52 protein-coding genes and 6 pseudogenes (2 of these 58 cut by a window edge) are annotated in these 55,304 nt (G+C 68.3%); 21 read left to right on the top strand and 37 right to left on the bottom strand.

All coding sequences use genetic code 11. From position 1 onward, the window contains the following. A protein-coding gene (locus KSF81_RS32260; RefSeq protein ID WP_375293335.1) for a lytic transglycosylase domain-containing protein crosses the window boundary here: on the bottom strand, nt 1-569 show its 5' portion. It extends 103 nt beyond the left edge of the window; 569 of the gene's 672 nt are visible here — the first part of the coding sequence; the start codon lies at nt 567-569; its stop codon lies off the left edge, out of view. Nucleotides 570-691: 122 nt separating this feature from the next. Further along, nucleotides 692-985, bottom strand: a complete 294-nt coding sequence (locus KSF81_RS17530; RefSeq protein ID WP_217380079.1) for a hypothetical protein — start codon at nt 983-985, stop codon at nt 692-694. Between the two features lie 181 nt (nt 986-1,166). On the opposite strand from KSF81_RS17530, the gene KSF81_RS17525 reads away from it, so the two are divergent. Next, nucleotides 1,167-1,379: a hypothetical protein gene (locus KSF81_RS17525; RefSeq protein ID WP_217380077.1), complete on the top strand. Its 213-nt coding sequence runs from the start codon at nt 1,167-1,169 to the stop codon at nt 1,377-1,379. 8 nt (nt 1,380-1,387) lie between these two features. Here KSF81_RS17525 and KSF81_RS17520 read toward each other — a convergent pair whose 3' ends face one another. Next, entirely contained in the window at nt 1,388-2,587 is a 1,200-nt protein-coding gene (locus tag KSF81_RS17520) for an IS256 family transposase (RefSeq protein WP_217379024.1), read from the bottom strand. A 275-nt stretch (nt 2,588-2,862) separates the two neighbouring features. Between KSF81_RS17520 and KSF81_RS17515 the strand changes: the two genes are divergently transcribed. Then, a complete protein-coding gene (locus tag KSF81_RS17515) occupies nt 2,863-3,660 on the top strand; it encodes a metallophosphoesterase (protein WP_217380076.1) in 798 nt (265 codons plus the stop codon). Between the two features lie 428 nt (nt 3,661-4,088). Here the strand turns inward: KSF81_RS17515 and KSF81_RS17510 are convergent, their stop codons facing one another. After that, on the bottom strand, nt 4,089-5,729 hold the full coding sequence (locus tag KSF81_RS17510; protein WP_217380075.1) for a thiamine pyrophosphate-binding protein: 1,641 nt from the start codon (nt 5,727-5,729) through the stop codon (nt 4,089-4,091). Between the two features lie 26 nt (nt 5,730-5,755). Then, nucleotides 5,756-6,382 carry an SRPBCC family protein gene (locus tag KSF81_RS17505; RefSeq protein ID WP_217380074.1) on the bottom strand — a complete coding sequence of 209 codons (627 nt, stop codon included), beginning with the start codon at nt 6,380-6,382 and terminating at the stop codon, nt 5,756-5,758. 412 nt (nt 6,383-6,794) lie between these two features. Between KSF81_RS17505 and KSF81_RS17500 the strand changes: the two genes are divergently transcribed. Both KSF81_RS17500 and KSF81_RS17495 read left to right on the top strand, forming a co-directional pair. Continuing rightward, nucleotides 6,795-7,784, top strand: a complete 990-nt coding sequence (locus KSF81_RS17500) for a tripartite tricarboxylate transporter substrate binding protein (RefSeq protein WP_217380073.1) — start codon at nt 6,795-6,797, stop codon at nt 7,782-7,784. 215 nt (nt 7,785-7,999) lie between these two features. After that, nucleotides 8,000-8,821: an amidohydrolase gene (locus tag KSF81_RS17495; protein WP_217380072.1), complete on the top strand. Its 822-nt coding sequence runs from the start codon at nt 8,000-8,002 to the stop codon at nt 8,819-8,821. A gap of 32 nt (nt 8,822-8,853) precedes the next feature. On the opposite strand, the gene KSF81_RS17490 is transcribed toward KSF81_RS17495, so the two are convergent. Together KSF81_RS17490 and KSF81_RS17485 are read right to left on the bottom strand one after the other, a co-directional pair. Then, nucleotides 8,854-9,828, bottom strand: coding sequence for a tripartite tricarboxylate transporter substrate binding protein (locus tag KSF81_RS17490; RefSeq protein ID WP_217380071.1), 975 nt, complete (start codon nt 9,826-9,828; stop codon nt 8,854-8,856). A gap of 355 nt (nt 9,829-10,183) precedes the next feature. Next, on the bottom strand, nt 10,184-11,176 hold the full coding sequence (locus tag KSF81_RS17485; RefSeq protein ID WP_217380070.1) for a tripartite tricarboxylate transporter substrate binding protein: 993 nt from the start codon (nt 11,174-11,176) through the stop codon (nt 10,184-10,186). Nucleotides 11,177-11,844: 668 nt separating this feature from the next. Here KSF81_RS17485 and KSF81_RS17480 point away from each other — a divergent pair. Then, on the top strand, nt 11,845-12,105 hold the full coding sequence (locus tag KSF81_RS17480; RefSeq protein ID WP_217380069.1) for a hypothetical protein: 261 nt from the start codon (nt 11,845-11,847) through the stop codon (nt 12,103-12,105). A gap of 233 nt (nt 12,106-12,338) precedes the next feature. Here the strand turns inward: KSF81_RS17480 and KSF81_RS17475 are convergent, their stop codons facing one another. From KSF81_RS17475 to KSF81_RS17445, 8 genes and pseudogenes are all read right to left on the bottom strand, one after another. Beyond that, nucleotides 12,339-14,000 (bottom strand): ISL3 family transposase, encoded by a 1,662-nt coding sequence (locus KSF81_RS17475; RefSeq protein WP_217380068.1) that lies wholly within the window; start codon nt 13,998-14,000, stop codon nt 12,339-12,341. Nucleotides 14,001-14,172: 172 nt separating this feature from the next. Next, nucleotides 14,173-15,778: pseudogene (locus KSF81_RS17470) on the bottom strand (ABC transporter substrate-binding protein). A 329-nt stretch (nt 15,779-16,107) separates the two neighbouring features. Further along, nucleotides 16,108-16,270 (bottom strand): annotated as a pseudogene (locus tag KSF81_RS32255) (IS5/IS1182 family transposase); the annotation flags it as partial. A gap of 131 nt (nt 16,271-16,401) precedes the next feature. Further along, complete coding sequence (locus tag KSF81_RS17465; protein WP_217380067.1) at nt 16,402-17,334, bottom strand: tripartite tricarboxylate transporter substrate binding protein; 933 nt, start codon at nt 17,332-17,334, stop codon at nt 16,402-16,404. 107 nt (nt 17,335-17,441) lie between these two features. Then, nucleotides 17,442-18,431 (bottom strand): amidohydrolase, encoded by a 990-nt coding sequence (locus KSF81_RS17460; RefSeq protein ID WP_217380066.1) that lies wholly within the window; start codon nt 18,429-18,431, stop codon nt 17,442-17,444. Nucleotides 18,432-18,786: 355 nt separating this feature from the next. Further along, on the bottom strand, nt 18,787-19,929 hold the full coding sequence (locus KSF81_RS17455; RefSeq protein WP_217380065.1) for a zinc-binding dehydrogenase: 1,143 nt from the start codon (nt 19,927-19,929) through the stop codon (nt 18,787-18,789). Between the two features lie 251 nt (nt 19,930-20,180). After that, nucleotides 20,181-20,810 (bottom strand): aldolase/citrate lyase family protein, encoded by a 630-nt coding sequence (locus tag KSF81_RS17450; RefSeq protein ID WP_217380064.1) that lies wholly within the window; start codon nt 20,808-20,810, stop codon nt 20,181-20,183. Between the two features lie 14 nt (nt 20,811-20,824). After that, the gene (locus KSF81_RS17445) at nt 20,825-21,016 is read right to left on the bottom strand and encodes a hypothetical protein (protein WP_217380063.1); all 192 of its coding nucleotides are present in this window, start codon (nt 21,014-21,016) and stop codon (nt 20,825-20,827) included. Nucleotides 21,017-21,460: 444 nt separating this feature from the next. Here KSF81_RS17445 and KSF81_RS32250 point away from each other — a divergent pair. Beyond that, a pseudogene (locus KSF81_RS32250) lies at nt 21,461-22,228 on the top strand (Bug family tripartite tricarboxylate transporter substrate binding protein); the annotation flags it as partial. Then, nucleotides 22,197-22,634, top strand: a complete 438-nt coding sequence (locus KSF81_RS17435; RefSeq protein WP_309139730.1) for a tripartite tricarboxylate transporter substrate-binding protein — start codon at nt 22,197-22,199, stop codon at nt 22,632-22,634. The pseudogene KSF81_RS32250 and the gene KSF81_RS17435, both read left to right, overlap by 32 nt. Nucleotides 22,635-22,700: 66 nt before the next feature. On the opposite strand, the gene KSF81_RS17430 is transcribed toward KSF81_RS17435, so the two are convergent. The 4 genes from KSF81_RS17430 to KSF81_RS17415 all read right to left on the bottom strand — a co-directional run bounded on the left by KSF81_RS17430 (nt 22,701) and on the right by KSF81_RS17415 (nt 27,165). Further along, nucleotides 22,701-23,252: a transposase gene (locus KSF81_RS17430; protein WP_217377317.1), complete on the bottom strand. Its 552-nt coding sequence runs from the start codon at nt 23,250-23,252 to the stop codon at nt 22,701-22,703. 35 nt (nt 23,253-23,287) lie between these two features. Continuing rightward, nucleotides 23,288-23,797 carry a helix-turn-helix domain-containing protein gene (locus tag KSF81_RS17425; RefSeq protein ID WP_217377316.1) on the bottom strand — a complete coding sequence of 170 codons (510 nt, stop codon included), beginning with the start codon at nt 23,795-23,797 and terminating at the stop codon, nt 23,288-23,290. Between the two features lie 762 nt (nt 23,798-24,559). Then, nucleotides 24,560-25,552: a tripartite tricarboxylate transporter substrate binding protein gene (locus KSF81_RS17420; protein ID WP_217380060.1), complete on the bottom strand. Its 993-nt coding sequence runs from the start codon at nt 25,550-25,552 to the stop codon at nt 24,560-24,562. An 11-nt stretch (nt 25,553-25,563) separates the two neighbouring features. Beyond that, on the bottom strand, nt 25,564-27,165 hold the full coding sequence (locus tag KSF81_RS17415) for a rhodanese-like domain-containing protein (RefSeq protein ID WP_217381748.1): 1,602 nt from the start codon (nt 27,163-27,165) through the stop codon (nt 25,564-25,566). A 719-nt stretch (nt 27,166-27,884) separates the two neighbouring features. On the opposite strand from KSF81_RS17415, the gene KSF81_RS17410 reads away from it, so the two are divergent. Together KSF81_RS17410 and KSF81_RS17405 are read left to right on the top strand one after the other, a co-directional pair. Then, nucleotides 27,885-29,096: a phytanoyl-CoA dioxygenase family protein gene (locus tag KSF81_RS17410; RefSeq protein ID WP_217380059.1), complete on the top strand. Its 1,212-nt coding sequence runs from the start codon at nt 27,885-27,887 to the stop codon at nt 29,094-29,096. Nucleotides 29,097-29,157: 61 nt separating this feature from the next. Further along, the gene (locus KSF81_RS17405) at nt 29,158-30,243 is read left to right on the top strand and encodes an amidase family protein (protein WP_254453593.1); all 1,086 of its coding nucleotides are present in this window, start codon (nt 29,158-29,160) and stop codon (nt 30,241-30,243) included. Between the two features lie 34 nt (nt 30,244-30,277). On the opposite strand, the gene KSF81_RS17400 is transcribed toward KSF81_RS17405, so the two are convergent. Further along, nucleotides 30,278-30,604 carry a helix-turn-helix domain-containing protein gene (locus KSF81_RS17400; protein WP_203077362.1) on the bottom strand — a complete coding sequence of 109 codons (327 nt, stop codon included), beginning with the start codon at nt 30,602-30,604 and terminating at the stop codon, nt 30,278-30,280. Between the two features lie 487 nt (nt 30,605-31,091). Between KSF81_RS17400 and KSF81_RS17395 the strand changes: the two genes are divergently transcribed. The 4 genes and pseudogenes from KSF81_RS17395 (at nt 31,092) to KSF81_RS17380 (ending at nt 33,930) form a co-directional block, all read left to right on the top strand. Continuing rightward, nucleotides 31,092-31,598, top strand: coding sequence for a DUF2924 domain-containing protein (locus KSF81_RS17395; RefSeq protein WP_217380058.1), 507 nt, complete (start codon nt 31,092-31,094; stop codon nt 31,596-31,598). After that, a pseudogene (locus KSF81_RS17390) lies at nt 31,595-32,341 on the top strand (recombinase family protein); the annotation flags it as partial. The gene KSF81_RS17395 and the pseudogene KSF81_RS17390, both read left to right, overlap by 4 nt. Nucleotides 32,342-32,986: 645 nt before the next feature. After that, entirely contained in the window at nt 32,987-33,607 is a 621-nt protein-coding gene (locus KSF81_RS17385; protein ID WP_217380057.1) for an antibiotic biosynthesis monooxygenase, read from the top strand. Between the two features lie 29 nt (nt 33,608-33,636). Continuing rightward, a complete protein-coding gene (locus KSF81_RS17380; RefSeq protein ID WP_217380056.1) occupies nt 33,637-33,930 on the top strand; it encodes a GYD domain-containing protein in 294 nt (97 codons plus the stop codon). A 78-nt stretch (nt 33,931-34,008) separates the two neighbouring features. Here KSF81_RS17380 and KSF81_RS17375 read toward each other — a convergent pair whose 3' ends face one another. The 6 genes from KSF81_RS17375 to KSF81_RS17350 form a co-directional block, all read right to left on the bottom strand. Next, nucleotides 34,009-35,256: an MFS transporter gene (locus KSF81_RS17375; RefSeq protein WP_309139598.1), complete on the bottom strand. Its 1,248-nt coding sequence runs from the start codon at nt 35,254-35,256 to the stop codon at nt 34,009-34,011. A gap of 254 nt (nt 35,257-35,510) precedes the next feature. Further along, nucleotides 35,511-36,776, bottom strand: a complete 1,266-nt coding sequence (locus KSF81_RS17370) for a Glu/Leu/Phe/Val dehydrogenase (protein ID WP_217380054.1) — start codon at nt 36,774-36,776, stop codon at nt 35,511-35,513. A 180-nt stretch (nt 36,777-36,956) separates the two neighbouring features. Continuing rightward, nucleotides 36,957-37,724, bottom strand: coding sequence for a uroporphyrinogen-III synthase (locus KSF81_RS17365; RefSeq protein WP_217380053.1), 768 nt, complete (start codon nt 37,722-37,724; stop codon nt 36,957-36,959). Nucleotides 37,725-37,741: 17 nt separating this feature from the next. Beyond that, complete coding sequence (rnk, locus tag KSF81_RS17360; protein ID WP_217380052.1) at nt 37,742-38,188, bottom strand: nucleoside diphosphate kinase regulator; 447 nt, start codon at nt 38,186-38,188, stop codon at nt 37,742-37,744. A 15-nt stretch (nt 38,189-38,203) separates the two neighbouring features. Then, on the bottom strand, nt 38,204-38,755 hold the full coding sequence (locus KSF81_RS17355; RefSeq protein ID WP_217380051.1) for a hypothetical protein: 552 nt from the start codon (nt 38,753-38,755) through the stop codon (nt 38,204-38,206). Between the two features lie 365 nt (nt 38,756-39,120). Beyond that, complete coding sequence (locus KSF81_RS17350) at nt 39,121-39,942, bottom strand: TfuA-like protein (RefSeq protein ID WP_217380050.1); 822 nt, start codon at nt 39,940-39,942, stop codon at nt 39,121-39,123. Nucleotides 39,943-39,977: 35 nt separating this feature from the next. Between KSF81_RS17350 and KSF81_RS17345 the strand changes: the two genes are divergently transcribed. Then, a complete protein-coding gene (locus KSF81_RS17345; protein ID WP_217380049.1) occupies nt 39,978-40,469 on the top strand; it encodes an Rrf2 family transcriptional regulator in 492 nt (163 codons plus the stop codon). 57 nt (nt 40,470-40,526) lie between these two features. Here the strand turns inward: KSF81_RS17345 and KSF81_RS17340 are convergent, their stop codons facing one another. Beyond that, nucleotides 40,527-40,940, bottom strand: a complete 414-nt coding sequence (locus KSF81_RS17340; protein WP_217380047.1) for a hypothetical protein — start codon at nt 40,938-40,940, stop codon at nt 40,527-40,529. 238 nt (nt 40,941-41,178) lie between these two features. Here KSF81_RS17340 and KSF81_RS17335 point away from each other — a divergent pair, with 238 nt between their 5' ends. The 5 genes from KSF81_RS17335 to KSF81_RS29945 all read left to right on the top strand — a co-directional run bounded on the left by KSF81_RS17335 (nt 41,179) and on the right by KSF81_RS29945 (nt 43,947). Continuing rightward, nucleotides 41,179-42,345, top strand: coding sequence for an XdhC family protein (locus KSF81_RS17335; protein WP_217380046.1), 1,167 nt, complete (start codon nt 41,179-41,181; stop codon nt 42,343-42,345). Further along, entirely contained in the window at nt 42,335-42,520 is a 186-nt protein-coding gene (locus KSF81_RS17330; protein ID WP_217380045.1) for a hypothetical protein, read from the top strand. Before KSF81_RS17335 ends, KSF81_RS17330 begins: the two co-directional genes overlap by 11 nt. Before the next feature lie 3 nt (nt 42,521-42,523). Continuing rightward, on the top strand, nt 42,524-43,144 hold the full coding sequence (locus KSF81_RS17325; protein WP_309139597.1) for a 5-formyltetrahydrofolate cyclo-ligase: 621 nt from the start codon (nt 42,524-42,526) through the stop codon (nt 43,142-43,144). Further along, nucleotides 43,141-43,596, top strand: coding sequence for a PAS domain S-box protein (locus KSF81_RS17320; protein ID WP_254453592.1), 456 nt, complete (start codon nt 43,141-43,143; stop codon nt 43,594-43,596). Before KSF81_RS17325 ends, KSF81_RS17320 begins: the two co-directional genes overlap by 4 nt. 108 nt (nt 43,597-43,704) lie before the next feature. Then, nucleotides 43,705-43,947, top strand: coding sequence for a DUF2934 domain-containing protein (locus KSF81_RS29945; protein WP_254453591.1), 243 nt, complete (start codon nt 43,705-43,707; stop codon nt 43,945-43,947). 133 nt (nt 43,948-44,080) lie between these two features. Here the strand turns inward: KSF81_RS29945 and KSF81_RS17310 are convergent, their stop codons facing one another. Beyond that, nucleotides 44,081-44,347 (bottom strand): hypothetical protein, encoded by a 267-nt coding sequence (locus KSF81_RS17310; RefSeq protein ID WP_217380043.1) that lies wholly within the window; start codon nt 44,345-44,347, stop codon nt 44,081-44,083. Between the two features lie 187 nt (nt 44,348-44,534). Next, complete coding sequence (locus tag KSF81_RS17305) at nt 44,535-45,407, bottom strand: TauD/TfdA family dioxygenase (protein ID WP_254453590.1); 873 nt, start codon at nt 45,405-45,407, stop codon at nt 44,535-44,537. Between the two features lie 214 nt (nt 45,408-45,621). Here KSF81_RS17305 and KSF81_RS17300 point away from each other — a divergent pair, with 214 nt between their 5' ends. After that, a complete protein-coding gene (locus KSF81_RS17300; protein ID WP_217380041.1) occupies nt 45,622-47,217 on the top strand; it encodes a GMC family oxidoreductase in 1,596 nt (531 codons plus the stop codon). Between the two features lie 359 nt (nt 47,218-47,576). On the opposite strand, the pseudogene KSF81_RS32245 reads toward KSF81_RS17300, so the two are convergent. From KSF81_RS32245 to KSF81_RS17280, 4 genes and pseudogenes are all read right to left on the bottom strand, one after another. Continuing rightward, a pseudogene (locus KSF81_RS32245) lies at nt 47,577-47,747 on the bottom strand (hypothetical protein); the annotation flags it as partial. 447 nt (nt 47,748-48,194) lie between these two features. Next, nucleotides 48,195-49,298: a M20/M25/M40 family metallo-hydrolase gene (locus tag KSF81_RS17290; RefSeq protein ID WP_217380040.1), complete on the bottom strand. Its 1,104-nt coding sequence runs from the start codon at nt 49,296-49,298 to the stop codon at nt 48,195-48,197. Then, the gene (locus tag KSF81_RS17285; protein ID WP_217380039.1) at nt 49,226-49,591 is read right to left on the bottom strand and encodes a hypothetical protein; all 366 of its coding nucleotides are present in this window, start codon (nt 49,589-49,591) and stop codon (nt 49,226-49,228) included. The genes KSF81_RS17290 and KSF81_RS17285 overlap by 73 nt, the downstream gene beginning before the upstream one ends. Nucleotides 49,592-49,640: 49 nt before the next feature. After that, nucleotides 49,641-50,855, bottom strand: coding sequence for an MFS transporter (locus tag KSF81_RS17280; protein ID WP_217380038.1), 1,215 nt, complete (start codon nt 50,853-50,855; stop codon nt 49,641-49,643). A 112-nt stretch (nt 50,856-50,967) separates the two neighbouring features. On the opposite strand from KSF81_RS17280, the gene KSF81_RS17275 reads away from it, so the two are divergent. Further along, nucleotides 50,968-51,819, top strand: coding sequence for an alpha/beta fold hydrolase (locus KSF81_RS17275; protein WP_217380037.1), 852 nt, complete (start codon nt 50,968-50,970; stop codon nt 51,817-51,819). On the opposite strand, the gene KSF81_RS17270 is transcribed toward KSF81_RS17275, so the two are convergent. The 4 genes and pseudogenes from KSF81_RS17270 to KSF81_RS17255 all read right to left on the bottom strand — a co-directional run. Further along, nucleotides 51,749-52,621 (bottom strand): ATP-binding cassette domain-containing protein, encoded by an 873-nt coding sequence (locus KSF81_RS17270; RefSeq protein ID WP_217380036.1) that lies wholly within the window; start codon nt 52,619-52,621, stop codon nt 51,749-51,751. The two genes, KSF81_RS17275 and KSF81_RS17270, sit on opposite strands and share 71 nt — an antisense overlap. Nucleotides 52,622-52,675: 54 nt before the next feature. Continuing rightward, nucleotides 52,676-54,488, bottom strand: a pseudogene (locus tag KSF81_RS17265) (ABC-F family ATP-binding cassette domain-containing protein). Nucleotides 54,489-54,541: 53 nt separating this feature from the next. Next, nucleotides 54,542-54,817 carry a type II toxin-antitoxin system Phd/YefM family antitoxin gene (locus KSF81_RS17260; RefSeq protein WP_217380035.1) on the bottom strand — a complete coding sequence of 92 codons (276 nt, stop codon included), beginning with the start codon at nt 54,815-54,817 and terminating at the stop codon, nt 54,542-54,544. A gap of 209 nt (nt 54,818-55,026) precedes the next feature. Further along, nucleotides 55,027-55,304 carry the 3' portion of a carbohydrate porin gene (locus KSF81_RS17255; protein ID WP_217380034.1) on the bottom strand. It continues 1,120 nt past the right edge of the window, so only the last 278 of its 1,398 coding nucleotides appear in the window; its start codon lies off the right edge, out of view; it ends in the stop codon at nt 55,027-55,029.

Genomic DNA, 55,304 nt, shown 5'->3' with positions numbered 1-55,304 from the left:
GCAGGAAGACGGGCCTCGACGCCGCGCTTACGGTACGCCTCCACCCGCTCCGGCCCGGCGTTGTAAGCGGCCAGGAAATGCGGCGCGCCGAAGCGGTCGTACATCTCCCGGATGTAGGCCGCGCCGGCTAAGATGTTGTCGCGGGGCTCGTACGGGTCGTCGCCCAACCCGTGCCTGCGGCGCAAGGTGTCGTAGGTGCGCGGCATCACCTGCATCAGCCCCATAGCACCGGCCCGCGAGGTGATCAGCGACCCGTCGGCGGCGAACAGCCGGCCTCCGGACTCCTGGCGCATCACCTCGCGGATCCAGCGCTCCGGCACCGCATGGCGTGCTGCCGCCTCGCTGATGTACGGTCTCCAAGGGTCCTCTGGTCTGCCCGGCGCAGGGTAGGACCGAGCGGCATGGGCGCGGTAAGTGGCCGCGGCAGCGCGCGAGGCGGCGAGGTCGTAGCCGTAGTCGCCGTTGCCGTCGTAGCCACGCCGGCCGTCCCAGCCGGTGCCGTAGCCTCCTGGCCGGCCCGAACATGCCGACAACAGGACCAGGATGAGAACTGGACAGAGTACGCGCACCGCCTTGCTCCCCCCCAGCTGCCCCTGTCGCGCGCCCCGGAAGCACGGGTGTCCCGACGGGCTCGCGCGATTACCCCACGAGGGCAGGCGTCCGGTCCAGCGGATTCAGCGGCGCTCTCCGATCAGGTCGAGGGATGCCGATAGCGTCCGTTGGCGCATTGCCAGATCTCTACCGCGATCTCAACGACTGGCTGGCCCCGCAGGTCGAGCACGCGGCCGCGCAGGTGCGTCACGATGCCCTGCGCCTGCGCCTCCTCGCCGGTCACCCGGACCAGATCCGCATCGGTATCCCCCGACCAATCCACGGGATAGGAGAGGCCGGTCACCTGTCGCGGCGTGGCAGGCAGCGTCGCTGATTGGGCCTTGGCCCAGCGGGCCCTCACCATGGCTGACGAGGCGGCAGCGGCGACCGACACTCGCCAGCCGGTGGGTGGCGCGCTGATCCAGCCCAAGGGGAGGACCGTGACGGTTACCAGTCTCAGCCGACCGGCGCAGGGCCGCGACTGGTGCACGTTGGAACGAAACTTCGAAGCGCTAGAGGCAGGAACATGGGGCACAGGGCAGCCCGATGATACACGGCACGAGAAGGCTAGGGACTTGGCCGAGGATGCCCTTGGCGCGCTTGCAAAGGGGCGTGAGGCAGAGGCCGACCGGCTGATCGAGGAGGCGAAGAAGCTCGACGAGTCGTCCCTGGTGGAGGTGGTCGAGGACCTCGACGAGGATGCCGGCTCCGACCCAAACGCGGCCAAGAAGTCACCTGGGTCGTGTCCCCCGTCGTGGTGTAGGAGCGGTGCTCCTGGGCGGGCCTGATCGCCGCGTCAGGTTGTCACGGCAGGCAAGCTGACGACGGCAGTATCGCTGAGAGTGCCGATCGTCTCCAGGGTCATGTAGCGGGATCGTTGGGTTGCCCACTCATCGGATTGCTCGAGGAGGATGGCGCCGACCAGGCGAACGACGGCGGCGTCGTTTGGAAAGATGCCAACGACGTCGGTGCGCCGCTTGATCTCGCCGTTCAGCCTCTCGATTGGGTTGTTGCTGTGGATCTTGGCGCGGTGCTGCGGCGGGAAGTCCATGAAGGCCAGCACATCCTCCTCGGCGGCATCCATCAGGGCGGCGAGCTTCGGCACCTTGGGGCGGAGTTGGTCGGCGACGGTCCGCCATTGCGCATGCGCGGCAGGGGCGTCGGCTTCGGCAAAGGCGGTGCCGATCCAGGCCGAGACGATGCGGCGCTGGGTCTTCCCGGCATGGGCGGTGGCGTTGCGCATGAAATGCACCCGGCAGCGTTGCCAAGTGGCCCGCAGGACGCGGCTGACGGCCGCCTTTAGGCCTTCGTGGGCGTCGGAGACCACCAGCTTCACCCCGCGCAGGCCGCGACGCGACAAGCCGCGCAGGAAGTCGGTCCAGAAGGTCTCCGCCTCGGAGGCGCCGACCGCCATGCCGAGCACCTCGCGCCGCCCATCGCTGTTGACGCCCACCGCGACGGTGACGGCCACCGAGACCACGCGCCCGGCCTCGCGCACCTTCACGTAGGTGGCGTCGAGCCACAGGTAGGGCCAATCGCCCTCGATCGGCCGGGAGAGGAAATCCTGCACCCGGCCGTCGATCTCAGTGCACAGCCGGGACACCTGGCTCTTGCTGATCCCCTCCATGCCCATGGCGCGGACCAGGTCGTCGACCGAGCGGGTCGAGATGCCCTGGACGTAGGCTTCCTGGATCACCGCCGTCAGCGCCTTCTCCGCCGTCCTGCGGGGCTCCAGAAAGGCCGGGAAGTAAGTGCCCTTCCGGAGCTTGGGAATGCGCAGCTCGACTGTCCCCGCCCGGGTCTGCCAGTCGCGGTCCCGATAGCCGTTGCGCTGGTTCATCCGCTCGGCGCTGCGTTCGCCATGGGCGGCGCCGCATAGGCCATCGGTCTCCAACTCCATCAGCCTCTGGGCGGCAAAGCCGATCATCTCGCGGAGGAAGCTCGCATCAGAGCCCTTCTCCAGAAGCTCCCGAAGGGCAATCCTGTCGTCGGTCATCGTGGGTGTCCAAGGTTCGGGGTGTAGGTCTCGACAACCCAACCCTACCCAGGACCACCACGATGGCCGCCACCATTACGGTGGCGATCTCCTACACCACGCCCAGGGGCGCGACCTTCACCTGATTAAGCGCTGGGCGCTGCCGCGGTGGGTACCTCAGGACCGGCAGGCCACGGACCCGCGCCGGTCTGGCCCATGGCGGCAGCTTAGAGGTGCATGATTCGTGTCCGAACCGCCTCTGGCAGCCCCAGCCGCCAGGCAGACACCCACCACTGATGCGCACCGTCGCCTATATCTCCGACCTGCACTTTTGCCGCACTGACCCTGCCGTAGTGGAAGCACTCGCGGCCGAACTGAATGCCAACCCGCCCGAGCTCGTCGCGGTCAGCGGCGATCTCACCATGCGGGCCCGGTCACGGGAGTATCGCGCCGCCAGGGCCTTCTTCGACCGCCTCCACGCTCCGATCCTGGCCGTACCGGGCAATCACGACACTACCTCCTATTGGCTGCACGAGCGCTTCCTCGACCCGCTGGGTCGCTGGCGACGCTTCATCGCTGAGGAACCCGAGCCGCTCTGGACTGACAACGAGATCGCGGTGGTCGGCGTCAACACCGCCTCCCGGGCTGGTGCCTTCCTCGACTGGTCACAGGGCCGGGTTGGCCATAGCAGGCTCCGGCGCGCGGTCGAGCGGTTGCAGTCCCTCCCCGACCACCTGTTCCGCATCGTCGTTGCCCATCATCCCTTTCTGCCTCCAGAGTCCGCGCCGGAGACGCGCCTGGTTGGCCGGGCGGAGGCCGCGCTTACCGCCTTTGCGGGGCAAGGCGTGCGGCTGATTCTCTCTGGTCACCTGCACCTCGGCTACATTCGGGCTCGTGGTGCGGCGGCGGAGGCCATCACAGCGGGCGGTGCGGCGGGGGCGGGCGACGGCGAATTGCTGGTCGTGCAGGCCGCGACCGCCACCTCCACCCGGCTGCGTAGCGAGCCGAACGCATATAATCGGATCCGTGTTGAGGATGGGCGCGCCAGCGTTGAGGTCCGCGCTTGGGATGGGAACGGCTGGATCTCGGTCTGAGCCCGCTCTGAGATCTTGCTTGCCGAAGAAACCCGATGCGACCGGGCGACGGAGGACGGTTCGCCTCTGCCCCCCCAGCAGGCACCATTCTGCCTTTCTGATGCGGCACATCGGGTAGCGGCTACGGGCGCCTGGCTCTCTGGGCCGACCTGGCGCTTCTGCTGTAGCCCAGATCGCCTGCGCAACGGCCGCCCCGCGCCGAGCTCGGGCTCGGCGGGGCGGCTATCCCCAACGTATACAGCTTTCAGCGCGGACTTTGCTGTTCGGCCCGGTGCGTATGCCCTCTGGACTGCACGCCTTGGGCAGCCGCTTCGATTTCCGCTGAGCGCTGCGGCTCTATACGAAGCCGAAACATTCCCTTCCGGCTGGGCTCCGCCGTCCGCTGATCGGAGCGGAGTTCTGGCGTGCCAAGAGCCGGGCTATTGGGATCACGCCTCGCCGTAGTGGATGCGGCGATAGGGCCGGGATACCACGGTGTCGTCCGTGTGCACGTCCCAGAGCCCGGCGGAATTGGCCGCTAGGTGCTCGCGGAACATGCCGGCCATGCCACCGAGGCGGTTCACCGTAGCGCCGCGCACGCCGAAGCCATTGGCGACCCCGGCCAGGTCACCGCGGCCGTGAATCACCGTCTCCGGACTCAGCCCCCCAGCACGGAATTTGTGGATCTCGGCGCCATAGCCACCATCATTGATGATCGCCATCAGCAGGCGGACACCCTGACGGCGGATGGTTTCAAGCTCCTGGATATGCATCAGCAGGCTGCCATCGCCCTCGATCAGCAGCACCTTGCCTTCGCGGCGCGCCGCCGCAACGCCGATCGCCGCTGGCAGCCCATTGCCGATGGCGCCGAAATCGCTAACTACATGGTACCTCTCGGCCGGACGGCCGCGCATATGGGTCATGGCAATGCCGAAGTAGTGGCCGCCGCCGATCACCACATCCCAATCCTTCGGCACAGTGGCGTCGAGTTCAAGGATCGCCTTGCGCGGATCGACAGTGCCGGGCGCGATGGCGAATTCCTTGCGGTCCGGCTGGTCGGCGGCGATCTCCCTGGCAATTTCCGGGGTCCGGAAGCCGGTGCGTACCACGCCACGTGCCTTGAGCGCGGCGGTGACCGCCTCGGCCCCTGCGCGGGCGTCGGCGCGGATATGCATATCCGCAGTGCGCAGTCCCTGCCACAAGCCGCGCGGGTTGATGTCGATCTGCACGGTCTGCGCCCCCGGGTACAGGTACCCGCTCTCGGTCGTATAGGAGCCGAGCCCGACGCCGATGCCGATCACCAGGTCCGCCTCGGCGAAGCGTTCCCGTGCAAAGTCGCTGGAATAGGCACCGGCGATATCGAGCGCGTAGGGGTTGCCCTCGAACATGCCCTTGCCGAGCAGCGACGTCGCCAGCAGCGCACCGGAAGCCTCGGCCAGCGCCGCGATCGCCGCGTGCGCGCCGGAGAGCTTGGCGCCGCGGCCGGCGATAATGATGGGCCTCTCGGCTTCCGCAATCATCCCGGCGAGGCGGTCCACCAGCGCGGGATCGGGTGCGGGCCGCTGCGGCGTCGGCAGCACATCGCTGGATGGCGTGTAGTCCGCCATGTGTGGATAGGGCTGCTTCTGCAGGTCCATTGGCACGCTGAGCACCACGGGCCGGCTCTCGAGCACGGCAATCTGGAAGGCTTCGCGTACGTTCTCGAGCGCCCGGTCGATGCTGCGGACCGGAATGTAGTGAGCGCCTGTGCCGAGCGCGAGCGGCGCCATGTCGATCTGCTGGATGTAAAAGGACGCGGCCATGGGGGAATCACCGGCGAAGACGACCAGCGGCACATTGGCTCGTGCAGCGATGGTCAGCGCCGTCATGATCTGGGTGAAGCCTGGGCCGCAGGTGGTGGAAGCGACGCCAACCTTGCCGGTGGCGCGGGCGTAGCCATCCGCCATGGCGACCGCACAGTGCTCGTGTCTGGCGTGGATCACCTGCATGTCGGGCAAGCGCGACATCGCCTCCGACCAGTACATGTTGGCATCCCCCATTAGGGTAAACAGCACCTCACAGCCCTCAGCCGCGAAGGCCTTGGCGAGCATGTCCGAGACTTTCAACGTCGACATCGTCAGCGTTCTCCCTTGATGCTGAAAAGGCTGCGCAGCCAGGATCTGAAGGCCTGCCACAGCAGGCGGATGGCGCTGATCTCAGGCGCGGCAGAAGGCGGCAACGGAGGCGGCGGCGCGGTGGCGTCCGGCGCTGTGGCGCCCGGCTCCGGCGCGGGCGTCTCGGCCGCCGGTGCGTCGGCATGCTGATCTTCGATCAGCTGCGCTATATTGGCGGAAAACTCTGCCAACAGCGCGCGGGCCAGGTGCACGCCGCCGGCATTGGCAAATGTCTCAAGCGGTCCGGTGATGGTGAAGCCGCCCGACACCGTGAGCAGCGTAGCGCCGGCGTCTTCCGCCGCCACGATGGTGCCGGACGACAGCGCGCGGGAAGCCCCACGCTGGTCGATACCGCGGCCTTCAATGGTGCAGCGATGCGCCTCGTGGTCGAACGCCAGCGTTGCCTCGCCGCGGAACACCGCCGCAGTCGGGCCGAATCGCACTCGGATGGAACCCCGCCAGATGCCATCGCCCTGGTCAGGTGCCAACTGCGCTCCCGGGATGCAGCCTGCGACCGTCGCGGGGTCGCTGAGCAGCGGCCAGACCTCTGCCAGTGGTGATGGGATGCGGGTCTGCTCAGTGATTTCCATCTTTCTTCCGTCGCTGGACGTCGGGCACCAGCCTGCGCAGTGCATCGCGCTGACGCAAGGGTGGGTGCCCGCACGCTATTCTGAAGTGACGGCCGGTTCGGCGAGATTATTGATTCGGTCCTCATAGTCGTGAGTGTCATCCCGGCGGCCCAGAAGGAGCGACGGCGGCAGTGGTCGGACTTTGCGAAGCTGTCCATCTATGACACCTCCCGGCTGCCGACATCTTCTGTCTGGTCGCCGGCGGCGGCCGGTACTGTCACGAGGATAGGCTTCCGAACGACCTGCGAGCATACTTCCGAGCGGCCTTTGCCGGACTCTAGCTTCATTGTAGAGGATTGGGCGGCATTTCGAGAATTGCCCATGACCGACCAGACGCCCCACATAGCCGCCAGCGCGCGGGAGAGAGGATAAGATGGGCGAAACCCGACGCGGTTTTCTGTGGGCAGCGGCTGCCGCTCCCCTTGCGAGCATACTACCTGGAGCGCAGGCACTTGCTGCATGGCCAGAGCGCCCGCTCCGCCTTGTCGTGCCCTACCCGCCTGGCGGCGGCACCGATGCCTTCGGCCGCCGCGTCGCCATCCGCCTCGGCCAGGAACTGGGCCAGCCCGTGGTGGTGGAGAACAAGACCGGCGCTGCTGGCGCCGTGGGCATGCTGGAGGTGCTGCGCGCACGCCCGGACGGATACTCGATGGTGTTCGGCGGTGCCTCGACCCACGCACTCTACCCGCTGATCTTCTCCAAGCCGCAATACGATCCGGTGGAGGATTTCGTGCCGGTGGCGCTGGTTGGCGCCAACACCGTTTGCTTCATGGCCCGCAATGGAGTGGCGACCGATCTTCCGGGCTTGCTCGCCGAGGCTCGACGTCTGCCGGGCCAGCTACGCTTCGGCTCCCCCGGCGCCGGCACTTTCGTGCATCTAGCGGGGGAGTACCTGCTTCACGCCGCCGGCGGGGTGGAGATGCTGCATGTGCCGTATCGCGGTAACGGTCCCGCGATGGTGGATCTGCTGGCGGGCAACATCGACGCGGTGGCAGACACCATCGTGAGCGGCCTGCAGCATCACCAGGAGGGTAGGGTACGGATGCTCGCGGTGGCGTCGCTGCGCCGCTCGCCGCTAGCGCCGGATGTGCCGACCGTGGCTGAGGTGCTGGGCCTGCCAGATTTCGAGACCTCCTTGTGGAGCCTGTTGGCTGTGCGACGAGATACGCCGGCGCCCCTGGTCGCCGCGCTGCACGCGGCGGCGCGGAAGGCATTAGAGGCAACGGATTTCCAGGCCGAATTGCGCACCGCGGGGATCGAGCCGGCGGCGGTGATGTCTCCCGAGGAGGTGGGAGCCTACGTCCGGGCCGAGCAGGCGAAGTGGCGACCCATTGTGGAGGCGACGGGCGTGCGCATGGAATAGGGCTTGCGGCGTCGTTGGTGCTGGCAGACACGTTGGTCACGCCCATGGATATCTGTGCCCGCCGGGAGGAAAGTTGGTGGCGTGCCGTCGGCCTACCGTAAGCCGGAACTCGGTGCTCGGCTCGTTGCCACAGGCGGAGCCTGCCGACTTGTAAGCCAAGTCTCGTAAACGAAGCCGCGCCTCCGCTGGCTCCGCTTTGCCGGAAGGAACTCTCCATGAAGATCGTCGACGCGCAGATCCACATCTGGTCGAGCGGCAGCCCCTCAGGGCTGCATCGAAAGGTGTCGTCCTTCACGGCCGAGGAGGCGCTGAAAGAGATGGATGAAGCGGGTGTCGATGCAGCCCTGATCCACCCGCCGGGAAGCTGGGACCCCAACTCGAATGCCCTGGCGGTGGAAGCGGCAAGGAAATACCCAGACCGCTTCGCAGTGATGGGACAGTTCCCGCCCGACCAGCCGGAGAACCGCAAGCTGATCCATGGCTGGAAGAACCAGCCTGGCATGATGGGTCTGCGCTGGGCGCTGCTGTCGCCCGCAGAGCAGGTCTGGCTGCGGGATGGCACGCTCGATTGGCTGTGGCCCGCCGCCGAGCGCGAGGGCCTGCCCATCGCAACCATGGGCGGGCTGTTCCTGCCGGAGTTCCGCAAGATCGCCGAGGCGCATCCCCATTTGAAGCTGATCCTCGACCATTGCGGGCTGGTGCGTACCGGGCAGGATGCGGCGGCATTCGCCAGGCTCGATGAACTGGTGGCACTGGCGAAGCTGCCCAATGTCGCCGTCAAGGCGACCGGCGCGCCCCATTATTCAACGGAGCCCTACCCATACCGGAACCTGCATGGTGGTTTGCAGCGGATCTTCGACGCCTTCGGCCCGCATCGTTTCTTCTGGGGCACTGACGTCACCCGCATGCCCTGCAGCTACCGGCAATGCGTCACCTTCTTCACCGAGGAGCTGTCGTGGCTCACCGGCCGCGACCTTGAGATGGTGATGGGCCGTGGGCTATGTGAGTGGATTGGCTGGAACCTCAGCTTCGACTGAGGCCCAGGAGCGCAGGCCCGGCGCGGTTGTCATCACTCGGCGCGAATGTTGTTCGCCTCGATGACGGCTTTCCACCTGGCGCGGTCACTCATGATTGTGCGCCGGATATCCTCGATGCTGCCGCCCCGCGGCTGATAGCCCAGCGACACGAGGCGGTCCGCAACCCCCTGGTCCTTGACGATCCTGTTGATCTCGAGATTCAAGCGCTCGACGATCTCCTGCGGTGTGGCGCCAGGGGCGGCGATGCCGAACCAGTTGTCGGCGCGGAACTCGGGCAGGCCGGCGTCGGCGATGGTCGGCACGCCTGGCAGCACCGGCGAAGGCGGCGTGCTGGTGAAGGCTATGGCACGGACAGCGCCGGAGCGGATGTGCGGCAGGATTTCGGCGAGGTTGCCGAACATCATATCGATCCGGCCGGCGATGATCTCGGCGATCGCCGGCGGCCCGCCACGGAAGGGCACGTGAAGCATCCTGATACCGGCCATGTGCGTGAATTGCGCTGCCCACAGCTGGTACGAGCTTCCGACACCCGACGAGCCATAGGTCAGCTGGTCCGGGTTCGCCTTTGCGTAATCGATGATGTCCCGCACGGTCCGGAAGGAGGTCCTGTTCGATACGTAGAGCAGGTTGTCGAGGCCCGCGATCACTACAACCGGCGCCAGATCCTTGTCGGGATCAAAGGTGAGCGTAACGCCTGGAAGCACCGGTGCCGTGGCGGCCATGCTCATGGTGTAGAGCAGGATGGTGTGGCCATCGGGCCGCGCCGAGGCGACTGACGCCGCGGCGATCAGGCCATTGGCGCCGGTACGATTATCGACCGCCACCTGCTGGCTGAGTGCGTCGCTCAGCTTCCCCGCAACCAGGCGGGCCAGGATATCGGCGCCGCCGCCGGGCGGAAATCCGTTGACCAGCATGATCGGCTGGGTGGGCCACCGTTGCGCAGCAGCCGGTAGGATGCTTATGCAGAACGCCGCAACGACGGCGGCGATACTCGGCAGGCGTTTCATCCCGTTTCCCTTTTACTGACGGATGCCACAGGCTCCGCGGTTACAGCCAGACCGGGGGTATGGTGCCGGAACGAGGAAGCCGGGCCAAGCTGGCCGGAGGCTGCCAAATGCAAGCCCCAGGTGACTGAGGCTACGAGCCTCCTCGAGGCTTGGATTTGCGACGCTGAGCCGGGGACTTCGTAGAGAGGATAGCGTTGGTACTCGGCGATCCAATCACAGGGTGCTGCCGCCCTGCTCGCCATCGACGTTGTCCACCTTCAGCATCTTTGGCCGTGCCCGGTGGCGTCCCAGCCGGCCGAGCCCGCTCCGGCAACGATGAAGTCGGAGCTGTCCTGACTGGGTATGCGCCGCGGTCCTACTGCATCTCGATGCCTGCAGCCTTGATGGCCGCGGCGTTACGCTCGATGTCGGCGGCGATGCGCTCGCGGAAGCGCACGGGGTCCAGCACGAAGATGTCGCCTTGCGCCAGCAGCGGCGGGCGCGCCGTAGGCGATTCCGCCGCCGCCTTCATCATGGTGAACAGGCGCTGCACCAGTTCGGGTGGTGTGTTGGCTGGTGCGACCAATCCGTTCCAGAAAACAGCGGTGAAGTCCGGGTAGCCGGCTTCCTTGACCATTGGCACCTCCGGCAACTCGCGCCAACGGGTCTCACCCGTAGTGGCCAAGGCCGCAAAGGTGCCGGCCTGGATCAGCGGTCCGCCCGTGGTGGGGGTGTCCAGGAGCACGTCCACCTCACCGGCTACCATCGCGTTGGTCGCCACCGATGAGCCGCGGTAGGGCACATGCAGCATCTGCACACCGGCAAGCGCCAGTAGCTGCTCCATATGCAGGTGCTGCAGGTTTCCCACGCCGGCCGAGGCATAGGTGACCCGCCCCGGCTGCCGCTGTGCCAGTGCGATCAGATCCTGCAGTGTGCGCACGCCCTGGGTGCGCGGATTGCGCGGGTTGATCACCAGGATGAAGGGGCTGATGGTGATCGTGGCGATGGGCAGCAGATCACGCAGCGGGTGGTAGCGCGTGTCGCGGTAGAGCAGGTGGTTCACGGTCATGGTGCTGGTGTTGCTGACCAGCAGGGTGTGCCCGTCCGTCGCCGCAGCGACGTGTGCGGCGCCGAGGGAGCCGTTGGCGCCAGTGCGGTTCTCCACCACCATGGGCTGGGGCAGGCGGGTGCGGAAATCCTCGGCCAGGATGCGGGCACAGATGTCGGTGGAGCCGCCGGCAGGATAACCCACAATCAGGCGCACCGGGCGGTTTGGCCAGGCAGCCGCGTCGGTCTGCGCCAGCCCGGGCCTCGCAAGCGCAACAAGTGCCGCGGCGCCCAGAGCGCGTCGGCCAAGGAGTATCTGCATGGACGACCCTTTCCTCCCGTGGCGCTCACGCAGAGGTGGCGCCGTCGGCAATCAGACCAGCTTCGTCGCCAGCCGTCCAGGCGAGCGCTGTCAGAGTTCTGTGCAATGCTCCGCCTCCGCGGATAACCCTCGTCCGGGCGGTCAATCCGATCTATGGGGCGGGTGCCTTCTGCCGCGCCTGCACTCCCCGTCGGTGAGTCCGGTCCCTGCGCAGCGGGGCTCGCGTGCAGCGCCGCACTTGCCCTACGACGTCGTTGTAGGGGGGCATTGAGGACTGGGCGAGTGCGCTGAAGGGCACTGCACCCTGCACGACCTGCGTAGGGACGCTCGGGGGCAGGCCAGACGATCGGCGAGCCAAGCTGAGCCGATTCTTCGCTGGCGCAGGGATGCCTTCGATGCTCGGCGACGAGTACCGAGGCGCCAGGGAAGCATAGCGCGTTGATCATGGCGGCATCGAGAAACTAGTTACCAGTTCGATATCTACTGCCCCGACGTGACCTCCGGGGGATGCACCGTGGCGACACTCACCGTCGGCATTGGCCAACAGTTCTCGACCATCGCGGCGGCGGTCGCTGTGTCGCGTGACGGCGACGTACTCGCAATCCAGGCCGGCACCTATACTAATGATTTCGCCACGATCAACACGAAGATCACCCTCCAGGGCGTCGGTGGCGGGACGGCTGGTCGCCACCGTCCCGCCACCGAACGGCAAGGGCATCCTCGTCACCAATACGGACGTGACGCTCGACAACCTGGAGTTTTCGGGCGCCAGGGTTGCCGACATGAACGGTGCCGGTGTCCGCTATCAGGGTGGCAATCTGACCATCACCGACACGACCATCGGACGGGAGCGGCTTCAGCCTGGCCACGGGCGCGCCCGTACGGACGGAGGTCAGGGTGTAGCCGCCGCGGATACGCCGCGCTTGTAGGCCGCCGCGTGGCCAGGGATAGGCCGCGATCTGCTGCAGCACCGGATCGTCCGCCGCCATGGCAATCCTCCCCGGCCGTGACCCGTTGAGACCTGCGGCCTCACCGTAGCCCAGCAGGTCCGCCATGGCCCACCCCGCCCTCCACCTGCCTCCCAGCTTTCTCGCCTGGCTCAGCCCGTACCTCGCTGTCTGGCCTTCCCCCGCTTTCACGGCTCTTCCGCAGGAAGCGTGGTTCAAGCGGCGAGGAGCACGCGGCGCCTGAGGAGATCGAAGCTGCTGCGTCCGAAGGTCTGGCGCTTCAACATCTTCAGCTTGCCTACCTGTCCCTCCGTTTGTCCGCTGCTCCATGAAGTAGTGAGAGCGGCTTTCACCGCCGCCCCGTCCTGTTGAAGGCTGGCGGCAAAGGTGGTGATGGCGGCCACACCGCTCCTCCTGGCGTCCCGGAGCCAGCCGTCGAGGGTGGTAATCGGTGCGCCGCACCGCGTCTTGGCGCTGACACAGCAGCTACGCAGGAGGTCTGCGAGCCGGCGGACCAGCCCGGCGACGGTGGCAGCTTCGGCGTCCTGCTCCAAGCGGGCGATGGCCGCAGCTTCCTCCTCGCTGAGCTGGTCCCTCGGCCGCGTCAGATACCAGGCGAGTTGCTTCGGCGAGGGGAGCGCCGGTGCACTGTCATCCCCAGGAGATGGCGCGGCCGGCAGCGCTCCTCCTGCGCGCTGTGGCGTGTGTTTCGAGCGTGTCGTTCGTCGCGGGCCCAGCCAGCGGTGGACCTGTCTCGCCGTTCCGCGGAATCCGCGGTCACGCAGTTCGCGCCACAGCGCCATCGCGTTCTCGCATCCGGTCGCAAGTCGTGCCTCCAGGTGGTCGAGGTAGGGATCCAGAATACTGGGACCGGGAGGCCGGACCGCCCGCTCCGGAAAGCTCTCGGCATCGGCGAACTTCCGCACCGTCCCGCGAGCCAGCCTCATGCGGCGGCTGATGGTGAGCAGCGGTTCGCCGGCCGCGATGCGGCGCCGAACCTCATCGTAGAGCGCCTTCCAGCGCGCCCGGCTATCGGCGCTGGCCGCCCGCTCGGCCTGGCTGCGTGGGAACGCGCTCGTCCGCCGCGCCGGGCCAGGCGGCCGACGCGGGATGGGCGGCAGGCGCCGGAGCCTGCCATGCACCCCGGCCAGCCAGCGCTCGGCCATCTGCCGAAGGTTCAGCAGCAGGTGCCAGCGATCGGCAACCTGCACGGCCCGGGGCGCCCCGAGCCCAATGCCGCGGGCGTACTCGGTCGAGCGGTCACGCGCGACGATCCGGATCCCGCGATGGCGCCGGAGCCAGTCGGTCAGCGTCGGGGCACTCCGGTCCGGCAGCAGGTCGATGACGCGATGCCGCTCCAGGTCAACCAGGATCGTCCCATAGGTCTGGCCCTTGCGCCGGGCCCAGTCGTCAACACCAAGCACATGCGGAGCCTGGCAACGCGGCAGGGGCAAGCGGCGCACCAGGCGCAGCACCGTGTCGCCGCTGGTCGGCATCCCAATTTGCTGCAGCATGCGCGCGCCCGCCTTGCCACCCATGGCAACGCCAACCCGTCCCTGCGCCGTCGCCAGCCGGTCAGTGCGCTGCGCCCGCGGCGCGATCAGGCTGGGCAGTCGCTCAACAAAGGTCCGCCGCGAGCATGCCGGATTGCGGCAGTACAGGCGCCTCACCTGAAGTTGGAGGCGTACCTGGCGGCCAAGGCAGGGCAGGTCGGCAGGGTGCCGAACCGTGCGGCTGTGGACAGCATGGCTCGCCTCACCACAATCCGGACAATGGCCGTTCCGCTGCCGAGCCTCAGCAGCGATTTGGATGTTGCTCGCGTCCGGGTGGGTGACCTCCCGGATGCGGCATCCTGGCAGGAGATAAAGGTCCGTCATTCCGAATATTACCGCCCGGCCGGCGGCGCCGCAGCTAGCCGCAGCGCACCGGCCAGCACCAACCACGCTTCCTGCGGAAGAGCCGTGAGACCGGGGCAGGGCCAGTTCGTTGTAACGCCGAGCGCGCTGCCGTCGGTTGGGGGCGCTAGTTGAGCGCCGCCGCGGCAGAGTTTCAGGACTTTGCGACGCCCCAGAAGTAGGGAAGCGGCCCAGCCGTCACTCCGGACACGTTGCTCCGCCAGGCCTGGGAGGTCCTGTAGAAGCCGGTTGGAAGGAAGGTGACATGCGACAGGGCGGCGGCGTTCATCTCGTCCACCGCAGCCCTCTCCGCCTCGAAGTCCGGCGCCTCGAACCACTTGTCGCGCGCCGCTTCCACCTCGGGGCTCGTCGGCCAGCCGAACCAGGCGCGCTCGCCATTAGCGCGCAACGGAAGGTAGGAGGCCGGGTTGATCCCTTGCACTCCGGGGAACCAGCTGTGAAACACATTCCAACCCCCCCTGGCCCGGCGGGCTCTTGACCGCGCGGCGCGCGCCGACGGTTCCCCAATCGGTAGCGACGAAATCCACATTCATCCCCAGGGAGCGCAGCAGTGCGTCGGTCACCTCTCCCATCGCCTTCATCGGCGCGAGATCCTGCGCGACCAGGACGGTGATGGGCCGGCCGTCATAGCCGGCCTCCTTCAGCAAGCGGCGCGCTCCGGCGACATCGCGCGGTCCCTTCAGGATCTCGCCGCCGGCTTCCGTGTAGAGCGGCGTGCCCGGCGTGAAGAAGCCCGGCAAGATCTGCCAAAGACTGGTGTCACTGCCGACCACCGCTTGCATGTAGTCCTGCTGGTTGAGCGCCATTGCGATCGCCCGCCGTGCCCGCACGTCGTTGAACGGTGGGTGCAAGTGGTTGAAGATAAACCCACCGACGTTGCCGAGTGGGTCGGCGATGTCCACGACAATGTTGCGGTTGCGCCGCAACGTCGGGACAAGGTCCGTTAAAGGGGTCTCCCACCAATCGACCTCGCCATTCTGGAGCGCGGCCGAGGCGGTCGCCGGATCCGGAATGATGACCCATTCAACACGGTCCACCAGCATCCGCTTGCCGCCCGCCAACCAGGATGCCGGCTCGGCGCGCGGCACGTAGCCGTCGAATCTGGTGAACACCGCCCGTGCCCCCGGCACCCACTCGTCGCGTGCGAAGCGCATCGGGCCGGAGCCGACGTACTCGGTAATCTGCTGGAAGGGATCCGTGCGGGCCAGGCGCTCTGGCATGATGAAGGCCATCGGCACGTTGTTATTGCCCAGCGCGATTTTTAGCCGAGGGTAAGGCTTCTTCAGGCGCCAACGGAAGGTTCGGTCGTCGACAGCGACCAACTCCTCCTGGAGGCCGCGGATCATCTGGCCCATGCTGCTGTCGCGCACGGTCCAACGATTCAGGCTAGCCACTACGTCGCGTGAGCGGACCGGCTCCCCGTCGTGGAAGCGCAACCCTTCTCGCAACCGGAAGCTCCAGGTCTTGCCGTCCTCGGTCTGCTCCTCGGCCTCGAGCATCTGGCGCTGCGGCTCGAGCCGTTCGTTGACGCCGTAAAGCGTGTCCCACACCATCGCCGCGGCGTTGCGGACCACGAGCTGGGTGCCCCAGACGGGATCGAAGTTCGCTAGGTTGGCCTGCGGGACGAAACGAAGGGTGCGCGCCGCGGCGCTCTGGGAGAGGGCCGGCCTGGAAAGGCTACCCGCCGCGGCGAGCGTGCCCATGCCGACAGACGCCCTCAGCAAGATCCTGCGTTCCATGACCGTCCCCTCCCAGGGTTGATGAAACACTTTCAGCCGGGCCTGCCAGACCGGCGGTAAATTGGCGGTGTTCATGGTCGCAGCCGGCCACCGGCCATGGCCACCCTGATCCTTCCCTGTTGCGTGCTACCGGTTCGACGAATGTGAACCCTGGGCTCGGGTTTTCCATGCCTGCGGCATCTCCTTCGACTGACCGGTGCCGCGGCGCCTAATCATTGGCTCCGGCTGATTGGGCATTGCACCGCACAGCCATGGCGTGAATGACACGAAGTGTGGAAGGGCAGCTTTCAGGGTCGGCGAGGCAGAAGCAGACCTTCGCTGCTCGTCAGCCCGTCGGGGTCGACACCGACGCGCGGCTGTTCGAAACCGTCGCCGGTAATGCCGGAGCTCCTTGCTGCCCGGACAGCCATAGAGATCGCGCTGGTGGTCGTAGGTGAAATCGGACCGGCTGAAGGTGCCATCGCTTCGCTGCGACTTGTCGAACACCGGGACAGACCGGACAGCGCGAGGAACAGCATAGGCTTGTAGCTGGAGCTGCTGATGAAGCTGCCGAACAGGACCAGCCGCTCCGGCTCTGTGGGCTCCGCCGCATCCAGCGTTGCAGGATCCTCCTCTCGCCGGCGTCAGTTCAGGGTGACTTTGACGAAGCGGATCACCTCCGCGTAGCGCTCGCTCTCCTCCCGCACCATCTCGGCGAAGCGCTCGGCCGTGGTGGCCACCACGAAGATGCCGAGTTCGCGCAGGCGGGCGGCCAGGCCGGGCTCCCGGATCGCGTCACGGAAGGCTTCGGAGAGGCGGGCCCGCGCCTGGGCCGGCACCTCAGCTTGGGTCGCCACCCCGAAGTCGGATGCCGCCGGCACGTCCCCGAGGCCGACCTCGGCCATGGTGGGAACGTCGGGCAGTGTGTTGATGCGCTCCGGGTAGCCCACCGCAAGCGCGCGCAGCCGCCCGTCAGCCAGGTAGGGCGCGGCCTCCGCTATGGTCGGGAACATGGTCTGCAGCCGGCCGGCCAGCAGGTCTGCCATGGCCGGGGCGTTGCCGCGGTACGGCACATGGACGATGTCGATGCCGGTCCGCATCTTCAGCATCTCGGTGCCGAGATGCAGCGTCGTGCCAATCCCACTCGTGCCGTAGGACCACTCACCGGGCCGGCGCCTGGCCTCCGCAACGAACTCGTCAACGGTGCGTACGGGAAGGGCTGCCGGCACCACGAAGAGGTGCGGCGCCAGGGTCATCCGCGTGAGTGGCGCGAAGTCGGCCATGCGGAAGGAAAGGTTCCGGTTCAGGAGCATGACCACCGGCCAGCTCGACCCCGTGATCATCAGCGTGGTGCCGTCCGGCCGGGCCCGCGTCACCTCCGCCATGGCCACCGCGCCGGTGCCGCCGGTGCGGTTCTCGACGACGATGGTCTGGCCGAGTCGCTCCGCCGCACCCGGCGCCACGAGGCGCGCCACCATGTCCATCGGGCCGCCCGCGGCGAAGGGTACGAGGAGCCGGATCTGGGGTGAGGCCTGCGCGCGCAGCAGGCGGGGCACGACGAGCAGGCCCCCGCTCACGAGCAGTCGGCGTCGCGTGCTCCCTATCCTCATCGTGCTTCCTCCCGGTTGGACGCCGCACTCCCGCAGGAGGGCCGGCGCGGCAGGCTTTGATGCGGCGTGGCCTCTCAGGGCGCGACCGGCATGCGGTAGAAGCGGATCGCGTTACGGTGGAAGAATTTCTCAAGTGCCTCGCGCGAAGCTCCCTTCAGCCCTTCCAGCATTACCGAGATGATGCCGCGGAAGTCGGTGCTAAGGCTGGCCACGGGCAAGTTGCTGGCGAAGATGATCCGGTCGGGACCGAAGACGGCGGCGGCCTCCCGCACCACGCGGACGTTGGAGGGGATGTCCCACCGGCCGTGCGGCAGACCGAGCTCCGAGATCTTGATGACCACGTTCGGGCAATCCGCCAGTGCCTCGAGCCCACGGCGCCAAAGGGCGAGGCCCTCCTCGGAGCGGTCGAGCGGCAGGCCCGTGTGGTTCACCACCATCGAGATGCCGGGGAAGGTGCGCGCCACCCCGGCGCCCTCCTCGAGGTGCCAGTAGGGGATGCGCATGTCCCAGGACATCCCGTGCTGCTCCAGCAGGGCGAAGTTCCGCAGCCAGTGTTCGTCCTGCATCGTGCCAGGCTGTCCGGCGATCGACTGCCCCGGTCCGGGCGAGGTGACCGGCCGGGACCGGATGCCGCGCATCAGCGGGAAGCGGGCGTGCCCGGCCAGGACCTCGGCGCAGTCGGGCTGGGTGAACACGACGTGGCCCACGATGGCGTTGGGCAGCCCGTAGCGGGCGTTCACCTCCGAGAGCCAGGCAGTCTCCTGCACCTGCTCCTCCTGCGCACGCGCTGCCTGGATATGGACGGTGCCAACGATGTCGAAACCCGCCAGGTCAGCGGCGTAGTCGGCCACGAGGTAGTCGCGGCAGATCTTGCGATAGTCGCCGAGAAAGAACTTCTCGTCGTACTGATCCTGCTTGGTGGGGTAGCGGCCGGCTTTGAGGTCCCACAGGTGGTGGTGCGCGTCGACGATCGGGATGTCGAGGGTCGAGCAGTCCTTCAGCGTGTTCAGGATCGAGTCCCCGCGGGCGGCAGGCCGCGCCTCTGCCGATTGGCTGCTGCTCATGGTCCGCCTCCTCCGCTTTCCGAACCGTGGCACGATGGACGGGCGCTGCCAACCAGTCGGTCGCGAACACCCGCATGGTCGTTCGCCGACAGCCGACCACGATCTCGCCAACGTCGATCGGAACACGTGCGGCGGCCTTGCTTGCGCCTGCCTCCGCAGCCAGGTGCAGCTTGCGCTACGACCGACGGGATTGTCCATGCAACAGCACCGATCCAAGCCGAAAACCGCTGTTCACCCAGTCGCTTCGCCCAAGGCACTGCTGACCGCAAATGCGGTAGCGATCCCCAGAGGGCGGCCGAGAGAGGTGATGCCCCCCGGCCGCCGAACGCCAGCTACCAGGACTCGCGCGGGCGCTTCAGCCCAGCCCCTGCTGCGGCAGGATCAGGAACTTCTCTCCCGTGGCGCGCCGACAATAGGCGCGCATGGTCTCCGGCCGCAGCGCCTCGGCCAGGGAGATTTCCGCGGTGTAGTGGCTGGCGAAGGTGGTCTTCAGCTCGGCGGCCACGCGGGCGCGCAGCCGTGCCTCTGTCGCCGCGCCCAGCTTCTTCAGCGCCGGCCGCAGCAGCCAGCCGCCCAGTCCCCAGGCGAAGCCGATTGGCGCGCGCTCGAAGGTGGTGGGCCCGGTGTTCAGTCGGCCGTACAGGTAGACCTGCTTGTGCCGGTCCGAGCCGTAATGGTGATAGCCGCTGGCGGCCTGCCGTGCCGCGGCCTCCATGGCGGCCAGGATCTGCCCAGCCAGCGGTCCGCCGCCCACCGCGTCGAAGCCCAGGGTCGCGCCGGTCTCCGTCAGTGCCGCGGTCAGCGCCGCTGCGAAGTCCGAGGCGCTGCTGTCTACCACGTGGCGGGCGCCCTGGCTCCGGAGCAGTTCCGCCTGCTGCGGGCTGCGCACGATGTTCGCCAGGCCAATGCCGTCCGCACGGCAGATGCGATTCAGCATCTGGCCGAGGTTGGAGGCCGCGGCGGTGTGTACCAGGGCGGTATGGCCCTCCTGGCGCATGGTTTCGACGAAGCCCAGCGCCGTCATGGGGTTGACGTACCACGAGGCACCGTCGCGCGGTGTCGTCCCCTCGGGCAGCACCAGGCATTCGGCCGCCTTCGCGCGGCGGTACTGCGCCCACATCGCTCCGCCGAACACTGCGACCCGCTTGCCGAGCAGGCCAGCGACATCGGCGCCGGCACGCACCACGGTGCCCGCGCCCTCGTTGCCCACGGGAAGCGAGGCGTCTAGCCGTGCGGCGATGGCCGGCAGTGCCGCCGCCGGCACCTGCGCGCGCACAACAGCCTGTGCTGCAGTCCCGGCGAACTCGGCCGTATCGAGCGCGGCCGGACCGAGCAGAACACCGATGTCGGAGGGATTGACCGGCGTCGCCTCAACCCGGACGATGATCTCGTCGGCTGCCGGTTCCGGCACCGCCGCCTCATACAGTGAGAGCTCTAGAACGCCACCCTTGCTGATGCGCGAGCGCAGCTCCAGTCCGCGCAGCCCGTCGCCTTCCATGTTGCCCTCCCCGTGATGCTCAGACGGAACCGCCGGGTTTGGCCCTTCCCGGCGGATTATTCTGCACGACACCCCCGCCCATAGAAGGTTCCTTCGCAGCTTCCTGCAGAATCTACTTGTCGAGCGTCGGTTCCGCCACCGCCAGCCGCAGCCGCGCATTCTCGCGTTCGAGGCGCTTCGGCCGCCATGCCTGGTCCAACTTCAGGCCGCCGCGTCAAGGTCACCGGCGATGGCATGTCACGGCCCGTGCCTCAATAGGTTCCGGTCTTCGCTGGCTGCGGCGCCTGGGCCACCGTCGCTTCGCCCGTCAGCATTGCCCGCATACCGGCCCCGTTCGTGCGCCACCAGTTGTACAGGATCCGCACATCCCACCCGATGCAGAAGTGCTTCACACCCATCTCCAGGTACGGCTTCGCGGCCGAGATATCCGCCAATTCCACACGCGGATGCTTGCCCATCCTCAGCGCTGTCTCGATCGTCCTGCGCTCCGCCTTCACCACGTTAGGGTGCGATCGCTGCCCGGTCAGCCCCAGGCTCATCGAATAGTCGGACGACCCGAACTGCACCATGTCAATGTCCGGGACTGACAGGATCGCCTCCAGATCCTCCACGCACTCGCGCTTCTCGACCATGATGGCGATCACCACTTCGTTCAGCGCATCAACATAGGCTGGCGAGCCGCCCTCCAGCACGGTGCCGACATCGCGCCGCATGCCGACGCCGAGCCGCCCGCCGGTGCCGGGGGTTTCGGCGCGCACCGCGGCGACGCACGCCTCGGCGTCCGCCACCGTCCGGATATCGGCGAACAGCACGCTCTGGAAGCCCGATCCGATCGCCCGCATCGCCTGATGCGCGTACTGCTTCTGCTCGACCTTGATCATACCGGCCAGGTTCTTCAGCTCGAAGGCACGGCCGAGATTGTCGAGGCATGCATGGTGAACGGCGCGTACTCGGCAGTGTACTCGACATAGTCGTAGTTCTCTGCGTCGCCGATCAGCTCCACGAGGGTGGGCCAGCTGGACAGGATGTGCGTGCCAATCGTCGGCTCCCCGGCGTTCAGCTTCTGGCGAAGGCGGTTGGGACGCATGGTATCGTTTCCTCTGGCAAAGGGGCTGGCGTGCAGGAGTGTTACCCGACCAGGACGTGCGCGCAACCGGAGCGACGTCGGCCGGCTCGGCGGCGAAAGCCGATACGTCGTGCCATCCACCAGCTTTTCCGAAGGTCAGGTCCTGCCGAACAGCCGGCAAAGGCAGATTGGATCCAACGGGGCTATCTCGGCTCGCTGCTGCAGCTGACTCTGCTGGCGGCGGATATCGCGAAGCCCATCCTGAATTGGCGGGCGCCGAGAGCCCCCCACGTTGCCAGCCCTGCTGAACACCTTTCCGATGGAGTGGTCCGCGCAAGCTACCGTGGCGTCTTCGCCTGACCTGTAGCTGATGCCCGGCCTGCCGGGACCGCCAAGCCTGCCCGGTTGACCGCGCCGCGCCGAAGCGTACCGTCCGCTTGGCCGAAAGGGGGGAGTGACGGACGCATGGGTTCTGCAGCCGCGAAGCGCGAATGCCTAAAGGCTTCTGGTTGCCGCGGTGGTGGGCGTCACCATCCTGGACCGGTCCTGCTGGACGCAGGAGCGGCCGCTCACGCTCTTCGTCGCCGAGCCGAGCCACCGACGCGCAAAGAGGTAGCGATGACGAGGAACACGATCAACACCGGCCGAAGCTGGTACGCAGCGGGCGGCGGAACGCGCCGTGCCTTGCTGGGCATCGCGGGCGCAGCCTGCGCTGCAGCGACTGCGCGCGCCCAGCGCCCGGCCTGGCCGACACAACCGATCCGCTTCATTGGAATCTTCCCGCCTGGCGGTGGGACCGATATCCTCGCACGTATCTGGTGCAACCGGATGGCCGAGATCACGGGCCAGTCCTTCGTCGTCGAGAACCGCTCGGGCTCGGGCGGGAATGTGGGCACGGAGGCGATCGCGCGCGCCACGCCGGACGGCAACACGATCGGGCTCGCCTCGGTCTCCTCCCTCTCGATCGCGCCTAGCCTCTACCCTCGGCTGCCCTATGACGTGGAGCACGACTTCTCTTATATCTGCGGCCTGTGGCAGCTGCCGAACCTCCTCATTGTGCGCCACGGCATCCCGGCGCACAGCGTCCCCGAGCTGATCGCGCTCTGCCGCCGCGAGCCCGGCCGGTTCAGCTTCGGGAGCTCGGGCGCCGGCACCACGCTCCACATCGCGGGCGAGATGTTCAAGCACATGGGCCAAGTGGATATCCTGCACGTGCCCTACCGCGGGGGGCGCGCAGGCCTACAACGATCTCCTGGGCGGCCGCGTAGACATGGTCTTCGGCAACATTCCCGAGGCGCTTCGCCTCTCGCGCGAGGGGCAGGTGCGGCCGCTGGCTGTCACGGGGGCGGCGCGCAGCCCCCAGGCGCCCGAGGTACCGGCCATGGCCGAGTTCCTGCCGGGCTATGAGATCAACTCGTGGGGCGGCGTGCTCGGTCCCGCGGGCATCCAGCCCGCTATCGTCGAGCGGATCGGTAAGGTCGGGCGCGAGGCGGTGGAGAGCGCCGAAGTGCGCCGCCGCTACGAAGAGGCCGGTGCCACGGTGTGGTGGACACCACCCGCGGGCCTCGCAGAGTTTCGCTGCGAGAACGAGACGCGCTTCGCGCCGCTGGTCCGGGCTTCGGGCGCGCGGGTGGAGTGAATGGCGGCAGGAACGGCGCTTCCGGATGACGTGCCGGGCTCACGCCGCCCCCGCGTGCGCAATCCGCTAAGTAGGTGGCCAAAAGTCTTCTATCAGGTTCCTGAGCCAGAAGTGCTTTGAAGCCATCCCGGCCTTGCGGCACGCCTGCTGGGGTGTCAGTCCCAGCACCCAGTCTGCGGCATCGCTGGCCAGAGCATTCACCGAGGTGGCCTGCCGATTGGCGGCGATGAGCCGCTTCAGTTCGCGCCAGAGTTGGTCCATGGCGTTCAGTTCCGGAGCCTGCTTGGGCAGCCAAAGGAACCGGATGCCAAGCGCCGCGGCCAGCATCTGGGTGCGCGCGGCGGTGTGTGCGCTGGCCCGGTCGGCCAGGAGCCAAATCGTGCCGGCGGCGCGGTAGCGGCGTCGCACCTCGCGCAAGAAGACCTGCGCATCGGCAGCGCCGGCACGCGGACGGACGAGCACGACCCGGTGCGCGGTCCGCAGGTCGATCGCGCCGAACAGCACTCGCTTGGCGTTCGCGCCGGTGATCGGCACGGTGGCCTGCGTGCCCTTGAGAGCCCAGGCCGCGCGCAGCGGGGGAAACAGCCGCAGCAATGTCCAGTCGCAGCACAGCAGCACGTCGCCGGCGCGCCAGCCAGCGCGCAGGCGCCGGATTATTCCCCTTTTTTCTGGGCCAGATGTACTGCCCGTCCGACGTAGACGTAGCGGGGCCGCTTCCAGCGGTAGTTCGCCTCATGCAGGCGGCGGCGCAGCGTTCGGGCGCCGACCGTGATGCCGTGACGTCGGTGCAGATACTGCCTGAGCAGAGGCACCGTCCAACTCGTCGCCTGATAGCCGCAGCCGCGCGGGTCGCGTGCCAGGGCCGCCGCCAGGCGGCACGGAGTGAGCCGCGGGGCCGAGTGCGGTCGCCCGGGGCGCGGGCGGTCCGCCAGGGCGGCGGCATCATGGGCCGCCAGGTAGCGTTCGAGCCACCCGCGAACACTGAACCGTGTGGCGCGCACGTGCCGGGCCACCTCACTGATTGGCTGTCCTTCAGCGACCAGCAGCACCGCCTCGACCCGGCGGTACAACCGTGCCTCGCGCGCCACCGATAACACACGCTCAAGGCGGCGCCGATCGGCCGGAAAAAACCGCTGCACCTCACGCTTTGCATGTCCACGCATGCCAGCCAGTGTGCCAGCAAGATCAGACTGGTCGAAAACTTTTGGCTACCTACTTAGGCCTTTGACGGATTGTGAGCGCGCCCCCGACCGAGTGGTGATCGGGCCTACGGGTGCTCGGCGTGGAGGAATTGGCAGGCTTTGTCCGCGACCTCACCGCCATCGCGCCCGAGGCGCTGAGGGTCGCCGCATGATCCAGGCGACCAGCATCATGGTCCGTCTGCCGCTGGCCTTCCGCCGCCGGCCCGGGCGCAGGACCGTGATCAAGCCGGTGCGGCGGGGCGGAGAGGTGGCCACCATGCCCACGCGGTCCGCCCGGCGCTCGTGAAGACGCTGGCGTGGGCGTTCCGATACCAGCGCCTGCAGGACAAGGGGCGATATGTCTCGATCAGCGACATGGCAGCGGGGGAGCGAATCGAGCGCTGCTAGCTCGACACACTCCTTCGGCTAACACTGCCGGCGCCGGAGATAGTCGAGACTATCCTTAATAATGGTTGCCAGCCGGAGGAGGTGACCCTGCCGGCACCAATGAACGGGACGCGGAGGCTCTGGACGCGCCAAGTGTGGGTGCACTAGTCCGATTCGGCTTCGTCACGGGCGCTTGCCGCAGGGCAGCCAGCGCCGTCCTGGTCACCGAGCGAGCGTTTCAGACCCCCCCACCTGCTGCGGCGACAAAGAACCACATTCCATATCAGAAAAGTTCGCCAGTTCGGGTTCCGCGCGATCTTCACGAACATAGGATGCTGCAGGCACGTAGGCGCTGCCTCAGGCGTCCTCTGCCTTGATCCCGGCGGCTGCGATTACCTCAGAGAAGCGCGAGTTGGCCGCCTCCAGCGATTCTTGGAAGCCGATCGGTGTCGTTGCAGCGATGACGAAGCCAAGATCGGTCAGCTTCTGCGCCACTGTCGGGGTTTGCAGGGCCGCGCGCCATGCCTGGGACCATGCATCAATCACCGCGTCCGGCGTGCCCTCTGGTACCAGCACGCCTTGAGTGCTGGGCACGTCGAAGCCCGCGATCGCCGCTTCCGCCAGGGCCGGCACGTCCGGCATCGCCGGATCGCGCTGCAGCGTGGAGACGGCAAGCGGCCTCAATCGACCTGAACGCACATGGTCGGTGACTGCCGGCAGAGTAATAATCATGGCGTCGATCTGCCCAGCCAGCAGGTCGAGCGTTGCGGGCCCGCCACCGCGATATGGTACGTGCACAACGCGCATTTTCCCTAATCCACGATTCAGCATCTCGCTGATCAGGTGGGCGATGCCGCCATGGCCCGGCACACCGAGCGTCAAACCTTGCTCCTGGCGCGCCCGCGCCACGTAGTCCTCTACGCTGCGGATGCCGCTGTTCGGATGCGTAACCAGCAGCTGCGCTGCGGTGATGGTCATCGTCACCGGCTTCAGCCGGGAGCGCAGCATGCCTTGAGCGCGACCATAGAGAATGTCGGAGATGACGATGCCGTCGCCGGAGGCGACCAGTAGGGTGTGCCCGTCCGGCGTGGCGCGGCCTACCATGGCAGAGGCGACGCGCCCGGCGGCACCGCCGTTGTTCTCGAGCACCAGGGTCTGGCCCAATCCCTGGCTGATGACGGGCGCAGCGGCGCGGGCATGGATGTCGAGGGTGCCGGCGGCGGCGGCCGCGATGATCGTGCGCACCGGCTGCCTTGGCCGCCAGGTTTGCGCCCGTGTGAGGCTCGGCGTGGCCAGCAGGCTGGCGCCGCCGATCAGCGCGGCGCGACGGGGAAGCCAGATCGGGGTCATGTCTTGCCTCCTCAGACTGGCTGCAGCACGCGGAAGCGCGCATCGCCATCGCGTGCGATCTGCGCAGGCAGATCGAGTTCCCACTGGATGTAGCGGCGCTTCTCTGTCTCCTGCTGCTCTGGCGGGAATTGCGCCGGGGCGAGCCAGACATCATCCTCAGCGAGCAGCCGCGCCGCACCCTTCTCCGTGGCCAGATTGGCCCCGCGCCATGCGGCATTTCCGCCAAGGAGCGGTCGTACGCGCCGGCCGTGGCCTTGAATGTCGCCGGCGCCGAGCATGGCCAGCGCCACATCATCCGCGGTGACAACAATGGTCTGGGCACCTGCTGCATGCGCCGCGACGGCGTCGACCAGGCGCGCGCGGGTGGTGAACCAAGCGCCGGGGATGTGGCCGGCGCGAAAGGCGCGGCTGCTGCCAATGTCGAAGACTGCTATGCTGCCTTCCGCCGAGGCCACCTGTAGCTCCGCAGTATCGATCCAGTCAGGTCGGAGGTCGCCGAGGCCTGGCACGCTCCGTGGTTCCGGCCCAGTTTCCAGAGGACCAGTGATGCCGCCCTCCAGCACAAAGACATCGGTCCAGCCCATCTGCACGAGCCAGGAGGCGGTGACGAGGGCGCGGACGTCCTCCGCGTCCACGAGCACAATGCGCGCGCCGAGCGTGCCGACGTAATGATCAGTGGATTGCACCAGCTGCCCGCCAGGCGCGGAGCGCGTGCTGGGCATGTGGCCAGCACGGTATTCGTCCGGGCTGCGCACATCGAAGGCGAAGAGGGTGCGTGAGTCGGTTTCGGCACGGAACTGCGCCAGGCCGTCGAGCGAGACGCTACGCACGCCGGCGCGGCGGGCGAGGTCCGCCGCGGCCTCCCGGGCCCAAGTTAGCATTTCCGGTTTCGGCGGGGGCACCGTGCGGGTCTCGTCATGTGCGAGCGTTAGGCCCGCGAACTCCCATCCCATGGTGCCGTTCTCCAGCGCAGCGACGCGGTTCGGCAGCCGAGCGTTGATCAGCGATTGGGCGCCGATGATGCTGCGGGTCCGGCCGGCGCAATTCACAACCACCAACGTCTCTGGGTCCGGTGCTGCTTGGCGCGCGCGATGGACTAGCTCGGCGCCAGGGCAGTCGATACCCCCGGGTATGCTCATGTCGCGGAACTCGGCCATCGGCCGACTGTCGAGCACGACGAGGTTCCGGCCCTCGGCCTGGAGCCTTGCCACCTCGGCGGCAGACAGGTGCGGTGTGCCGGCCTCCAGCTCCACCACCTCGCCGAATGCCTTACTCGGCACGTTGGTGCCGATAAACACCTCGAAGCCGGCAGCAGCCCAGGCTTGCGTGCCACCGGCAAGGACGGAGACCTCCGTGTAGCCGAGCCGGGCGAGTACTACAGCGCCACGGCCGACGAGGCTTCCGTCACCGTCCGTCAGGATGATGCGCGCACCGCGTCGCGGCACCAACGCGTCGATCACCAGCTCCAGCCGGCTCAGCGGCGCCGGTGCCGCGAAAAGCAGATGCCCCTGGTCAGAGAAGGCGCGTTCCTCCCGAAGGTCGAGCAGGGCGAGCTCCCGCCCGTCGCGGATTGCCGCCTTCACCTGCTGTGGTGACAGCAGAGGTGGGGTCATCTCGGGCACTCGGTCCTCCCGTTCTTTGATTCGCTTTGCTCAGGATGCATTCGAGGGACGCCGGTGGAAAGGGTCGGGGCTGCCAGGCCGGAGACCGGCGTAGGGTCGAGGGGGCAGAGCCGTAGCTCGACATCGGTCCGCCTGCCCGCTCCACCCGCGCCAGGACGACTTGCGCCTGCTCCGCCGGGAAGCGTTCGCCTTATAGTGGGTCGAGCCGGGCCAGAGACTCCCGGACATTACCCTCCTGCAGGTCCGACGCCTCTGCCTGCGCCGTCAGCCAGGTGCCGACTATTACCGTGGCCGGGTCGGCCGGCGCAGACACCGGCTCCGGGTGGAGGGGCTAGCCGGCCTCGTCCGAGATCTCACTGCCATTGCGCCCGAGGCGCTGAGAGTCGCTGCGCCTCTATCAACGAAATGGCGGCCGCCGAGCCAATCGAGTGAGGTTATCTGGGCAGCTTGCTGCGGCTGAGGCTGTTGGCGCCAGATGCCGTGGAGGTGATCCTCGATGGACGGCAGCCGGGAGGGCTTGGGCTGCCAAGGCTGCTGGAGTCGTCCCCATGGGAATGGGCTGAGCAGCGCAGCATTGCCTCACGGGTGGGTCAGATCGACCGAGCAAGGCCGTTCATTAGCGCTTGGCTAGGTAGTGCTGACCGAAGACCGCTTGTCTGGATGCAGCCTTGCCAGCGATGATGTCAATACTAAGGGAACCGAGACGCACCATGAACGAACTTACCGAGCCGTTGACGGCTCCGCGAGGCCTCTCCCGCGCGGACCATGCCGCCGGAATGACTGCCTACCGGGCCGCGGGCGAGCGGCTGGCGGCCGAGATCGGCAACCGCGGGCCGTTGCGCCTCACTGATGACGGGGCGTTGCATCCCGACATTCAGGCCGCCTACTGGCGCCATGGCTACTACATCTTCGAGGGTGTAATCGACGCATCCGAGATCGAGGCGCTGCGCGCCGACGCGCAGACCATGCTCGCGCGCGCCCCGGTCGGGCCCGACGCGAAGGTCGACGCCCAGGGCCGTCCCGCGCTCGGCCTCAACTACGCGCGCTTCCCCTACCGCTACACGAAACCCCTGGCGGATCCCTGGGGAGGCACGCAGCTGCTAGGAGGCCGCCACCCAGCACAAATGAGCCAGCCGAAGCCGGACGAGGGCGCGCCGGAGCACGTGGTGTTCCTGATGTACTCCATGTGCCAGTCGATGCCATCGGGCCTGCGCCTCTACGGGCACCCCAAGCTGCTGGCCGCCGCGCAGTCGATCAACGGCCCCGATTTTGTACCTTTCAACGACGCGATCTTCGTCAAGCAGCCCGGCCTCGGTGGCTCCGTCGCTTGGCATCAGGACGGGGTGACGCACTGGAACTCGCCCAATTGGGACGAGGGAATCCACGGTTTCAACTACCAAGTGCAGCTCTACCCTACGACACCGGCCAACTGCCTCTGGGTGATCCCTGGCTCGCACAAGCTGGGTAAGGCCGACATCAAGGCCATGGTGAGAACCAATGGCGGCAGTGAGCAACTCCCGGGCGCTGTGCCACTGGTTTGTGAGGCAGGCGACGTGACCATGGTCAACCGGCAGATGGTGCACGGCTCATTTGCCAACAGCTCGCCCGACATCCGGATCTCGCTGACCTTCGGCTTCCACCGGCGTAAGTCGGTGCTTGGCCAGAAAGCCGCGCTGTCGATCGAGGACAGCAACGCGATCTACGACGAACGGCGGGTGTTCGAACGTTCGGCGGTAATTCAGGTTGCCATCGACGCACGACACCGGGCCTTCCCTCACGAGCCCGCCTTCCACTACCGGCCATTCACTGGGCTGGAGAGCCAATTCCCGATTCACGCCCGAGACCTTCGACCGGGTGATCCGCGATTACAACACCAAGGACCTCGCCATCTGAAGCGGCTGCGGGCTGTCCCCTGCGTTTGATAGCGCGCCGGGGGAGCCGAAGCTGGCCCGGTCGCGTGCGGGAATGAGGGGGCGGGTGCGAATGATGGACACCGACGAGATCGGCTACCTTGGTGTGGCGGAACTCGGGGCGTTGTACCGGGCGCGCAAGCTCTCGCCCGTCGAGGTCGCCAAGGCTGTGCTCGAGCGGATTGAGCGCATCGATCCTATGGTGAATGCCATGATGCGCTGCACGCCGGACCACGCACTGGCGGCAGCCCGGCAGTCGGAAATGGTGTTCATGCGGGGCGATACCGCCCGCCTGCTTGAGGGCATCCCCATCACCATCAAGGATTTGCAGCCCACGAAGGGCGTACAGACCGATTATGCGACGGCGGTGATGCAGGGCACGATCCCTGACGTCGATGCTCCCGTGGTCACCCGGCTGCTTGACGCGGGCGGCATGTTGCTGGGCAAGACGACCTCAGCGGCCGAATGGGGCTGGAAGGGCGTGAGCCAGGCACCAATCTCGGGCATCACCCATAATCCATGGGGCAAGGGATTGAATGCTGGGGCCTCCTCTTCGGGGGCCGGTGTAGCGGCGGCGTGCGGCTACGGGCCGCTGCATCAGGGGGGCGACGGTGCGGGCTCGATCCGCATGCCCGCGCATTTCTCCGGCGTCTTCGGCCTGAAGCCAACTTACGGGCGCGTGCCGAGCTGGCCGATTTCAAACAATGACCTCGCCACCCATGTCGGCCCGCTGACCCGCCGCGTGGAGGATGCTGCGCTGATGCTGCAGGCGATCGCTGGCCCGCATCCCTGGGACTTCACCTCGCTCGAGACGTCGCCACAGGACTATGCCGGCCAGCTTAAGGCTGCGAACATGAAGGGCAAGCGGATCGGCTTCACCCGCGACCTCGGGCATGCGAGCGTCGATGGAGATCAGGATCTGCGGCGGCTGGCCGGGCAGGAAGCAGGTCATCCCCTCGACGTCGTCGCCCTCGTCGGAGAGGTCAGCATACTGGTCGAGGCTGCTGCTGTGCTGCTCGACCAGGACCGTGAGGTCATCGGTGGAGAGCGGGAAGCGGACCTCGCCATGACGCTCCTGCAGGAAGGCCGTGACGAGCCGCTCGCAATCGCGGTCGATCTCCGCTGCACGCAGGAAGAGCCGCTGCGGGAAGCGCCCTGACTTGTCGATCGACCAGCTCGCCACGCATGCAATCCTATTTCGAGAGGGCTTTCCGGAACGCCTTGAAGGCCCTGACCCTGGTTGCCGAATCGGTCGCGGCGGCGCGGAGGTCCTCGGGGATCTTGCCGGCCAGCACGAACAGGTCATCCGCATCCACGGATAAGGCCCGGGCGAATTCTCTGATCAGCTGGTCTGAAGTCGGGCTGCGGCGGTCGTGCTCGATGTCGTTGAGGTACTGCGGCGATATCGACCCCGAGCCATCCTCCTTCTGGACAGCGGCAGCCAGGTCCTTCTGGCTGATCCCCTTCTTCTTCCTGGCGGCAATGATGGCCTGTCCCAGGGTGGTGGTTGGCGTTGTCATCGCCCTTGCATCCGGCGAAATCCTTGCCTGTGGCACTTAGCGGAGTGGCGTAGTCGGCGCTTGACTCCTACGTCAAGCTGCGAAGCTGGACGTGGCGGAGGATTTAGCTTCCGGGATGGGGCCGTCCGCCGGTGCCGATTCGCGGCGCCATGACCGTCGCCCTGCGGAATGCGGGCCTGGCGGCGCCCTACGCGGGATTTCGCAGTGGCGCTTTTGTTCCCGCGGGACTTCTCTAAGAGATTGTTTTCGCTGTTCTTCTCGGTTGGGCGACACGATCTTGCCTCCCAGCCATGCCACCGAACCCCTCCAATCCCCACCTCCCGCCGCACCTCCGCGAGGTCTGCAGCATCCTGGCCGCCGGCCTCGTGCGGCTGCGGAGCCGCGCTGCCGAGGAAGCTGCGCGCGAGGCTGCTGACCAGGGAGAGCGCGACCTACACTTCCCGTCCCCTCAGCGCCTGGATGCGAACCGGACCAACCGGAGACCCGCATGACACGCGCCACCAAAGCCAAAGCCGGCACCCCGCCGGCGCCGACCATCCCCGCCATTCCACCGGCCGACGTGCTCGGGCGCCTGGCAGCCCTGAAGACCACCGCCACGCCGGACCTGAAGCAGCAATGGCGGGAGCTCTTCGCGGCCGAGCCGCCGCCCTACAATCGGCGCTTCCTGGAAAGCCGCCTGGCCTACCGCATCCAGGAACTGGCCTATGGCGGCTTGAAGCCCGAGACGGTCCAGCGCCTGGAAGCCCTGGGTGAACAGCTGGACGGCGGGAATCCCGTCCTCCGGCGCATCCGAGGCGACGACAAGCCAATCACCGGCACGCGGCTGATCCGTGAGTACCAGGGCGTCGAGCACAGCGTCACCGTGCTCCACGACGGCTACGAGTATCAGGGTCGTCCGTACCAGTCGCTCTCCTCCATCGCGCGGGCCATTACCGGCACGCGCTGGAATGGCTGGCTGTTCTTCGGCCTGAAGAACCGGAGGGGCACGGCATGAAGCGCAAGCCAGCCGCCGAGACCGCGATGCCGGCCACGGTGCGGAAGATCCGCGCCGCCGTGTACACGCGCAAGTCGAGCGAGGAAGGGCTCGACATGGAGTTCAACTCGCTCGACGCGCAGCGCGAGGCCTGCGAGGCCTACATCACCAGCCAAAGATCGGAGGGTTGGGTGCTGGTGCGCGACCGCTACGACGATGGCGGCGTGTCCGGCGGCACCCTCGACCGGCCTTCGCTGCGCCGCCTGCTGGCGGACATCGAGCGCGGGCTGATCGATGTGGTGGTGGTCTACAAGATCGACCGGCTGTCGCGCGCGCTGATGGATTTCGCCAAGCTGGTGGAAGTCTTCGACGCGAACAACGTGACCTTCGTGTCCGTGACGCAGAGCTTCAACACGACGACCAGCATGGGGCGCCTCACGCTGAACATCCTGCTCAGCTTCGCGCAGTTCGAGCGGGAGGTCATTGGTGAGCGCATCCGCGACAAGGTGGCGGCCTCGCGAGCGCGCGGGATCTGGATGGGAGGCTTCGTGCCGCTCGGCTACGACGCCAAGGATCGCAAGCTGCTGGTGAATGAGGCCGAGGCGGCGCTGGTGCGCCGGATCTTCGAGGGCTTCGTCGAGACGGAATCCGGCACGAAGCTGGTCCAGGCCCTGCGCACCGAGGGCGCCACCACGAAGCGCGGCCGCCCCTTTACCAAGAGCGACGTCTATCGGGTGCTGAGCAACCGCACCTATCTGGGCGAGGGTGGGATTCGAACCCACGGTAGGCTTGCACCTACTTTGCTTTTCGAAAACCGACACAAATTCAAGCGTTTGGTGCGGTCAGGACGCGGTCAGCAGCAAATCAAGACGTTTGCGGGTCCGGGATTTGCACTGCGGCCCAATTCCGGGAACCAGAAACCGAGCCGTACCGGGCATTCCAAGCATCGGTCCCGATGAGGGTGATCATCCTGATTGCGCGCTCCTGCTCCTCCCGGCGAGGGTCGAAGGCGCCAGCGGTTCATGGGAGGATGCGGCGCGGGGCAGGGGAGGGGCAGCGCAGAGGCGAACACAGGGAGAACCGGAATCGCTTCGCTGTGCCGACCTGTGTGCCGACCCCTGTGCGCCTACGGCGTCGTATGCGCCATATGCGCCTGCTAAGTACCTGAAATGGCTGAAGCCGGGTGGCACGGCCTTGTGCCGACTTGGTTCGGATTCGGTTTGCTAAACCGTTATAGGGGGTCAACCTCTATCGTGGGTTCGAATCCCATCCCCTCCGCCATCGCAACGGTTTACCCGAGCCATCCACAGGCTCCTATCCTGGTTTCCGGCTGATCTGCGGGCCCTCGTGGTAGCCTGCATCGGCGCCGGCCCGCTGCGGCCAGCGCCAGCCCTGCCAGGGAGTGCGCCATGACAGACGCGTGGTGGTATCTCACGATCCGGAAGTACAGCGGTTCCGGCCCGCCCGAGGAGATCGGCCGGAAGGTCCGCGAGGGGCTGCTGCCGGCGCTCCGGCAGGAGCCTGGATTCCGCGCCTATCATGCTGCCAGGATCGACGGCGGCGGTGGCGTGTTCTCGGTAACGGTGTTCGACAACCATGATGCCATGATGGCCGCGAACACACGTGCCCTCGATTGGGCAGGCGCCAATCTCGGCAACCTGCTCAAGGGGCCGCCCGAGGTGACGATGGCCGATGTGAAGGTGCATCTTGATGCCGAACGACCAGGCCGTGACGGCTATGTCATGATCCGGGCCACCGAGGGCCTGGGGCCGAGCGCGGGCGTGCTGCCGACCGTGCGGGACAGGCTTGTCCCCTTGAGTCTGGCGCAGCCTGGATTCCGTCACCTCTATACCGGCCGTGACGAGGCGCAGGAGGGGCATTCGATCGCCGTATCGGTCTTCACCAACCGGGACACGGCGACGGCGGCGCATGCGCAGGTCGTCGCACTCATGGCCCAGCACCGTGACATCTGGCCGAAGCCTACACGGATCGTATTGGCAGGCGAGGTGCTGGTCGCCGTCGTGGCCTAGCAGGCTGCCACCCCAGGAGGACCACAGTCATGACAACCTACATCGCGCTCGGTGACTGGACCGACCAGGGCGCGCGGAACATCGGCGAATCCCCGCGCCGGCTCGATGCCGCCAAGGGGCACCTCGAGGAGATGGGCGGCCGGTTCGTGGCCTTCTACATGACCATGGGCGGCCACGACCTGGTTCTCGTCTACGAAGCCCCGGACGACGCCGTGGCCGCCCGGTTCACCTTGATGCTCGGCAGGCTCGGTGCCGTGCGGACGAAGACGCTGAAGGCATTCTCGGAACAGTCCTACCGCCAGATCATCGCCTCGCTCGGGTAGCTGCCGCGGGGCAGGGGTGGGGCGCCACTTCGCCGCCCCGCCCCGCCATCCCGGGCCCGAGGCGGCGACCGATCGCCTCTATGCCAGCGCCGGCCGGCGCCAGGACCGCCGGAGCAGCCAGAAGGCGATCGACATGTTCAGCAGGTTCCACAGGATCCCATTGACCAGCGCGGACTGGTAGGAGCCCGTGGCGTCGAAGATGGCGCCCGACATCCAGCCTCCCAGCGCCATGCCGGCCAGCGTCGAGGAGAGCACCAGGCCGACGCGGGTGCCGGCCTCCCGCGCCGGAAAGAACTGCCGGACGATCATGGCGTAGCTCGGCACGATGCCGCCCTGGAACAGGCCGAACAGCGCGGATAGCGCATAGAGCGAGGCCAGCCCGTCGAAGGGCAGGAACAACGCGAGCGCCACCGCCTGCAAGGTGGAGCCGAGCAGCAGCGTGGCGAGGCCGCCGATCCGGTCCATGACCAGGCCGAAGGTAAGGCGGCTGATCACGCCGAAGCCGAGCATCACGGAGAGCATCTCGGCGCCGCGCGCCGCGCCGTAGCCGAGATCCACGCAATAGGCGACGATGTGGACCTGCGGCATCGCCATCGCCACGCAGCACGCAACCCCCGCGACGATGAGCAGCGCCTGCAGCAGGTTCGGCGAGAGGCCGAGTGCGAGGCCCGGCGATCCAGCCTCACCGGCAGCAGGCGGTGCAGCCTGCGGCGGCGGCGCCCGGCGCAGCGCGAAGGCAAGCGGCAGCATCGCGATGAGGCAGAAGACGCCGATGCCGATATGCGTCTGGCGCCAGCCCACCGTTGCGATGAAATGCTGCAGGACCGGCGGCCAGATCGCCCCGGCGAAATAATTGCCGCTGGCGCAAAGGGCGACGGCGATGCCGCGGCGGCGATCGAACCAGTGCGAAGCATCGGCGATCAGCGGCCCGAACAGGGCGGAACTGCCGAACAGCCCGATCAAGACGCCATAGGTCACCGCGAATACCGAGAGGCTTTCGGCAAAGGCGGTGGCGATGTAGCCGAGGCTGAGCGAGAGCGTGCCGATCACCACGGGCACGACGACGCCGAAGCGGTCGGCGAGCCGCCCCATCAGGACGCCACCCAAGCCGAAGCCGATCATGGCGAGCGTGTAGGGCAGCGAGGCGCCGGCCCGCGCGACGCCGAATTCGGCCTGCACCGCCGGCAACGCCACCACGATCGACCACAGCCCGACGCCGCCGATGGTGCCGAGGAGGATGGCTGCCGCCAGGCGGAACCAGGCGTAGCGCGATTCCACCGCACTCGCCGGCCGATGCCGTGCCGCGGCGCAGGGAGTACCGGGCACCGCGGGCGTTCCTGGAAATGACATGCCTCGATAAATCCCCGGGTTCATCTGGCCTTGGCCCGACCATCGATCGGGACCGGCGGTGCCAATCTCCCCTACAGCGGGGTGCCGAATTGATGGTTCGGCACCCCGCTGCAGCCTGTTGTTTGCAGAGCGGATTCACGCCTCCGGGCGGTTCTGCCCTGCGGCGATCTGCTCTGGCCCGGCCATGGGCGCCAGAGCGCCATCATGGCCGGTTGCGCAACCCGATCGCCTCAGCTCGTGAAGAACTGCTGCGTCCCATGCGCCTCGATCGCGCTGGCAAGGCGCGACAGGGCGTGGATATAGGCCGCCGTGCGGGGCGAAACCTGCCGCTCGCGGGCAATGGACCAGATCTTCGCGCCTTCCCGCTCCATGGTCGCCTTGAGGCGCTCATGCACCTCCTCGACGGTCCAGTAGTAGCCCTGCCGGTTCTGCACCCACTCGAAATAGGACACGGTGACGCCGCCCGCATTGGCCAGGATGTCCGGCAGGACGACGACCCGCTTCCCTTCCAGGATGCGGTCCGCCTCGGGCGTGACGGGGCCATTGGCGAGTTCGAGGACGACCCGCGCATGGACGCGATGGGCATTCGCCTCGTCGATCATGTTCTCGAGCGCCGCGGGGACCAGCAGGTCGCAATCCACCGCGATCAGGTCCTCCGCCGCCAGGGTCCTGACACCGCCCTGCCCGGCCAGCGAGGTCACCGGCTGGCCGGCGGCCTTGGCGCGGAGCAGCGCGTCCACATCAAGGCCGTCCTCGCAGATCACCGCACCCCGCGAGTCCGAGACCGCAACGATGCTGTGCCCCTCCGCCGCCAGGAGGCTGGCGATGAACTGGCCCGCATTGCCGAATCCCTGCACGGCGACGCGCATCCGGCTGCCGAGGCCAAGCTCCCGTGCCAGGTGGCGGACCAGGTAATAGCCGCCGCGGGCGGTGGCGTCGTCGCGGCCGAGCGATCCGCCCAGCGCGATCGGCTTGCCGGTGATCACCGCGGGGACCGACTGCCCGACGATGGAGGCGTATTCGTCGGCCATCCAGCCCATGATTATCGCATTGGTATAGACATCCGGCGCAGGAATGTCCCGGTCCGGGCCGATGATCCTGGCGAAGGCCTGGACATAGGCGCGCGACAGCCGCTCCAGCTCTGCCTTCGAGAGGGTCCGCGGGTCCACCTGCACCGCGCCCTTCCCGCCGCCATAGGGCAGGTTCATGACGGCGCATTTGAAGGTCATCCAGAAGGCCAGCGTCTCCACCTCCTCCACCGTGGCGTCGGGGTGGTAGCGGATGCCGCCCTTGGTCGGACCGCGCGTGTCGTCATAGCGGCAGCGCCAGGCGAGAAAGGACTTGCGGGATCCATCGTCCATCCGGATCATCAGGCGGACCTTCGTGGTCTCCCGCGGGTATTTCAGGCGCTCAAGCACGTCGCCATCGGTCTGGAGGTGGCGCGCCGCCTCATCCAGGCGCGTCAGCGCCACGTCCAGAAAACTGCTGTCCGTCATCAAGTTCTCTCCTGGCCACCCAGCGCGTCCGGGGGGGGCGCCCTTATCCATTGCAGAGGGTTGGGATGGCATGATGCAGCGCTGCCGGCAACCAGCGCTCTGGTCTGGGCAGGGTCGCGTGCCCGGGGTGGTTTCACCTCCGGGGGAGCCGCTCCAGCACTTGCCCCACCGGCAACCCTGCTACCGGGAGGTCGATGCCGCCGATCCGGCCATGGCAGCCAGGCATCGATCCAGACCATCGAGGAGCGCGTCCAGATCGGGCCTGGCGGCGGTGGCCAGCACCCGCCAGGGCAGCGGTCGCATCGCCTCGGCGATACGCGGGCTCAGTGCGATGCCGGCCATGCCCCGGCAGGCCTCCTCAAGCCCCTCGCGGACGAGCAGGCCCTGGAACGCCGCCGCCGCGCGCGCGGACAGGAAGGGTGCCACCTGGATCATTCCGCGCGCCAGGGCGTCGCGGAGCCGAGGGCTGAGGCATGCGGCGGGGCATGCGGTATAGACCACCACCCGATCCACGGCGAAGCCATCCGGGGCAAGGGCGGCGGCGAGATCGCAGGCCACCGCCTCGCCGCTCAGATAGGTGATGGGCCCGCGCCCCGGGTCCAGCCGGGCGCGCACCAGCCGCAGCAGATCCACGGCGTCGCCGCCCGCGGCCTCGACCCGGGGCAGGCCGGCGCGCAGCAGGGGCCGCGCCGTCGCGGGGCCGACAGCGAGCAGTGGCGGAAGCGCGTCGCGGCTCCCCATGGCCGCAACGGCACGCAGCAATTCCTCCGCGGCATTCGCCGAGGTCAGCAGCACGGCCTGCCGCTCCGCCAGCGCCGCGGAGGCATCCCAGGGCAGCGGCGCCACCTCCAGCATCGGCTCGACCAGGCAGGCGAGGCCGCGCGCCCGCAGCCGGGCGGCAAGCCCCCCGGCCTGGTGGCGCGGGCGCGTGACCAGGGCGCAGTGCACCGCGGCCCCGTCTGCGATCAGGCGAGGACCGCGGATTGCGGTGCGGCAGGCTCCGCGCCGCGCCCTTCCACCCGCAGGATGGTGAGGCGCCGCAGGCGGCCATCCTGCGTCGGCCAGTCGATGGAGTGGCCCTCGGCCAGCCCCATCAGCCCGGCACCGACCAGCGACAGCACCGAGATGCGGCCCTCCGCGATATCGGCCTCGCCGGGCAGCACCACCTGGACCCGGCGCGCCTCGCCCGTCGCCGCGTCGCGGAACTCCACCTGCGAGCCCACTGCGACGACGCCCGCCGGCAACTCACCGGCCGGCACCACTTCCGCGCGATCCGCCTCCTCCATCAGCAGCCGCGCCACCAGCGGGCTGCGCCGCAGCATCACGCTGGCCAGCGCGACCAGCCGGTCGTGGTCCTCGGCCGATAATATCACCGGCGGCCGCAAGGGGTCCGCCTTCGTCTTCGGTGTCATCACATCCTCCTTGTGTCAGGCCGCCGCGGGCGGCGGACCGTCGTCTTCGTCTGCTCCGGCCGCCCCTTGGCGTGCAACCGGCTTGTTCCCGGCGAGGGGCACGAGGCCGGAGCGGTGATCCACCGCGATGAGATGCACATCGAGGCGGCGCCCGTCACGCTGCACGACCTCGACCCAATCCCCGGCGGTGGCGCCGAGCAACGCGGCACCGAGCGGCGCCGATACGGGCAGGGTCCAGCCGCCATCCGCATATTCCTCCGGCATCACCAGAACGCGGGACTCCGGTTCGCGTCCCGCGGCGGCGAAGACGATCCGGGCGCCCAGCACCGCGACCGTGGGTGGCACGGCATCGGGCCGCACCACGCGGCACGCTTCGAGCTTGTCGGTAAGCGCGCGGCCGACCGGATCGTCCGGGTGAAGCCAGAGGCGGGCCAGTGTCCTCAGGCGGGAATAGTCGCGGGAAACCAGGACCGGTGCCGCCTCGGCATCCCGCAGGGGGGTTCTGGCAGGCGGGGCAATGGGCGCGGGGAAGGGGCGGTGGTTCAGGTCATTGATGATGGCGGGCATGAATTGGCTCGTCCTCCCAGGGACTCGCAATGCTCCATCGCCGGAATCGGCGGAAGCACCGCTGCTGTCGTTTCTGAAGAAGGTGGTCCCCGGGTCCGGGTGGGCGTCAGGCGCACCGCCCCCAGGCCCGGGGCTAGGAGCCCGCGACCAGACTTCCCGCGTGAGCGAGGTGCCGTTGAAAGGTTGCACTTTGCCACATGATGGATATCAAATTAACAGCTTGCCACGGTATTTCAAGTCACAGTTGTGTGCCACCGTGTCGCCTGGGCAATGGGCCCAGACCCGCCCTCCAGCCGGTTCCAACGCTGATCCGCTTGGCCGGGATCGCTTCCCCAGGTCTTCAGGAAGCTCGTGCGGGGCGCTGTTCAGGCAGTCTGGCGCAACCGCCGGAGGAGGGCGCGTGCATCCTCGGCCTTCACATCCGGCAGGGGCGGTCCGTTGCCGCCCGCGGTGGCCGGCGCCCGGAGGCCGAGCAGGCGCCGCAGCAGCCGTGCCACGGTGACAGGATCACGCTCCTCGGCGGGCAGGGCACGCAGTGCGGCGAGCATGCCCTCGGCCTCAAGGGGCGCGAGGCGGCCCTCGGCCCTTGCGTCGTCGGCCCAGCAGAGCAGGCGCACGAGCGGCACGGTCAGCGGACGCAGGTTATGCGCGGCGTAGAGCACCACCAGATCCTCCTCCGTGGCGCGGCCACGACTGAGCAGGTCATGCACGCGCCCCGAGCCGAGGACCGTGCCTGGCGGCAGCCTGGGATCCACTGCCAGCAAGGCCCCGGTGCTGGCCGCGCCGAGGAGCATATGGCCTCTTTGCCTGGCCCGGCCTGCCTCCTCGGGCGGCAGCCGCGGGCCCGCCTCCAGAACGCCATCCAGGATCACCGCGATGGCCCCCGGCGGAAGCGCGTCGAGGTCGCCGCGGCGAAGCGGCGGGCGGAGCACGGTCCCAGGCGGCAGCAGCCCCTGCGCCTCGGCTCGGGGCAGGCTCGGCCCGAGGAACACGACGGCAGGAGATATTGACGGGCCGGTGGTCATCGGCGGCACCTGGTGGCTGGAGGGACGGTTCCGGGAGCAATGCACGGCATCGAGGGGCGCATCCGGGCGGTATCGGCGGAAGCCGGCCTGGACGAGGCCGGCGCCGGGAGAGCCCGGCAAATCCGGATGCGGCAACTGCTGGAAGCTGTAATGTGGAGTCATGTTTCGGAGGTCCCGCCGCGGCGGGGAAGGCAACGATGCGGCTGACCGCCTATACCGACTATTCGCTGCGGACGCTCATGTACCTGGCCCTCAAGCCGGACGGCCTGGCAACCATTGCCGGCATCGCCGCCGCCTATGGCATCTCGGCCAACCACCTCATGAAGGTCGTGCACCAGCTTGGCCTCGCGGGCGATATCGAGACGGTCCGGGGGCGCCAGGGCGGCATGCGGCTTGCCCGCAGGCCCGAGGACATCAATATCGGCCAACTCGTGCGGCGCATGGAGCCGGACCTCAACATGGCCCCCTGCTTCGCCGGCCCCGCGCTCTGCCCCATCACGCCGGCATGCGTGCTGCAGAGGGCGCTCAGGGAGGCGCTGGAGGCGTTCCTCGCGGTGCTGGACCGTTATACGCTTGCCGATCTGGTTGCACCGGACAGATCACTCGCCGGCCTTCTCGGGATGGAAGATCCCGGGCCGGTTCCTTCACGGCAGTCGCCACGGCATCGCGCGTCCCCTGCCAAGGCCTGATCCGGCGGCCCGGGGCCAGGCAGCGGGAACGGTTCCGCCGGGATCGCGGCCGCTTCTTCAGCCGATACGGGTGAAGATGATCGCGGCGCCGATGACGAAGACGATATTCCAGAACAGCATGTCGATCAGGGTGCGGATCATCATGCGGTCATCCTCCAGCTTGGCGCCCAGCCGGTTGGCGGCCAGGGTGCCCGGAGCCCGGAAGATGCGCAGGGGAATTCGGGCCAGCGCCTGGCACCGGGTCGGTGCCTCCTCGGCGGAAGGCATCGGGGCGTTGGTGCTGGTGCCGGCCATGGCAGCCTCCTTCGGGTTGGCTCCGCAGCATGTGGACAGGCCCGCGCCAAATGCAATATGGTAAATACATCTTATTCGCAGCGCCATGATGCCGCCATGGCGAGCCTTTCCCGGCCAGGCCGCCGGGGTACACAACGCCCCCTCGGCCCGGCGCCTGTTTGGCTCAACCATGGCCATTCCGCCATGCGCACGGAACGGCCGGCCGTGACGATGCGGGAAGGGTCGCGGGGAGGGTCTGGGCCAATTCGCCAGCCATGGCGCTTCCTGGGGTCTTTTAGCAAAAAAACTGCAGTCAACCGCCAATCAATCTCGTTTGCCCGCTGAAGCCAGGCATGCCAGCCTGCAATCGCGTAACTTCAGCCGGCGAATCCTGGCGGTGACGGAACCGGCGCGCGGGTGGAGGCATGTAGAACGCATGTTCAAGGACGCCGACCTGCACGACCTCATGCTCAGGCTGCGGGCAAGACGGGAGCCCTATGCGGTCGCCACGGTCGTGGAAACCGAAGGCTCGACCTCGGCCAGGCCGGGCGCCAAGGCGCTGATCGCAGGCCAGGACGCCGTGCTGTCCGGCTGGGTCGGCGGTGGCTGTGCCGAATCGGCGGTCCGCCAGGCCGCGCTGGATTGCCTGCGCGACGGCGAGCCCAGGATCATCGAACTCGACCTGAACGACGAGGTCCTTGGCACCGGAATGCCGTGTGGCGGCAGCATGCGTGTCTTCGTCGAGCCCATGCTGCCCCGGCCGACGCTGTGGATCCTGGGACATGGACGGGTGGCGGAGTGCCTTTGCGGATTTGCCGCCACGCTTGGCCTCCGTGTCGTCGTCAACGACACGCCGGCGGTGGATCCGACGCGGTATCCCGATGCCGCCGAGATCATCGGCGACGACTACGACTATGAGCGGCTGACGCCAGGGCCCGAAGACTCCGTCATCATCGCGACGCAGCACAAGGGCGATCACGTCTCGGCGGTGCGCGCGCTGCGTTCGCCAGCCCGCTACATCGCCGTCATCGCCAGCGGCAAGCGCTCCCGGCTGGTGCGGGAATTCCTGCGCGGAGAGGGTTTCAGGGAGGAGGAGCTCGCGCGGCTGCACGCGCCTGCGGGGCTCGATCTCGGCGCGCGGACGCCCGAGGAGATCGCGCTCTCTGTCGTGGCCGAGATCGTCATGCTGCGCCGAGGCGGGAGCGGGGGGGCCGCTGCGCCAGGACGCCGGCAACCACCCTGCCGATGCGCCCGCGAATCACGCCGGCCAGCCGGTGGAGGCGAAGTGATGCCGGCCGGGATGGACGAGGCCGGACAGGGCAGGTGGCCGGCGGTGGCCTCGCCGGAGGAGGATCCCAATGCGATCATCACCTGCAGTTCGCCCCCCCTGCTTCCTGCACGAGCTCGACCCTTCCTATCTGGGCTATCTGAATCGGGGCGAGGTGCAGGCGCTGCTCGCGGCATTGCTCGATGCGGAATGGCCAGGCACGGAACTGGAGAAGGCCTGGCGGCGTGCGATGCTGCAGCGGCATCTCGATCGCCTCGGCGGCCCGCCCGATTGCGGCACCGGCGGTCCCCAGGGCCAGGCCGCCATGCCCGATGATGCTCCGGGCGCAGCAGCCGAACCGCACCTGTCTCCGCAGGAGCACCTGGCGCAGAGGCTCAGGGAGGCACTGCCGCGCCTGCAGGATGCGGCGCTGCGGCACGACCTGGAGCAGGAATTGGGCACGCTGGAACGCGCCTTCCGGCGATGGGCCTGCGACCCCGGCCTGGGCTAGGCCGTGCAGAGCTGGGAGGAAGTGCGCGCATGGCGCAAATCCGAGCGGGCAGCGCTGCTCGCGCGGCGCTCGGCCATGCCTCGCGATGAGCGCAAGGCGTGCGAGGAGGCGATCACCGCCCTGATCGGGCGATCGGTGCCCGAACTTGGGCAGGTGCGGAGCCTCGGATTCTACTGGCCTTTCAAGGGGGAATACGACCCGCGGCCACTGGCGCGCTCGCTGCACGCGCAAGGGCTGCGCCTGGCCCTGCCGGTGGTGGTCGAAAGGGCGAGGCCGGTCGAATTCCGCGCGTGGTGGCCAGGCATGCGCCTGACACCTGGGGTCTGGGGCATCCCGGTCCCGCCCGAGGGGGAGCCGGTGCTGCCCGAGGCGCTGCTGGTGCCGCTGCTCGGCTTCGACGGGCAGGGCTACCGGCTGGGCTATGGCGGCGGCTATTATGACCGGACCCTGGCGGCGATGCCGGTGAAGCCGCTGGCGGTCGGCATCGGCTTCAGATTGTCGCGCCTGCCGACCATCCACCCGCAGCCGCATGACGTGCCCATGGACCTGATCGTCACCGAGCATCGGGCCTTCCGGGCCGGAGGTGCCGTCGCGGGCGAGCATGTGGAGGAGGGAAGGCATTGAGCGACAGCGCATCCCCGGCAAGGCGGCTGGAGCGGCTGGGCCGCGCCATCCTGGAATCCCCATCGGACGCCATCATCTTCGCCGACCGCGAGGGCGTGATCCGCTTCTGGAATCCGGGGGCCGAGCGCTTGTTCGGCTTCACGGCCGCGGAGGCGGCCGGCCAGTCGCTCGACATCATCATCCCGGAGCCGCAGCGTGCGCGGCACTGGAGCGGGTTCCGCCAGGTCATGGAAACCGGCGAGAGCCGCTACGGCCAGGGCGATGTCCTTGCCGTTCCTGGCCTTCGCAAGGATGGCTCCCGCATCTCGCTCGAATTCACCATCGTCCCGCTGCACGACGCGGAAGGCCGGATGGAGGGCATGGCCGCGATCCTGCGCGACGTGAGCAAGCGCTTCGAGGAAACCCGCGCCCTCAGGCGCAAGCTGGCGGAGGCGGCCGGCCGCCTGCCCTGACCCGGCCCGGGATGCACGGTGTCGTCCAGGGGGGTTGGCGTGGCAGGGCTGGTGCCGGTGCCTGGGGACGACCAGATACCTTCGACCATATGCCGACGGGAGGGCAGCATGTCCGATGCAGGGAAGGAACTCGAACGGCGCATCCGTGAGCGCGCCTACTTCCTCTGGCTCCAGGAAGGCCGCCCTGAGGGCCGCAGCGCCGAGTTCTGGGAATGCGCCTGCGTGCTCGAGCATGAAGCGGCGCGCGAGGCCGAGGAGAGGCGCATCGATGCGGAGGAGCGGGACAGTTTCCCGGCGAGCGACCCGCCTTCCCATACCGGGATCACCGGGGAGCGCCGGAACGGGCCTTGAGGCGGGATGACACCGGGTTCGCGACGCCCCGTCGGGGGCCGCGGCGCCGCCCGTGATGCCGCTGGCCAGGACCAGACGCCAATCCAGGCGAAACGGGCACTTGGGCGAGTGACCGGAACAGCGATGCAGACCTCTATTCGCCTCTCCTGATCCAAGGCGGCGTGGCTGCGGCGAGGCAGCCGAGCCAGGAATTCCACGCCATCTGCGAGAGCCGCATCCAGAACAGGAGGGGATCGGCTGGCCCGATCAGGCGCCCGAGGGGTTCCAAGGACGGCGCCGCCCGGAAGGCTATCATGATCTGCTCCCCTTCATGGTCCTGCGCACCGCGGTGAATGATCGCGATGTCCAAGTTGGGCAGACGGGCGAAAGCCCGTGTCTCGTTCCGCTCGCCGCTCGCCATGGTGCGACTCCTTCCCGGTGCGGGTGGGCATCCAAGCGCGCGACGGGCCATCCGGGATGCGACGTGCCGGAGAAGCACAGGCACCGTGGCCGCAAAGTCACAGACGAATGCCGCCGGCCGCCTGCAAAACCGGCGTTCCGGCTTCGGCCCGGGGGCCGCCCTGGGCTGCCCGCCGCCCCCGCGCCGCTCAGAACGGCGTGTCGCCGCAGATGGTGACGCGGTGCATGATTCGTGTCTCGGCCGGATAGTCGTTGATGGCGAAGTGCTGGGTGCAGCGATTGTCCCAGAAGGCGACCGAGCCGGACTGCCAGCGGAAGCGGCAGGTGAATTCCGGGCGTGTCGAATGCTGCATCAGGAAGTCGATCAGCGGCCTGCTCTCCGCCTCGGTCATGTTCTCCAGCTTGTGCACGTGGCCGCCGATATAGAGCGCCCGGCGGCCGGTTTCCGGATGCGTGCGGATCAGCGGATGCGTCGTTGTCGTCTGGGTTTCGCCGGGGTCCTTCACCTTCATCGAGATCTTGTCGGCGTAGAATTCCTTGCGCGTCTTGCCGTCATGGCTGCTGAAATTGTCGCCGCGGCTGACAGCCTTCAGCGGATCGAGCATCGCCCGCATGCCCTCCGACAGGCTTTCATAGGCGAGATACTGGTTGGTGAAGAGCGTGTCGCCACCGGCCGAGGGCACCTCCTTTGCATAGAGCATGGTGCCCATGGCGGGCTTCGCGGTGAACATCTGGTCGGAATGCCAGGAGCCGCCGAAGTTCTTCTTGTCGGCCGGGGTCTTCCTGATCTCCAGCACCTCCGGGTAGTCGTCCATGCCGGCCATATAGGGATGCAGGTGGATGTCGCCCCAGCGCCGCGCGAAGGCGAGCTGCCGGTCGGGCGTCAGCCTCTGGTCGCGGAAGAAGATGACGAGGTTGTCGAGCAGCGCCTGGCGGATCTCGCCGATCACCTCGTCATCGAGATCGCGCGACAGATCGACACCCTCGACCTCGGCACCGAGCGAACCGGCGATGCGGCTCACCTCGAGATGCCGGTATTGGCTGTTCCGCAACTCTGGCATGGTCTCCTCCATCCTGGTTTTTTTGGCGGTGGCCGTCGTCGCCGCAATGCCGGACCCACGCGCTTTGCACCGATCATGGTCCGGTGCAGTGTCGAGGGGAAGGCCGCGATTCGGGAGAGGGCCTCCGGGCAGGCACGGCTTGAACGCCGGCGGGCCGGAAGCTACGCCTTCCCGGGGCGCAACAAGACTCCCGCGACCGTGGAGGGGAGGGGGAATGGATACGGATTACCTGGTCATCGGCGCCGGCTCCGCAGGCTGCGTCGTCGCCAGCCGGCTGAGCGAGACGGGTGCGCGGGTGACACTGCTCGAGGCAGGGCCGCGGGACTGGTACCCCTGGATCCATGTCCCTGCCGGCATGCTGAAACTGCTGCAGAACCCGCTGGTGAACTGGAACTACACGACCGAGCCGGAAGTGGGCAGCGGAGACCGCGCCATCCGCTGGCCGCGCGGCCGCGTCCTCGGCGGGTCGAGTTCCATCAACGGCATGCTCTATGTGCGGGGCAACCCTGCCGACTTCGATGGCTGGGCGCAGATGGGCTGCCGCGGCTGGAGCTACGACGACGTGCTGCCCTATTTCCGCAAGTCGGAGGACTACGCCCCGGGTGATGGGGCCTTCCGCGGCAAGGGCGGCGTATTGAAGGTGGAGGATTACCGCACCATCCTGCCGCTGACACATCGCTTCGTGGAGGCGGCGCAGCAGGCCGGCCATGCCTTCCGCAAGGACCTGAACGGAGCGGAGCAGGAAGGCGTCGGCTATTCTCAGATGACACGCAAGGGGCGGTTCCGCGGCTCGACCGCGCGGACCTTCCTCGCCGCCGCGAAGGGGCAGCCGAAGCTGCGGGTGGAGACGGAGGCGCTGGCGACACGGCTGCTCTTCGAGGGTAGGCGCTGCGTCGGGGCCGCTTTCCGTCAGCGCGGCCAGGACCGCGAGCTGCGCGTGACGCGTGAGGTGATCCTGAGCGGGGGCACGGTGAACTCGCCGCATCTGCTGCAGGTTTCGGGCATCGGCCCGGCGGCGCATCTGCGGGAGATCGGTGTGCCGGTGCTGCACGAGATCGCCGCGGTCGGCGCCAACCTGCAGGACCACTATGTCGCGCGCGTCCAGCACCGGGTGCGGGATGAAATCTCCACCAACCAGCTCGCACGCGGCCTGCGCCTAGCGCGGGAGGTGGCGCGCTTCGCGGTGCGGGGGAATGGCGCGCTGACCTTCGGCGTCACCACCGCGCAGGTCTTCTGCCGCTCTCGCGAGGGCCTCGCCAGCCCGGACCTGCAACTGCTGTTCACCCCGGCCAGCTACGAGGCCGGCAAATTCGGTGTCCTTGAACGCGAAGCGGGCATGACGGTCGCGGTCTGTCCGGTGCGGCCGGACAGCCGCGGCACGATCATGGCGCGCTCGGCCGATCCTCTCGAAAGGCCGGCGATCCGTCCGAACTACCTCGCCGCCCGGTCGGATCAGCAAGTGCTGGCGGCTGGCATCCGCTTCACGCGGCGGATCTTCGCCGCGCCCGCGCTGGCGCGGCACAGCGCGCAGGAGATGATGCCCGGCCCAGAGACCGTCTCGGACGAGGACCTGCTCGGCTACATGCGCGAGCACGGCACCACCATCTACCATCCCGTCGGCACCTGCCGTATGGGCGAGGACCCCGCGAGCGTGGTGGATTCGCGGCTGCGCCTGCGCGGCATCGGCGGCCTGCGGGTCATCGACGCCTCGGTCATGCCGACATTGACGACGGGAAACACCAACGCCCCCACCATCATGATCGCCGAGAAGGGCGCCGCCATGATCCGCGAGGATGCCGCTGCCGCATAGGGGCGCAGCAGGCCCCCTATTTGTCGGCGGGTTTTGGAGACGGCCGCTTGCCCGTCGGCGGCTGGGAAAATGGCGAGGCGGCGATCGCCGCCGGTTTCTTGGCGGCTTTCGGCTTCTTCGGCTCCCGGCCGCTGCGCTTCTGGCCCTTTGCCATGTCGTCCTCCCGGTACTGGATTGTCCTGGCCGTCACATGGAGGCTTGCTCAGCCCGGCTGCGGGGGGAGCCGCGGCCGGGGACTCCGGTTCCTCCTCCTCCTCGAAATCATCCGCCCAGATATTCAGCAGCCCGCCAACGCCGGGGCCGCGCCGCCGCAGCTTGTGGCGGACGATCTCCTCGATCCGCGGCTGCGCCTTGGCAAAGCAGAGCAGCACTTCCGCCGGCTTGAAGTGGCGACGCTCGCTCACATCCTGCAATGCGGTCAGAGAAATGGCGCAGGCGACGCGCTCGCCTTCCGCCTCGACATCGAACAGAACGCGACGCCCATCCAGCCGCGCCCTTGAACCGGTATCCGCCTGTGTCTTGGGCGCCATGCCTTGAAGTCCCTTTCCGCCGCCATTGCGGCCCTGGTTCGTGCGAAGCCTCGGTCGAAACCTGGCGCCGGATCACGAAACCGGCGCTGTCCAACAGCTTTTCCGCCATCCCGGCGGCGTAACCACCTGGTGGCTGCAACCCGGCATGTCCCTTCAACGCGGAAGCGCGCTCGAAGACCATCACGTCATGCCGGATTCCCGTGTCCATCGGCCCTGTGGCTTCCGGCGTAACGGGGGCTCGGCGGCCATGCGGTCCGGGAGCATAGGGGCCAAAGGCCAGCAGAACGCCGGCATCAAAGACACACCGCAGCAACCACGACAGACCTGCCAAACTTCGCCGGCAGATATGCCAGTCCTAAATGGTACCTCGCCGCCCGACCTTCAATGTTCATTGGCCGCAATATTTCCCGGATGTCACGCGAAGGCGGGCGTAGGCGGCAGCTTCCCTCAGCCGCGGGGGAATTCCGCCGGGGTCAGCCGGCCCAGTTCAGTCAGCAGCAGCGGCCAGGTGCGCAGACCTTCCTCCAGCGAGGACAGTCGGAAGAATTCGTTCGGCGCATGCGCGTCCTCATCCGGCATCGCCAGGCCGAACATCAGGCTGTCGATGCCCAGACGCTCCTGGAACATTGTCGTGATCGGCACCGTGCCGCCCGCCCGTGTCCGCACCGGCCGGACGCCATGCACCCGTTCCGTCACCCGTTCCGCCGCCGTCAGCAGCGGATGGTCGCCATCCAGCGTGAAGGCGCGGGTGCCGCCTGGGCGGTAGTCGAAGCGAAGCTCCACGCCGGGCGGGCAATGCGTCTCCAGATGTGCCCGCACCGTCGCCTGCGCCCGGGCCGGGTCCTGGCCCGGCACCAGGCGCATGGTGAGCTTGGCGGAAGCCTCGCAGGGCAGCACGGTCTTGCCGCCGGCGCCGGTATAGCCGCCCCACATCCCGTTCACCTCGACCGTGGGCCGCAGGGTGATCCGCTCGCGCAGCGTATAGTCGGGGTCGCCATAGGGGGCGGCCCCGAGATCCGCGTACCAGCCGGCCTCGTCGAAGGGCAGGGCGGCGCTTTCGGCGCGGATTTCCGGCGTGATCTCCATGGCGCCATCGAGGAAGCCCGCCACGCGGATGCGCCCCTGGTCGTCATGCAGGGAGGCGACCAGCCTTGCCATCTCGTGCAGGGCATTCCGCACCGCGCCGCCGACCCGGCCGGAATGCGCGTCCTTGGCGGCGGTCCGCAGCGCCACCTGCAAGGCGCAGATGCCGCGGCAGCCGACATTCACCGTGGGGACGCTGGTGCTCGCGCGCCCGCCATCGGCCGAGAGCATGGCATCGGCCGCCAGCAGGTCGCGATGCTTCTCGATCAGGGCGGGCAGGGAGGGGCTACCGACTTCCTCCTCGCCTTCCAGGAACAGCTTCACATTCACCGGGCAGCCGCCTTCCACCGCCAGGAAGGCGCCGATGGTCTCCACCGCCACCAGGGTCGAGCCCTTCACATCCGAGGCGCCGCGCGCATAGAGCCGGCCATCGCGGAGCGTGGGCTCGAAGGGGGGGGCGTCTGCCACAGGTCCAGCGGATCGGGCGGCTGCACGTCATAATGCCCGTAGATGATGAGCGTCGGCCGGCCCGGGGCGCCGTTCCAGGCACCGTAGATCGCGGGCTGGCCGCCGGCCTCCAGCAGCCGGACATCGGCGAGGCCGATCTCGCGCAGCCGCGCCAGCAGGAATTCCCGCGCCGCCTGCATCCCGGGCGCATAGGCGGGGTCGGTGCTGACGCTCGGCAGCCGCAGCAGCGCGGAGAGCCGCTCCAGGATTTCCCCCTTGCGGGACAGCAGGTGTTTGGCGACCGCTTCGCTCATGCGTGCATCTCCCTCGCGCCCGCCAGTCTCCGCCAGGTGGGGCGCCGCTTCAATGCCGGCGGAGCACGGTCAGCCAGGTCGCCAGCAGCAACGCGCCGCCGCATGCAGCCATGATGGGGATCGCCCGGCCGGGCCCGATCGCATCCGCCAGCACGCCAATCGCCAGCACCCCCGCCGGACCCATGCCGATGCAGGTGGTGACCAGGCCAAGCACGCGGGAGCGCGCCTCGGGCGGCGCCCGGGTCACTGGCAGCGCGGTCTGCAGGGCGGAGAACAGCGCCGTGCCGATGCCACCCAGCATCAGCATGCCCGCCGCCAGCCAAAGGGTCGGCATCAGCGGCAGCAGCACCAGGCACAGCATGGTGAAGCCGCCGCCGGCCACCATCAGCCCCGGCAGCAGGGGCACCCCGCGGCGGGAGGCGAGGAACAGCCCGGTCAGCAGCGCCCCGGCCGGTTCCGCGGCGGTCAGCAAACCGACCTGCAAGGGCGTGGCGCCATAGGCGGCGCTGCCGAGCGCCGGCAGCACCGTGGTGACGCAGAAGCCGAAGACATTCATCGCGATGGTGACCAGGATCACCACCTGCAGGACCGGCATCCGCCGCACCACCCGAATTGCATCGGCGATGTCGGCGGCGACCTTCCGGACATGCAGGCGTCCCGGCGGCTGGCTGTGCCGCAACCCTGCCAGCAGCAGCAGCGCCAACAGATAGCAACTGCCGGCGAGCGCATAGGCGGCGGCAAGCCCGAGTGTCTCATAGACCAGGCCACCGATCAGCGGCCCCGCCATGCGGGTGGTGTTGGTGGTCAGGCTATCAAGGGCGACCGCCTGCACCACGTCCCGCTCGCCCGCCGCCTCCGTCACCATGCGGCGGCGGGACGCCATCTCCCCGGTCCAGACCAGCCCCGCCAGCAGCCCGTTGGCGCCGAGATGCCAGACCTCCAGCCGCCCCGCCAGCGCCAGGGCCATGATGATGAAGGCGCCGGCGGCGGTCAGCGCCTGGCCGGCCATCAGCAGCCGCCGGCGGTCCAGCACCTCCGCCACCGCGCCGGCCAGCGCGCCGGCAAAGAGCATCGGCAAGGCCCGCACCAGCGCGACCAGGGCCACCGCCAGGGCGGAGCGCGTCACCTCGAAGGTGAAGACGGCGCCCACCAGGATATCCACCCAGCGCATGGCATTGGCCAGCCCACCCACGGCCCAGAGGCGCAGGAAGGCGGGGTTGGCAAACAGGCGGCGCAGGGGATGCTGGGGCGGTTGCTGGCCCATCGATGCTCGGCTGGCGTTTGCGCCAGGGTTCCGTGTTCGGGCCAAACTGTCGAGGGGCTGGCAGTGCGCGCGATCCGGTGCAGGATCAGGCGGGAGTCCCGGAGGAACCGCCATGCCCTATGCCCCGTCCGAAGGCGCCCGGCTGTATTACGAGGAAGCCGGCACCGGCCACCCCATCATCTTCGTGCATGAATTCGGCGCCGACCATCGGGAATGGGAGGACCAGATGCGGTTCTTCTCCCGCGAATACCGCTGCATCGCCTATGCAGCGCGCGGCTACACACCCTCCGACGTGCCGGAAGACCCGGCGCTCTATGGGCAGGAGCATGCCGTCAATGACATCGCCGCGGTGCTGCGGCATCTCGGCATCCCCCGCGCGCATGTCGCCGGGCTTTCCATGGGCGGCTTCGCGACGCTGCTGTTCGGCATCCGCTACCCGCAGATGGCGACGGCGCTGGTGGTGGCCGGTGCCGGATCGGGCTCGCCGCGGCAGGAACAGGCCGCCTTCCGCGCGGCCTGCGAGGCGCGGGCGGCGAAGCTGAAAGCCCAGGGCTGGCCCGGCGAATTGGCCGAGGAAACCGGCCACAGCCCGACCCGCATCCAGCTCAAGAAGAAGGACCCGCGCGGCTGGGCAGCCTATATGGCGCGGCTTGCCGAGCATTCCGGCCTCGGCTCCGGCATGACCATGGGGCACTACCAGGGCGCGCGGGATTCGATCCTCGACTGGGAGGCCGACCTGCGGCGGATGGCAGTGCCGACCCTGCTCGCGGTGGGCGATGAGGATGCGCCCTGCATCGAGACCAACATCTTCCTGAAGCAGGTGCTGCCGAATGCCGGGCTCTGGATGCACCCGCGCACCGGCCACGCGATCAACCTGGAGGAGCCGGCCGCCTTCAACCGCGCCATGCAGGAGTTCCTGAGCACGGTCGAGCGTGGCCGCTGGAGCCTGGACGCGAAGGGCTAGAAGGGATCCGGCCGCAACGGGAAGCCCCATCCCGGTTCAGGCCGGGCCGGTGATTCGAGCAGCGCGGCGACGAATTCGGTCGCCGGCTGCCGGCGCAATCGGCCGGCGTCCCGATCTGTTCGAGCCGCCCCTCCCGCAGCACCGCGACGCGGTCGGCGACCGCCAGCGCCTCGGCCGGACCATGCGCGGTCAGGAGGGTGGTGAGGCCCAGCCGCTCCTGCACGCGCCGCAGCCAGCGCCGGGGTGCGGCGGCGGCGGGGTCGAGCGTGCCGAAGGCCTCGCCCAGCAGCAGCAGCCGGGGTGAGGCGGCAAGGGCGCGGGCCAGGGCCAGGCGATGGCGCTGCGCCGGCGGCAGGGTGGCCGGCAGCCAGCCGGCATCCTCGCCGAGCCCCACCAGGCCAAGCAGCCGGTGCACCTGCTCGGCCTGCTCGGCGGCACCGGGCGCCGGGCCGTCCGGCGCGTCGGGAATGGCCGCCGCCACCGCGTCGAACACCGTCGGATGCCCGAAGAGCGGATCATGCTGGAAGACATGCGCGATACCGCGGCGGCGCGGCGGCAGCCGGGCGATATCTTGCCCCTCCAGCAGGATGCGGCCGGAATCCGGCTCGTCCAGCCCGGCGACCACGCGCAGCAACGCGGCTCTGCCGCTGCCCGGCAGCCCGAGCAGGGCAACCAGCTCGCCCTGGCCGATCTCCAACGAAACCCGATCGAGCACCGTGCGGCTGCCCGCCCGGCCGAAGACGCGCTTCGTGAGAGTCTCGATACGCACCGCCACCTTGCTGCCACCCTCCAGCTTCGCCAATGCTACTTGATATTCTACTAAATAAGTAGACTTAAATTTGCATGGGCCAGACCCTCAACCGCCCTCGATTTCCTCCCGCAGCATCTCAAGCTCCAGCCATTCCTCCTCGGCCCCGGCAAGCTCCGCCTGCTTTCCCGCCAGCGCCGCATTGAAGCGCTCGAACCGCGCACGGTCGCGGGCATAGAGGCCGGGATCGGCCAGGGCTGCCTGCAACTGCCCGATCTCGGCCTGCAAAGCCTCTATACGGGCGGGCAGGGTCTGCAAGGCGTGCTGCTGCCGGAAGCCGAGCTTACGCTTCGCCGCGGGAGGCGGCACCTGCGCCGCGGGTTTCGGGGCCACCGGCCGTTCCGTCGCCGGAACCGGCTTCGCGTCCACGCCCCGGCCGCGCTGCGCCACCATGTCGCTATAGCCGCCGGCATATTCCTGCCAGCGCCCATCGCCCTCGGCGACGATCACCGAAGTCACCACGCGGTCCAGGAAGTCGCGGTCATGGCTCACCACCAGCACCGTGCCCTGGTAATCCGCGAGCAATTCCTCCAACAGGTCCAGCGTCTCGAGGTCGAGGTCGTTGGTCGGCTCGTCCAGCACCAGCAGGTTGGAGGGCTTGGCCAGGGCGCGGGCTAGCATCAGCCGGCCGCGCTCGCCGCCCGAGAGCACGCCGACCGCGGTGCGCGCCTGGTCCGGCACGAAGAGGAAATCCTTCATATAGCCCACCACATGCCGCGGCGTGCCGCCGACAAAGACCATGTCGCCGCTGCCCCCGGTCAGCGCCTCGGCGAGCGAGGTCGCAGGGTCCAGGCTCTCCCGCTGCTGGTCCAGCGTCACCATGGCCAGCCCGGTGCCGAGGCGCACCGTGCCGGCATCGGGTGCCAGGGCGCCGGTCAGCAGGTTCAGCAGCGTGGTCTTGCCGGCGCCGTTCGGGCCGACGATCCCCACCCGGTCGCGGCGCAGCAGCCGCGTGGTGAAGTCCCGCACCACCGGCGCGCCGCCATAGCCTTTGGTAATGCCGTCCGCCTGCACCACCAGCGTGCCGGAAGCCTCGCCCTCGCTGGCCGCCATCCGCACCGTGCCGGTGGCCCGCAGCGCTTCCCGCCGGCGCTGCCGCAGCGCCGCCATCTCGCCGACGCGGCGCATGTTGCGCTTGCGCCGGGCGGTGACGCCGTAGCGCATCCAGTGCTCCTCCCGCACGATCTGCCGGTCGAGCTTGTGCTGGTCCCGTTCCTCCTCCTCCAGCACCTGGTCGCGCCAGGCCTCGAATTGCGCGAAGCCGCGGTCCAGCCGGCGGGTGGTGCCGCGGTCGAGCCAGACCATGGCGCGGGAGAGGGTTTCCAGGAAGCGGCGGTCATGGCTGATCAGCACCAGCGCCGCCCGCATCCCGCGCAACTCCTCCTCCAGCCAGGCGATGGCCGGCAGGTCGAGGTGGTTGGTCGGCTCGTCCAGCAGCAGGATGTCGGGGGCGGGGGCCAGGGCACGGGCCAGTGCGCAGCGCCGCGCCTCGCCGCCCGAGAGCCGCGCCGGATCTTCCTCGCCCCCAAGCCCCAGCCGCTCCAGCAGGTAGCGCGCGCGGTGGGGGTCATCGCCCGGGCCGAGCCCCGCCTCGACATAGGCGAGCGTGCTGGGCGCGCCGGCGAGGTCCGGCTCCTGCGGCAGGTAGCGGAGCGTGGTTCCGGGTTGCAGGAAGCGCGTGCCCGCCTCCGGCTCGACCAGCCCGGCGGCGATCCGCAGCAGGGTGGATTTGCCGGAGCCGTTGCGGCCGACCAGCGCCAGCCGCTCGCCGGGCCCGACCGAAAGCGTCGCCCCCCTGCAACAGCGGCGTGGTGCCGAGGGTGAGGTGGATATCCTGGAGGAGGAGAAGGGGAGGTGCCATGGCGTGGCCGGCAAAGGCGGCGAGGTTGCGCCCCGCGTCAAGCACCCGGGACGCTACGCCTTGGCCTCGTCGTCCTCCATCTCGATCACCGGCGGCCGCGGCGCCGCGCTCCAGAGCCGCCGATAGGCATCGAGCGGCAGCAGGATGAAGGCGTCGGCGCCGTTCCGCGTCAGCACCACCGGGCCGCGGATCGCCTGGTCAACCAGGCTTGGCAGGGATTCCTCCAGCACGCCCATATCGGCGCGCGGGATGCCCTCCAGCCCAGGCGCCGGATCGCCCTCCGGGCTCGGCCGGATCGCCTCGTCCTCGTGACGCTGCCTGCCAGCCATGCGCGATATGATCCTCCATTCTGCCGGTGCAGGATGCAGCGGAAGGCGACAGGCCGCCTGGTCCTTGGCGTCTGCATCCCGAGACTGAAACTCCAGGCCGAACTTCCGGTATGCAGATACGCCACTCTAAGTAGAACAAGCACGCGCATCAGACCAATCCATTTTCTGGAGGCTGAGCAAGACGCGGCATGCCCGGCCCGCGGGAGGGCTCAAAAGGCCGCGTGCAGGCGTAGGCCGAAGATCGGTACCGGGCCGCGATCGGCATTGTAGGCCGGGTTCACCACGAGCTGGAGGTTGGCCGCGGCGTTCAGCCCGGGGGCCAGGCGGATATCGTAATAGGTCTCCAGGATCGTCTCGGGCGCATAGCGCAGCCGCCCGTCGCCGGTGATGAAGCCGATGCCGCCCGCCGCCAGGAAGCGCCGGTGCGCATCCGAGAGGCCACCGACATTGAAGCCGAAGCCGACGGTGTCCTCCGGCCGACCCCAGC

Source organism: Siccirubricoccus sp. G192 (genome assembly GCF_019084075.1).
In the GTDB taxonomy this organism is placed as follows: domain Bacteria; phylum Pseudomonadota; class Alphaproteobacteria; order Acetobacterales; family Acetobacteraceae; genus G192.
The sequence above is the reverse complement of the archived record's forward strand: the minus strand, read 5'-3'. Positions and strand labels throughout refer to the sequence as shown.

Excerpts from the sequence above, each read along its gene's own strand:
- KSF81_RS17520 (WP_217379024.1), bottom strand. The coding sequence starts at position 2,587 with ATGACCGACGACAGGATTGCCCTTCGGGAGCTTCTGGAGAAGGGCTCT.
- KSF81_RS17515 (WP_217380076.1), top strand. The coding sequence starts at position 2,863 with ATGCGCACCGTCGCCTATATCTCCGACCTGCACTTTTGCCGCACTGAC.
- KSF81_RS17510 (WP_217380075.1), bottom strand. The coding sequence starts at position 5,729 with ATGCTCGCCAAGGCCTTCGCGGCTGAGGGCTGTGAGGTGCTGTTTACC.
- KSF81_RS17505 (WP_217380074.1), bottom strand. The coding sequence starts at position 6,382 with ATGGAAATCACTGAGCAGACCCGCATCCCATCACCACTGGCAGAGGTC.
- KSF81_RS17500 (WP_217380073.1), top strand. The coding sequence starts at position 6,795 with ATGGGCGAAACCCGACGCGGTTTTCTGTGGGCAGCGGCTGCCGCTCCC.
- KSF81_RS17495 (WP_217380072.1), top strand. The coding sequence starts at position 8,000 with ATGAAGATCGTCGACGCGCAGATCCACATCTGGTCGAGCGGCAGCCCC.
- KSF81_RS17490 (WP_217380071.1), bottom strand. The coding sequence starts at position 9,828 with ATGAAACGCCTGCCGAGTATCGCCGCCGTCGTTGCGGCGTTCTGCATA.
- KSF81_RS17485 (WP_217380070.1), bottom strand. The coding sequence starts at position 11,176 with ATGCAGATACTCCTTGGCCGACGCGCTCTGGGCGCCGCGGCACTTGTT.
- KSF81_RS17475 (WP_217380068.1), bottom strand. The coding sequence starts at position 14,000 with ATGACGGACCTTTATCTCCTGCCAGGATGCCGCATCCGGGAGGTCACC.
- KSF81_RS17460 (WP_217380066.1), bottom strand. The coding sequence starts at position 18,431 with ATGAGCAGCAGCCAATCGGCAGAGGCGCGGCCTGCCGCCCGCGGGGAC.
- KSF81_RS17455 (WP_217380065.1), bottom strand. The coding sequence starts at position 19,929 with ATGGAAGGCGACGGGCTGCGCGGACTGGAGCTGCGCTCGCGCATCAGC.
- KSF81_RS17450 (WP_217380064.1), bottom strand. The coding sequence starts at position 20,810 with ATGATCAAGGTCGAGCAGAAGCAGTACGCGCATCAGGCGATGCGGGCG.
- KSF81_RS17445 (WP_217380063.1), bottom strand. The coding sequence starts at position 21,016 with ATGCGTCCCAACCGCCTTCGCCAGAAGCTGAACGCCGGGGAGCCGACG.
- KSF81_RS17425 (WP_217377316.1), bottom strand. The coding sequence starts at position 23,797 with ATGCGTGGACATGCAAAGCGTGAGGTGCAGCGGTTTTTTCCGGCCGAT.
- KSF81_RS17420 (WP_217380060.1), bottom strand. The coding sequence starts at position 25,552 with ATGACCCCGATCTGGCTTCCCCGTCGCGCCGCGCTGATCGGCGGCGCC.
- KSF81_RS17415 (WP_217381748.1), bottom strand. The coding sequence starts at position 27,165 with ATGACCCCACCTCTGCTGTCACCACAGCAGGTGAAGGCGGCAATCCGC.
- KSF81_RS17410 (WP_217380059.1), top strand. The coding sequence starts at position 27,885 with ATGAACGAACTTACCGAGCCGTTGACGGCTCCGCGAGGCCTCTCCCGC.
- KSF81_RS17405 (WP_254453593.1), top strand. The coding sequence starts at position 29,158 with ATGATGGACACCGACGAGATCGGCTACCTTGGTGTGGCGGAACTCGGG.
- KSF81_RS17400 (WP_203077362.1), bottom strand. The coding sequence starts at position 30,604 with ATGACAACGCCAACCACCACCCTGGGACAGGCCATCATTGCCGCCAGG.
- KSF81_RS17395 (WP_217380058.1), top strand. The coding sequence starts at position 31,092 with ATGACACGCGCCACCAAAGCCAAAGCCGGCACCCCGCCGGCGCCGACC.
- KSF81_RS17385 (WP_217380057.1), top strand. The coding sequence starts at position 32,987 with ATGACAGACGCGTGGTGGTATCTCACGATCCGGAAGTACAGCGGTTCC.
- KSF81_RS17380 (WP_217380056.1), top strand. The coding sequence starts at position 33,637 with ATGACAACCTACATCGCGCTCGGTGACTGGACCGACCAGGGCGCGCGG.
- KSF81_RS17370 (WP_217380054.1), bottom strand. The coding sequence starts at position 36,776 with ATGACGGACAGCAGTTTTCTGGACGTGGCGCTGACGCGCCTGGATGAG.
- rnk (WP_217380052.1), bottom strand. The coding sequence starts at position 38,188 with ATGACACCGAAGACGAAGGCGGACCCCTTGCGGCCGCCGGTGATATTA.
- KSF81_RS17355 (WP_217380051.1), bottom strand. The coding sequence starts at position 38,755 with ATGCCCGCCATCATCAATGACCTGAACCACCGCCCCTTCCCCGCGCCC.
- KSF81_RS17350 (WP_217380050.1), bottom strand. The coding sequence starts at position 39,942 with ATGACTCCACATTACAGCTTCCAGCAGTTGCCGCATCCGGATTTGCCG.
- KSF81_RS17345 (WP_217380049.1), top strand. The coding sequence starts at position 39,978 with ATGCGGCTGACCGCCTATACCGACTATTCGCTGCGGACGCTCATGTAC.
- KSF81_RS17340 (WP_217380047.1), bottom strand. The coding sequence starts at position 40,940 with ATGGCCATGGTTGAGCCAAACAGGCGCCGGGCCGAGGGGGCGTTGTGT.
- KSF81_RS17335 (WP_217380046.1), top strand. The coding sequence starts at position 41,179 with ATGTTCAAGGACGCCGACCTGCACGACCTCATGCTCAGGCTGCGGGCA.
- KSF81_RS17330 (WP_217380045.1), top strand. The coding sequence starts at position 42,335 with ATGCCCGATGATGCTCCGGGCGCAGCAGCCGAACCGCACCTGTCTCCG.
- KSF81_RS29945 (WP_254453591.1), top strand. The coding sequence starts at position 43,705 with ATGTCCGATGCAGGGAAGGAACTCGAACGGCGCATCCGTGAGCGCGCC.
- KSF81_RS17310 (WP_217380043.1), bottom strand. The coding sequence starts at position 44,347 with ATGGCGAGCGGCGAGCGGAACGAGACACGGGCTTTCGCCCGTCTGCCC.
- KSF81_RS17305 (WP_254453590.1), bottom strand. The coding sequence starts at position 45,407 with ATGCCAGAGTTGCGGAACAGCCAATACCGGCATCTCGAGGTGAGCCGC.
- KSF81_RS17300 (WP_217380041.1), top strand. The coding sequence starts at position 45,622 with ATGGATACGGATTACCTGGTCATCGGCGCCGGCTCCGCAGGCTGCGTC.
- KSF81_RS17285 (WP_217380039.1), bottom strand. The coding sequence starts at position 49,591 with ATGAGCGAAGCGGTCGCCAAACACCTGCTGTCCCGCAAGGGGGAAATC.
- KSF81_RS17280 (WP_217380038.1), bottom strand. The coding sequence starts at position 50,855 with ATGGGCCAGCAACCGCCCCAGCATCCCCTGCGCCGCCTGTTTGCCAAC.
- KSF81_RS17275 (WP_217380037.1), top strand. The coding sequence starts at position 50,968 with ATGCCCTATGCCCCGTCCGAAGGCGCCCGGCTGTATTACGAGGAAGCC.
- KSF81_RS17260 (WP_217380035.1), bottom strand. The coding sequence starts at position 54,817 with ATGGCTGGCAGGCAGCGTCACGAGGACGAGGCGATCCGGCCGAGCCCG.